At 44.4% G+C, this 56,095-nt stretch carries 61 protein-coding genes, 2 tRNA genes and 2 rRNA genes; 64 read left to right on the top strand and 1 reads right to left on the bottom strand.

All coding sequences use genetic code 11. From position 1 onward, the window contains the following. From AR335_RS25075 to rsmI, 14 genes are all read left to right on the top strand, one after another. The coding region (locus AR335_RS25075; RefSeq protein WP_234293385.1) for a hypothetical protein at positions 1-186 on the top strand (186 nt) is incomplete at its 5' end. A 114-nt stretch (positions 187-300) separates the two neighbouring features. After that, positions 301-416: ribosomal RNA gene (rrf, locus tag AR335_RS22615) — 5S ribosomal RNA — on the top strand. 379 nt (positions 417-795) lie between these two features. Next, a 5S ribosomal RNA gene (gene rrf / locus AR335_RS22610) occupies positions 796-914 on the top strand. Positions 915-1,341: 427 nt separating this feature from the next. After that, a complete protein-coding gene (locus tag AR335_RS25335) occupies positions 1,342-1,545 on the top strand; it encodes a sigma factor G inhibitor Gin (protein ID WP_369795874.1) in 204 nt (67 codons plus the stop codon). A 112-nt stretch (positions 1,546-1,657) separates the two neighbouring features. Then, positions 1,658-3,097 (top strand): aminotransferase class I/II-fold pyridoxal phosphate-dependent enzyme, encoded by a 1,440-nt coding sequence (locus tag AR335_RS22600; protein WP_062240391.1) that lies wholly within the window; start codon positions 1,658-1,660, stop codon positions 3,095-3,097. Positions 3,098-3,099: 2 nt separating this feature from the next. Next, positions 3,100-3,741, top strand: a complete 642-nt coding sequence (gene tmk / locus AR335_RS22595; protein ID WP_199805127.1) for a dTMP kinase — start codon at positions 3,100-3,102, stop codon at positions 3,739-3,741. Between the two features lie 22 nt (positions 3,742-3,763). Then, positions 3,764-4,093, top strand: coding sequence for a cyclic-di-AMP receptor (locus tag AR335_RS22590; protein ID WP_053356283.1), 330 nt, complete (start codon positions 3,764-3,766; stop codon positions 4,091-4,093). Between the two features lie 18 nt (positions 4,094-4,111). Next, complete coding sequence (locus tag AR335_RS22585; RefSeq protein ID WP_062240372.1) at positions 4,112-4,552, top strand: YaaR family protein; 441 nt, start codon at positions 4,112-4,114, stop codon at positions 4,550-4,552. 9 nt (positions 4,553-4,561) lie between these two features. Beyond that, entirely contained in the window at positions 4,562-5,548 is a 987-nt protein-coding gene (gene holB, locus AR335_RS22580; RefSeq protein ID WP_062240369.1) for a DNA polymerase III subunit delta', read from the top strand. Positions 5,549-5,554: 6 nt separating this feature from the next. Continuing rightward, entirely contained in the window at positions 5,555-6,382 is an 828-nt protein-coding gene (locus AR335_RS22575; RefSeq protein WP_053356280.1) for a PSP1 domain-containing protein, read from the top strand. A 15-nt stretch (positions 6,383-6,397) separates the two neighbouring features. Further along, entirely contained in the window at positions 6,398-6,751 is a 354-nt protein-coding gene (gene yabA / locus AR335_RS22570; RefSeq protein ID WP_053356279.1) for a DNA replication initiation control protein YabA, read from the top strand. A gap of 145 nt (positions 6,752-6,896) precedes the next feature. Continuing rightward, a complete protein-coding gene (locus AR335_RS22565) occupies positions 6,897-7,640 on the top strand; it encodes a tRNA1(Val) (adenine(37)-N6)-methyltransferase (protein WP_053356278.1) in 744 nt (247 codons plus the stop codon). Then, positions 7,630-7,926 (top strand): GIY-YIG nuclease family protein, encoded by a 297-nt coding sequence (locus AR335_RS22560; RefSeq protein ID WP_062240368.1) that lies wholly within the window; start codon positions 7,630-7,632, stop codon positions 7,924-7,926. The genes AR335_RS22565 and AR335_RS22560 overlap by 11 nt, the downstream gene beginning before the upstream one ends. Next, positions 7,892-8,779, top strand: coding sequence for a 16S rRNA (cytidine(1402)-2'-O)-methyltransferase (gene rsmI, locus AR335_RS22555; RefSeq protein ID WP_062240367.1), 888 nt, complete (start codon positions 7,892-7,894; stop codon positions 8,777-8,779). Before AR335_RS22560 ends, rsmI begins: the two co-directional genes overlap by 35 nt. Before the next feature lie 44 nt (positions 8,780-8,823). Here the strand turns inward: rsmI and AR335_RS22550 are convergent, their stop codons facing one another. After that, positions 8,824-9,108 carry an AbrB/MazE/SpoVT family DNA-binding domain-containing protein gene (locus tag AR335_RS22550; protein WP_062240366.1) on the bottom strand — a complete coding sequence of 95 codons (285 nt, stop codon included), beginning with the start codon at positions 9,106-9,108 and terminating at the stop codon, positions 8,824-8,826. A gap of 590 nt (positions 9,109-9,698) precedes the next feature. On the opposite strand from AR335_RS22550, the gene metG reads away from it, so the two are divergent. The 50 genes from metG to lysS all read left to right on the top strand — a co-directional run bounded on the left by metG (position 9,699) and on the right by lysS (position 55,720). After that, the gene (gene metG / locus AR335_RS22545; RefSeq protein WP_053356274.1) at positions 9,699-11,660 is read left to right on the top strand and encodes a methionine--tRNA ligase; all 1,962 of its coding nucleotides are present in this window, start codon (positions 9,699-9,701) and stop codon (positions 11,658-11,660) included. 178 nt (positions 11,661-11,838) lie between these two features. Then, on the top strand, positions 11,839-12,606 hold the full coding sequence (locus AR335_RS22540) for a TatD family hydrolase (protein ID WP_062240365.1): 768 nt from the start codon (positions 11,839-11,841) through the stop codon (positions 12,604-12,606). Between the two features lie 218 nt (positions 12,607-12,824). After that, on the top strand, positions 12,825-14,021 hold the full coding sequence (locus AR335_RS25395) for a G5 and 3D domain-containing protein (RefSeq protein ID WP_062240364.1): 1,197 nt from the start codon (positions 12,825-12,827) through the stop codon (positions 14,019-14,021). Between the two features lie 150 nt (positions 14,022-14,171). Beyond that, positions 14,172-14,732 (top strand): ribonuclease M5, encoded by a 561-nt coding sequence (gene rnmV, locus AR335_RS22530; protein WP_062240387.1) that lies wholly within the window; start codon positions 14,172-14,174, stop codon positions 14,730-14,732. Then, on the top strand, positions 14,729-15,601 hold the full coding sequence (rsmA, locus tag AR335_RS22525; RefSeq protein ID WP_062240363.1) for a 16S rRNA (adenine(1518)-N(6)/adenine(1519)-N(6))-dimethyltransferase RsmA: 873 nt from the start codon (positions 14,729-14,731) through the stop codon (positions 15,599-15,601). The genes rnmV and rsmA overlap by 4 nt, the downstream gene beginning before the upstream one ends. 86 nt (positions 15,602-15,687) lie before the next feature. After that, a complete protein-coding gene (gene yabG, locus AR335_RS22520) occupies positions 15,688-16,563 on the top strand; it encodes a sporulation peptidase YabG (protein WP_053356270.1) in 876 nt (291 codons plus the stop codon). A 212-nt stretch (positions 16,564-16,775) separates the two neighbouring features. Then, positions 16,776-17,036 carry a biofilm formation stimulator Veg gene (gene veg / locus AR335_RS22515; protein ID WP_062240361.1) on the top strand — a complete coding sequence of 87 codons (261 nt, stop codon included), beginning with the start codon at positions 16,776-16,778 and terminating at the stop codon, positions 17,034-17,036. 131 nt (positions 17,037-17,167) lie between these two features. Then, positions 17,168-17,344: a small, acid-soluble spore protein, alpha/beta type gene (locus tag AR335_RS22510; RefSeq protein ID WP_053356268.1), complete on the top strand. Its 177-nt coding sequence runs from the start codon at positions 17,168-17,170 to the stop codon at positions 17,342-17,344. A 101-nt stretch (positions 17,345-17,445) separates the two neighbouring features. After that, the gene (ispE, locus tag AR335_RS22505; protein ID WP_053356267.1) at positions 17,446-18,330 is read left to right on the top strand and encodes a 4-(cytidine 5'-diphospho)-2-C-methyl-D-erythritol kinase; all 885 of its coding nucleotides are present in this window, start codon (positions 17,446-17,448) and stop codon (positions 18,328-18,330) included. A gap of 117 nt (positions 18,331-18,447) precedes the next feature. Further along, positions 18,448-19,278, top strand: a complete 831-nt coding sequence (gene purR, locus AR335_RS22500) for a pur operon repressor (protein ID WP_053356266.1) — start codon at positions 18,448-18,450, stop codon at positions 19,276-19,278. Positions 19,279-19,280: 2 nt separating this feature from the next. Further along, positions 19,281-19,658 carry a RidA family protein gene (locus tag AR335_RS22495; RefSeq protein WP_062240358.1) on the top strand — a complete coding sequence of 126 codons (378 nt, stop codon included), beginning with the start codon at positions 19,281-19,283 and terminating at the stop codon, positions 19,656-19,658. Positions 19,659-19,818: 160 nt separating this feature from the next. Further along, positions 19,819-20,109, top strand: a complete 291-nt coding sequence (gene spoVG, locus AR335_RS22490; protein WP_053356264.1) for a septation regulator SpoVG — start codon at positions 19,819-19,821, stop codon at positions 20,107-20,109. Between the two features lie 547 nt (positions 20,110-20,656). Further along, entirely contained in the window at positions 20,657-22,030 is a 1,374-nt protein-coding gene (glmU, locus tag AR335_RS22485) for a bifunctional UDP-N-acetylglucosamine diphosphorylase/glucosamine-1-phosphate N-acetyltransferase GlmU (protein WP_062240355.1), read from the top strand. 63 nt (positions 22,031-22,093) lie between these two features. After that, positions 22,094-23,047, top strand: coding sequence for a ribose-phosphate diphosphokinase (locus AR335_RS22480; protein WP_062240352.1), 954 nt, complete (start codon positions 22,094-22,096; stop codon positions 23,045-23,047). Between the two features lie 98 nt (positions 23,048-23,145). Continuing rightward, entirely contained in the window at positions 23,146-23,817 is a 672-nt protein-coding gene (locus tag AR335_RS22475) for a 50S ribosomal protein L25/general stress protein Ctc (RefSeq protein WP_062240348.1), read from the top strand. Between the two features lie 186 nt (positions 23,818-24,003). Next, positions 24,004-24,564, top strand: a complete 561-nt coding sequence (pth, locus tag AR335_RS22470) for an aminoacyl-tRNA hydrolase (RefSeq protein ID WP_053356260.1) — start codon at positions 24,004-24,006, stop codon at positions 24,562-24,564. A gap of 72 nt (positions 24,565-24,636) precedes the next feature. Then, positions 24,637-24,867, top strand: coding sequence for an anti-sigma-F factor Fin family protein (locus AR335_RS22465; RefSeq protein WP_053356259.1), 231 nt, complete (start codon positions 24,637-24,639; stop codon positions 24,865-24,867). A gap of 160 nt (positions 24,868-25,027) precedes the next feature. Then, a complete protein-coding gene (gene mfd, locus AR335_RS22460; RefSeq protein WP_062240346.1) occupies positions 25,028-28,561 on the top strand; it encodes a transcription-repair coupling factor in 3,534 nt (1,177 codons plus the stop codon). A 114-nt stretch (positions 28,562-28,675) separates the two neighbouring features. Further along, positions 28,676-28,831, top strand: coding sequence for a hypothetical protein (locus AR335_RS24605; RefSeq protein WP_156419137.1), 156 nt, complete (start codon positions 28,676-28,678; stop codon positions 28,829-28,831). 113 nt (positions 28,832-28,944) lie between these two features. Next, positions 28,945-29,481: a stage V sporulation protein T gene (gene spoVT / locus AR335_RS22455; RefSeq protein WP_053356256.1), complete on the top strand. Its 537-nt coding sequence runs from the start codon at positions 28,945-28,947 to the stop codon at positions 29,479-29,481. A 350-nt stretch (positions 29,482-29,831) separates the two neighbouring features. Further along, positions 29,832-31,427, top strand: a complete 1,596-nt coding sequence (locus AR335_RS22450) for a putative polysaccharide biosynthesis protein (protein WP_062240343.1) — start codon at positions 29,832-29,834, stop codon at positions 31,425-31,427. Between the two features lies 1 nt (position 31,428). Beyond that, positions 31,429-32,880, top strand: a complete 1,452-nt coding sequence (mazG, locus tag AR335_RS22445) for a nucleoside triphosphate pyrophosphohydrolase (RefSeq protein ID WP_062240340.1) — start codon at positions 31,429-31,431, stop codon at positions 32,878-32,880. Between the two features lie 115 nt (positions 32,881-32,995). Beyond that, on the top strand, positions 32,996-33,268 hold the full coding sequence (locus AR335_RS22440; RefSeq protein ID WP_053356253.1) for an HU family DNA-binding protein: 273 nt from the start codon (positions 32,996-32,998) through the stop codon (positions 33,266-33,268). Then, complete coding sequence (locus tag AR335_RS22435) at positions 33,269-33,550, top strand: RNA-binding S4 domain-containing protein (protein ID WP_053356252.1); 282 nt, start codon at positions 33,269-33,271, stop codon at positions 33,548-33,550. Between the two features lie 265 nt (positions 33,551-33,815). Continuing rightward, entirely contained in the window at positions 33,816-34,121 is a 306-nt protein-coding gene (yabP, locus tag AR335_RS22430; protein WP_053356251.1) for a sporulation protein YabP, read from the top strand. Continuing rightward, the gene (gene yabQ, locus AR335_RS22425) at positions 34,118-34,720 is read left to right on the top strand and encodes a spore cortex biosynthesis protein YabQ (protein WP_062240338.1); all 603 of its coding nucleotides are present in this window, start codon (positions 34,118-34,120) and stop codon (positions 34,718-34,720) included. Before yabP ends, yabQ begins: the two co-directional genes overlap by 4 nt. Positions 34,721-34,730: 10 nt before the next feature. Beyond that, positions 34,731-35,111 carry an FtsB family cell division protein gene (locus tag AR335_RS22420; protein ID WP_062240335.1) on the top strand — a complete coding sequence of 127 codons (381 nt, stop codon included), beginning with the start codon at positions 34,731-34,733 and terminating at the stop codon, positions 35,109-35,111. Between the two features lie 66 nt (positions 35,112-35,177). Beyond that, entirely contained in the window at positions 35,178-35,669 is a 492-nt protein-coding gene (locus tag AR335_RS22415; protein WP_053356248.1) for a S1 domain-containing RNA-binding protein, read from the top strand. Between the two features lie 156 nt (positions 35,670-35,825). After that, a complete protein-coding gene (locus AR335_RS24600) occupies positions 35,826-36,023 on the top strand; it encodes a hypothetical protein (RefSeq protein ID WP_156419136.1) in 198 nt (65 codons plus the stop codon). An 86-nt stretch (positions 36,024-36,109) separates the two neighbouring features. Further along, a tRNA-Met gene (locus AR335_RS22410) sits at positions 36,110-36,186 on the top strand. A 26-nt stretch (positions 36,187-36,212) separates the two neighbouring features. Then, positions 36,213-36,287, top strand: a tRNA-Glu gene (locus tag AR335_RS22405). A 191-nt stretch (positions 36,288-36,478) separates the two neighbouring features. Continuing rightward, complete coding sequence (gene spoIIE / locus AR335_RS22400; protein ID WP_062240332.1) at positions 36,479-38,974, top strand: stage II sporulation protein E; 2,496 nt, start codon at positions 36,479-36,481, stop codon at positions 38,972-38,974. A gap of 86 nt (positions 38,975-39,060) precedes the next feature. After that, on the top strand, positions 39,061-39,807 hold the full coding sequence (locus AR335_RS22395; RefSeq protein ID WP_062240384.1) for a VWA domain-containing protein: 747 nt from the start codon (positions 39,061-39,063) through the stop codon (positions 39,805-39,807). After that, complete coding sequence (locus AR335_RS22390) at positions 39,773-40,750, top strand: serine/threonine protein kinase (RefSeq protein WP_062240329.1); 978 nt, start codon at positions 39,773-39,775, stop codon at positions 40,748-40,750. Before AR335_RS22395 ends, AR335_RS22390 begins: the two co-directional genes overlap by 35 nt. 116 nt (positions 40,751-40,866) lie before the next feature. Next, a complete protein-coding gene (tilS, locus tag AR335_RS22385; RefSeq protein WP_062240325.1) occupies positions 40,867-42,267 on the top strand; it encodes a tRNA lysidine(34) synthetase TilS in 1,401 nt (466 codons plus the stop codon). Between the two features lie 14 nt (positions 42,268-42,281). Then, complete coding sequence (hpt, locus tag AR335_RS22380) at positions 42,282-42,821, top strand: hypoxanthine phosphoribosyltransferase (RefSeq protein WP_053356243.1); 540 nt, start codon at positions 42,282-42,284, stop codon at positions 42,819-42,821. A gap of 69 nt (positions 42,822-42,890) precedes the next feature. Beyond that, the gene (gene ftsH / locus AR335_RS22375) at positions 42,891-44,798 is read left to right on the top strand and encodes an ATP-dependent zinc metalloprotease FtsH (protein ID WP_062240323.1); all 1,908 of its coding nucleotides are present in this window, start codon (positions 42,891-42,893) and stop codon (positions 44,796-44,798) included. A 76-nt stretch (positions 44,799-44,874) separates the two neighbouring features. Continuing rightward, positions 44,875-45,645 carry a type III pantothenate kinase gene (locus tag AR335_RS22370; RefSeq protein WP_062240320.1) on the top strand — a complete coding sequence of 257 codons (771 nt, stop codon included), beginning with the start codon at positions 44,875-44,877 and terminating at the stop codon, positions 45,643-45,645. Between the two features lie 41 nt (positions 45,646-45,686). Next, positions 45,687-46,568, top strand: coding sequence for an Hsp33 family molecular chaperone HslO (gene hslO / locus AR335_RS22365; protein ID WP_062240317.1), 882 nt, complete (start codon positions 45,687-45,689; stop codon positions 46,566-46,568). 132 nt (positions 46,569-46,700) lie between these two features. Beyond that, a complete protein-coding gene (gene cysK, locus AR335_RS22360) occupies positions 46,701-47,633 on the top strand; it encodes a cysteine synthase A (protein ID WP_062240314.1) in 933 nt (310 codons plus the stop codon). Positions 47,634-47,811: 178 nt separating this feature from the next. Further along, positions 47,812-49,254: an aminodeoxychorismate synthase, component I gene (gene pabB / locus AR335_RS22355; RefSeq protein ID WP_304438391.1), complete on the top strand. Its 1,443-nt coding sequence runs from the start codon at positions 47,812-47,814 to the stop codon at positions 49,252-49,254. A gap of 25 nt (positions 49,255-49,279) precedes the next feature. Beyond that, a complete protein-coding gene (gene pabA / locus AR335_RS22350) occupies positions 49,280-49,879 on the top strand; it encodes an aminodeoxychorismate/anthranilate synthase component II (protein WP_062240312.1) in 600 nt (199 codons plus the stop codon). Next, entirely contained in the window at positions 49,864-50,769 is a 906-nt protein-coding gene (gene pabC, locus AR335_RS22345; protein ID WP_062240309.1) for an aminodeoxychorismate lyase, read from the top strand. Before pabA ends, pabC begins: the two co-directional genes overlap by 16 nt. Next, the gene (folP, locus tag AR335_RS22340; protein ID WP_156419135.1) at positions 50,738-51,601 is read left to right on the top strand and encodes a dihydropteroate synthase; all 864 of its coding nucleotides are present in this window, start codon (positions 50,738-50,740) and stop codon (positions 51,599-51,601) included. Before pabC ends, folP begins: the two co-directional genes overlap by 32 nt. Continuing rightward, positions 51,594-51,956: a dihydroneopterin aldolase gene (gene folB, locus AR335_RS22335; RefSeq protein ID WP_053356235.1), complete on the top strand. Its 363-nt coding sequence runs from the start codon at positions 51,594-51,596 to the stop codon at positions 51,954-51,956. The genes folP and folB overlap by 8 nt, the downstream gene beginning before the upstream one ends. Continuing rightward, a complete protein-coding gene (gene folK, locus AR335_RS22330) occupies positions 51,953-52,480 on the top strand; it encodes a 2-amino-4-hydroxy-6-hydroxymethyldihydropteridine diphosphokinase (protein ID WP_062240304.1) in 528 nt (175 codons plus the stop codon). The genes folB and folK overlap by 4 nt, the downstream gene beginning before the upstream one ends. Continuing rightward, the gene (locus AR335_RS22325; RefSeq protein WP_062240301.1) at positions 52,432-52,647 is read left to right on the top strand and encodes a helix-turn-helix domain-containing protein; all 216 of its coding nucleotides are present in this window, start codon (positions 52,432-52,434) and stop codon (positions 52,645-52,647) included. Before folK ends, AR335_RS22325 begins: the two co-directional genes overlap by 49 nt. Positions 52,648-52,661: 14 nt before the next feature. Further along, a complete protein-coding gene (dusB, locus tag AR335_RS22320) occupies positions 52,662-53,657 on the top strand; it encodes a tRNA dihydrouridine synthase DusB (protein ID WP_062240299.1) in 996 nt (331 codons plus the stop codon). Between the two features lie 136 nt (positions 53,658-53,793). Beyond that, the gene (locus tag AR335_RS22315) at positions 53,794-54,216 is read left to right on the top strand and encodes a GreA/GreB family elongation factor (protein ID WP_062240294.1); all 423 of its coding nucleotides are present in this window, start codon (positions 53,794-53,796) and stop codon (positions 54,214-54,216) included. Between the two features lie 10 nt (positions 54,217-54,226). After that, complete coding sequence (gene lysS, locus AR335_RS22310; RefSeq protein ID WP_062240291.1) at positions 54,227-55,720, top strand: lysine--tRNA ligase; 1,494 nt, start codon at positions 54,227-54,229, stop codon at positions 55,718-55,720. Positions 55,721-56,095: the final 375 nt, after the last annotated feature.

Below are 56,095 nucleotides of genomic sequence, written 5' to 3'. Positions count from 1 at the left end.
AAAAGCGGTATGAACCGTTTATATCCGACAAGCGTTGGAGATCCTGACGAGAACACGTTTTTGGTGTTCGTAGGAGGGATTGAAACGACCTCGAGGATAGGGTTCATGGAGCTGGACGTTAGCATCAGTGAAAGTTTGGATGAAAAGTTATCTAGTTTTGAGGGAATATACCTCAAAATAGGTTGAAAAACCTACCTATGTCTGGTGGCGATAGCGAAGAGGTCTTACTANAAGTTTGGATGAAAAGTTATCTAGTTTTGAGGGAATATACCTCAAAATAGGTTGAAAAACCTACCTATGTCTGGTGGCGATAGCGAAGAGGTCACACCCGTTCCCATACCGAACACGGAAGTTAAGCTCTTCAGCGCCGATGGTAGTTGGGGGCTTCCCCCTGTAAGAGTAGGACGTTGCCAGGCACGATTGAAGCACTGTTGGATTGATTCCAGCAGTGCTTTTTTGTATGTTCTTTTATGAAAATGACGTGATAGGCAAGTAAACCTTGTCGAATCGCAAGTAACGGCTGTGAAATCGCAAGTAAACGCTGTCGAACCGCAAGTAAATGAGCCGGTTTCGCAAGTAAACCCACAAAAACCGCAAGTAACGCTCCCGGACAACAAAGCAGAACCTTCGAAACCGTATCCATTAGCCACAAAAAGATGATTTTCAAAGAGAAAACGAAAAAATAAAGCCTATACAAACTAATTACTTGTTCTATTTTTCCTAAAACCATCGAGGGATCAACCAAATAAGGTGGTTTGCATATCGCCGCCTGGGTCGTGCTCAGAGCAAGGGATATTCGGTGGTGAGCGATAGCGAAGAGGTCACATCCGTTCCCATACCGAACACGGAAGTTAAGCCCTTCAGCGCCGATGGGAGTGGGGGCTTTCCCCTGTATAAGTAGGACGTTGCCGGGCATGAACGAAGCACTGTTGGATTGATTTCAGCAGTGCTTTTTTGTATGTTCTTTTTTATGACAATGAGGGGTTTGGCATGAAAGGCTGAAAAGTCGCACGTAAAGTCTCCATTCCCGCATGTAAACCCTTCAAAGTCGCACGTAAAAGGGACAAAGCCGCATGAAAACCGTACAAACCCGCAAGTAACAATCATTTAGCCAGCGGAATCCAATCATTCAGTCAGAAGCCACTACTTTTACCATCTTGTTCTTCGAGCATAGAACATTTATTTCACTGAATCGGCCGGGAAGGCTTTAATTTTCCAAGACAGACACGAACAAATTCTGTTTCACATACATTGAACTAGAGCCTAAACAGAAACGAAGATTAATAAGGTACGAGAGTATAGAGCGGAGGAACTCTGGAAAGAATGAAGTAATGGAGGTGGATGAAAATGAAATCATCATTGAAACCAACAGGGGAAATGTGTTTAATATGCGAGGAGCATAAGCAGACCGGTATTCATATTTTACATCAATACATTTGTATGGACTGCGAGAAAAAAATAGTTTCTGCTGAAACCAATGACGAGTATTACAAACACTATTTAAATCAATTAAGAAAACTAAAATTAGTTAATTCTTCTTTATAAAACAGGCCAACATGGCCTGTTTTTCTCTTTGGAGCGAAAAGCAGAGAGGTTTGAGGTATGCTAAAATAGAAGGATAAACGTAACTTCATGCAAGAAAAAAGGATTGCACATGATAAATGAACAAAGAACCCCCTTATATGATGCCCTCATACGGCATAGCCATAAAACAAAATGGTCCTTTCATGTTCCGGGTCATAAAAATGGAGCCATCGGTTTTGGCGGCAAACAAAACAAAGCCTTTGCCTCAGTTCTTCCTATAGATGTGACAGAGCTGACTGGACTGGATGATCTGCATGAACCATCTGAAGCCATTCAGGAGGCGCAAGCGTTGACGGCTTCCTTGTATGGCGTTAATTCCAGTTATTTTTTAGTGGGAGGAAGTACAGCGGGAAACCTGGTCATGCTTTTGTCCGCTTTTCAAGAGAATGATGTAGTGTTCGTTCAGCGCAATTGCCATAAGTCTGTCTTAAACGGGCTTGAGCTGGCAGGGCTGCGGCCGGTGTTTCTCTCACCGGGCATCGATCCGGTTGGCCAGTTTGCCACTGGTCTTACTCTTGAAGTGGTAAAAGAAGGTGTAAGGAAGTTTCCGGCAGCCAAAGGGATTATGCTGACTAACCCCAACTATTATGGAATGTCGGTGGATCTTAAGGAAATAATTCCTTATTTGCACGAGAACGGACTGGTTGTACTGGTGGATGAGGCCCATGGAGCCCACTTTGGACGGGATGGGCAGTTTCCCGAAAGTGCTCTTGAAGCTGGAGCTGACATGGTTGTTCATTCTGCTCATAAAACACTGCCTGCTATGACCATGGGTGCGTACTTGCATTTCAACAGTTTTCGTATTGATGAAAAGAGGGTAAAACATTATTTACAAGCCCTTCAATCCAGTTCGCCATCTTATCCCATCATGGCCTCGCTGGATTTAGCCAGAGCCTATTTAGCCAGCCTGACTCGAAGGGATTTTAATGAAATAAAAAAAGATGGTGATCATTTCCGCAAAGCTCTGAACCGTATTCCTCAACTAAATGTGCTGCCGGCTTCTGCCGGCTGTCTGATGGACCCTCTAAAAGTTACCGTACAGAGCACGACGGGTCTTACCGGATATGAGCTGCAGGAGAAGTTAGAGGAGAAGGGGATTTTTACGGAACTCGCAGATCCCATGAATGTCCTGTTTGTTCTGCCCCTTGGAAGGATACCGAATCTCAGCGCATTGATTGAAACCATTCAAGGTGCCCTGTCAGACGGGATGTTTCACAAGGAACATTCTCGCATCCCTTTGCAGAGGGAAGAGACAGGCATCAGCGCCCTTGCAGTAAGCTATAAAGAGATGCTTAAGATGGAGAGTGCAGAGATATGGATATCCCACTCTTCCGGACACATAGCTGCCCAGTCTGTTATTCCATATCCGCCTGGCATTCCTTTGATTGCCAAGGGAGAACGAATTACTGATGAACTGGTGAAAAACTATCAATATCTATTAGAGCATGGCGCCCGTTTTCAGGGCGGCCAAGGCAAAAAAATAAACGTATATGCTGAACAGAAGGAAGAATAGACGTGAACGGATTATTTATTACGATAGAGGGCCCGGATGGCTCAGGAAAATCAACACAGATTAAAAAACTGGCTGATTATTTAGAAGAAAGCCGTATTCCATATCTTTTAACCCGTGAACCGGGAGGAACAGCGGTCAGCGACAGGATCCGCTCTTTGATTTTAGATCCGGCTCACCCAGAAATGGCGGATGAGACGGAAGTGCTGCTGTATGCCGCTTCACGTGCGCAGCATGTGAAAGAAAAAATTCTTCCGGCGTTGCAAGAGGGCAAACTGGTACTGTGTGACCGCTTTGTCGATGCGTCCATTGCTTATCAAGCCTATGGACTCGGTATTTCTGTAGTGGATGTCACGGCGATCAATCGCTTTGCAACAGGTGGATTAAGCCCGGACCGAAGCTACCTCATCGATATTTCTCCTGAAGCAGGGAGGGAACGGATGGTCAGCCGATATACTGAAGAAGGACTTGACCGTATAGAGCAGAAACAGCTGGAGTATCATGAGAGAGTAAGATCAGGATTCAGGAAAATTTATTCAGAAAACAAGGAACGTTTTCTTCTTGTGGATGGAAACCAGACTATAGACCAGGTTTTTGATGTCATCAAAAAGGATATTAAACTTCTTCTAGCGAACCGATATAACTAATAAATCACAGGAGGGAAAAAGTATGAAAATGATCATTGCAGTGGTTCAGGATAAGGATAGCAGCCGTTTGGCGGATGCGCTTGTTAAACATGAGTTCCGTGCGACCAAGCTGGCGACGACCGGAGGCTTCCTTAAAGCAGGGAATACGACGTTCATGATTGGTGTGGAAGATCAGCAAGTGGATCGTGTAATGGACATCATCAAAGAGAACTGCAAGAGCCGCAATCAGCTGGTTGCCCCTGTATCGCCGATGGGCGGTAATGCTGATGCATACGTTCCCTATCCTGTTGAAGTAGAAGTTGGAGGAGCCACTGTATTTGTTCTTCCTGTGGAAAGCTTTCAGCAGTTTTAAAATAACGGAGGAATCAAAATGAAAATTGGCCAAGATCCCCGCCCTTTAATCGATACGAAACAAAAAGAAGGAAAGCTCAGCGGAAAAAGCGGACATGCTTTTGGAGAAGCTGTTACGAGCCATCAGGAAAAGCTGCAGTCCGATCAGCTCGGCACTCTTTTTAAGGACGTAGAGAAGCAGGGGCAGCGGCTTGCTCAGTATCAGACCATGAGAGATTTTAATCAGTATAAACAGCTTGTGCAGCGTTTTGTAAAAGAAGCTGTTGATTTTGGCATGAATCTGAAACATAGCCGCGGCTGGAACAGCCAGGGAAGGCAGCAGACCACGAGACTTGTCCAAGAAGTAGATACGAAGCTTCTGGAAATGACAGATTTGATGTTAAAAAAGGAAGAAAAATCAATCGGCCTGCTCGATAAGATCGGTGAAGTCAAAGGTCTTTTGATTAATCTGTATATGTAGGTGGAAAAAATGAGCTGGGAACAATTAAGTGAACGGCAGCCAAGAGTTGTAAAAACGTTAACGAATAGTGTTAAGAAGGATCGTCTCGCTCATGCTTATGTGTTTGAGGGGGGTCATGGAACAGGAAAAATGGATATGGCCCTGCAGATCGCAAAAACATTTTTGTGCAGGGAAACAACAAGTGTTGAACCATGCGGAGTATGTAAGGATTGTAAGAGGATCGACTCAGGAAACCATCCGGACGTTCATATCGTCCAGCCTGAAGGGCAATCCATTAAAATTGATCAAATCCGCGGTCTGCAAAAGGAATTTGCTTATCATGGAATGGAATCAGATAAAAAAGTATACATTGTTGAACATGCCGATCGTATGACGGTACAGGCCGCAAACAGCCTGCTTAAATTTTTGGAAGAACCGACGTCATCCACGATCGCCTTTTTATTGACAGAACAGGTGCATCGTCTGCTGGAGACCATTCTTTCCAGGTCTCAGGTTGTTTCCTTTTCTCCTCTTCCGCCTGAACAGCTTATGAAATCTTTGCAGGAAGAAGATATCTCTTTGCCTATGGCTGCTATGGCAGCTGCATTAACGAGTGATAAGTCAGAAGCACTCGAAATTTGTAGGCAAGAGTGGTTTGCACAAGCACGAGACAAAGTGATACAATTAACAGAAGAGTTGAAAACTCGTCCCAGCCAGGTATTTGTTTCATTACAGGATAACTGGTTGTCGTTTTTTAAGGAAAAAGATCAACTCGACAATGCATTAAGCCTTTTACTGATCTGGTACAAAGATCTTTTATTTATACAGCTTTCAGAGCCGGAGCACCTGGTATTTGTCGATCAGCGGCAAGCGTTAGAGCAGCAAGCTCTACATACCTCACAGAAAAGAATCAGTGAGAAAATGCTGGCTATCTTAACAGCCAAGCAACGTCTAGGTGCAAACGTAAACCCCCAGCTCCTGATGGAGCAGCTGGTGTTACGATTACGGGAGGGATAAAAGCCTGTGTATGAAGTAGTCGGAGTCCGTTTTAAAAAAGCGGGAAAAATATACTATTTCGATCCTGGCGACCTTGATATCATAAAGGATACATTCGTAATTGTTGAAACAGCGCGCGGAATTGAGTACGGAAAAGTCGTCATAGACAAGAAGCAAGTTGGGGAGAATGATGTTGTACTTCCTTTAAAAAAGGTAGTAAGAAGCGCAAACGAGAAAGATACACTTGCGGTAGATGAAAACAAAAAAGCTGCCCAAAATGCTTTTGAACTGTGTACGGAAAAGATAACCGAGCATAAGCTTGACATGAAATTGGTAGATGTCGAATATACCTTTGACCGAAATAAAGTCATTTTTTATTTCACTGCAGATGGACGCATCGATTTTAGGGAACTGGTTAAAGATCTCGCTTCCATTTTTCGGACGCGGATCGAGCTTCGGCAAATCGGAGTCCGTGATGAAGCAAAAATGCTTGGAGGCATCGGCCCATGCGGAAGAATGCTGTGCTGTTCCACTTTTCTTGGTGATTTTGAACCCGTATCAATTAAAATGGCCAAAGACCAGAATCTATCGCTTAACCCCGCAAAGATTTCTGGATTATGCGGCCGTTTAATGTGCTGTTTAAAATACGAAAACGATTATTATGAAGAAGTCAAAAGAGAGCTTCCAGATGTGGGTGAACATATCGCCACTCCAGATGGAAGAGGTCGCGTTGTTGGATTGAATATGCTCGAGAAACTTGTACAGGTCGAACTGCCGGAACTTGAAAAAGTAACGGAATATACAATTGAAGAGCTCATGAAAGAAAAGGAATTATTTACGCAAGCTACAGAATAACGAGGTGGAAAGCACGTGGAGAAAGATCAGATTTTTTCCCGGGTGACCCATATGGAGCAGCAATTGGCAGCTTTAACGGAACAAATTGGAGACTTAAAAGCAGACCTTGTCGCCTTATTGGAACAGAATCACAACCTGCAAATGGAAAATTACAATTTGCGAAGTGCTCTGAAGCCACAGGAAAAAAAAGGATCCAACTCCTCTGTTAAAAAGCGGCCATTGCCACAAGAATCGGCAGATATCGGGGAAGGCTATGACAACCTGGCCAGGCTGTATCAAGAAGGATTTCATATTTGCAATCTTCATTATGGAAGTGTGCGAACAGAGGGCGACTGCCTGTTCTGTCTGTCATTTCTTAATAAAAAATAAAGAGTCTTTCCAAAGGGGAAGACTCTTTTCTGTGTTTAAAGAAAAACTCTGTTCGTCAATGTTGTTGATTTTGAGCAGGTGTGATTAAATCAGCAATATGCTTTAACAAAGCCAAGAAAAAAAGTGAAGCAGAAAGAGTGATGAAATGGAAAACCTGTTAAAAGGAGACGAACGGTTAGACTATCTAGTTGATGAATCTTTGAAAATCATACAGAGCCCATCCGTCTTTTCTTTTTCTCTGGATGCCGTACTGCTGAGCAGGTTTGCCTACGTACCCATTCAAAAGGGAAACATTATCGATCTTTGCACAGGAAACGGAGCCGTCGCCTTGTTATTGACACAGCGTTCGAAGGCTGCCATCACAGGAGTAGAGATTCAGGAACGGCTGAGTGATATGGCCGGCCGTAGCGTGGAAGTTAATGGGATGCAGGATCAGGTTTCAATACTGACAGACAACATCATCAATCTTCCTGGAAAGCTTGGTACAGGAAAGTTTGATACGGTTGTGTGCAATCCGCCGTATTTTTCCTCGGTAAATGAAAAAGATTATAATGAGAACCCTCATTTGGCGGTAGCCAGGCACGAGATCCATTGTACACTTGAAGATGTGATCTCAGTGAGCAGCAAGCTGGTAAAGCAGGGAGGTAAAGCTGCGTTCGTCCACCGTCCTCAGCGGCTGATGGATATATTGAGCCTGATGAGAAAATATAGGCTTGAGCCCAAAAGGCTGCAGTTTGTTTATCCAAAGCAAGGCGGTGAGGCGAACATGCTTCTTGTCGAGGGAATGAAGGACGGCAAGCCTGATCTTCATATTCTCCCCCCGCTGACCGTGTATGGAGAAGACGGGCAATATACGGAAGAATTGAAGAAGGTCTTCTATGGAAAATAAATTTTATGTTTATATTCTGAAGTGCATTGATGATACCCTCTATACCGGCTATACCAATAACCTGGAAAAGCGGGTACTGGCTCATGAATCAGGAAAGGGAGCAAAGTACACAAGAGGGAGAGCTCCGCTGCAGCTTGTTTTCTCCGCTGATTTTCCAACTAAAGAAGATGCGATGAAAGCAGAATACCGAATAAAAAGAATGACGAAGAAAGAGAAGGAACACTTGATCAAGGAAGGAGGCGCTGTATATCATGTGGCAGCAGAGCAGCTATCAGAGCGGTCATGAAACAGGTTTACTCTATTTAGTTCCCACGCCGATTGGAAATCTGGAGGACATGACTTTCCGTGCGATACGGATTTTAAAGGAAGCTGATTACATAGGAGCGGAAGATACGAGGCAGACGAAAAAGCTCTGCAATTACTTTGAGATCCAGACCCCTCTTTTCAGCTACCATGAACATAATAAAGAAGTGAGCGGCATGAAACTAATCGACCTGCTGAAAGAAGGAAAAACAGTGGCACTTGTATCAGATGCAGGAACACCGGCCATTTCCGATCCGGGTTATGAACTTGTTGTGAGCGCACTGGAGGAAAAGATTCCTGTTGTTCCTCTCCCCGGGGCGAATGCGGCATTATCTTCATTAATTGCTTCAGGACTTAATACGAAGGATTTTTACTTTTACGGATTTTTGCCACGGGGCAAGAAAGAAAAGAAAGAACAGCTTGAGCGGCTCAAGTCCTTTCCATTTACGATGATCTTTTATGAGTCTCCCCATCGGCTGAAAGAAACCTTATCCATTATGCATGACATTTTGGGTGAGCGGAGTGTTTCAATGGCGAGAGAATTGACAAAGAAATATGAGGAGTTCATCAGAGGCCCATTAAGCACGGTGGTGGATTGGACTAAGGAAACAGAGATCAGAGGCGAGTTTTGCCTGGTAGTGGAAGGCTCGTCAGATGCACCCGAAGAAAAGGCAGAATCTCAGTGGTGGGATCCTCTGACGCTTGTTGAACACGTCCAGCATTACATCGATAAAGAACAGCTAAAAAGTAAAGAAGCGGTAAAAAAAGCAGCGGCAGACCGAAATCTGCCAAAGCGAGAAGTATACCAAGCCTATCACGTTGAAAATGAAAGCTAAACACATAAAAAGAGCCTCCTGTCATCAGGAGGCTCTTTCAATCCTTATTTTGTTGTTTGAAGTTGTTTTTGAAGTTCATTCATGATTTCTTGTGCGCCTTCTGGGCTAAGAATGATTTTGCCGCCAGCAAGTGAGTAGTTGTCATCAGAAACTTCCCCGGTTACTGCACAAGTCATATTGGGCTTGTATTTTTTAAGGATGATGCGGTCATCATCAACGTAGATTTCAAGTGCGTCTTTTTCAGCAATTCCGAGTGTGCGTCGTAATTCGATTGGAATTACCACACGTCCTAGTTCATCAACTTTACGAACAATACCTGTAGATTTCATTTTAGTAATCTCCTCCCGAATAGTAGATATTTAAATCCTAATATTATTTATATATATAATCGTCAGAATTCGACAAAATCTTACGGATTCATCATAACAATATTTCCAGATGAGGTCAACTGTTTTGCAAACAAAAATTTCTCTATCTATTTACCCGTTTTTCTATAAGTTCAATCATACCAGATTATCTTTACAAACAGGTAAAAATAGGTTTAGAAAATTATTCTTGTTTTTCAAAAAAATTACTGGGAATTATTCTTGATAAATTCGTCATTATTCGACAAAACTGACTTTTAAAAAATACTCCCTTAGCCTATTCTTCACCGTACATCCTGTTTACCTTGACATGACTTTACGGGATTAGGTATATTTTGAGTGAAGAAAAGAGCATAATGAAAGTATTTACATAAGTGATTTCGCACTTGTTTTGTATTTTATGTCCCAGAACAAACATTTTTTTACACTTTTCATAGAATTGACAAATTTGAAAGTCGAAATGAGCAGTCACTTTTTTCTGTAAATAAAATGTCCCTCTTTTTGCAGGGGCTTTTTTCATAGTTTATTAAATTTTTTAACCGGAGGAATTCATTATGGGAGAAAAAACATTTTATATTACAACACCAATATATTATCCAAGCGGAAAACTCCATATCGGCCACGCGTACACCACAGTAGCGGGCGATGCCTTGGCAAGATATAAACGCTTAAAAGGTTATGAAGTTATGTATTTGACTGGAACAGATGAGCACGGCCAAAAAATTCAGCAGAAGGCGGAAGAGAACGGAGTAACTCCGCAGCAATATGTAGATGAAATCGTGACGGGGATCAAAGATCTTTGGCAGAAACTCGATATATCTTACGATGACTTCATCCGTACAACCGAAGACAGGCATAAAGAGGGTGTAGAGAAAATCTTTAAGCGGCTTCTTGATCAAGGAGATATTTACCTTGGCGAGTATGAAGGCTGGTACTGTACGCCGTGTGAATCCTTCTTCACTGAGACTCAGCTTGTCGACGGAAAATGCCCGGACTGCGGAAGAGAAGTAAAGCGCGTAAAGGAAGAGAGCTATTTCTTTAATATGAGCAAGTATGCGGACAGGCTTCTTCAGTTCTATGAAGAGAATCCGGAGTTCATTCAGCCGGAATCCCGCAAAAATGAGATGATCAATAACTTTATCAAGCCTGGGTTAGAGGATCTCGCGGTTTCCCGTACGTCTTTCGACTGGGGTGTGAAGGTGCCCGGCAATCCGAAGCATGTTATCTATGTGTGGATTGATGCGCTTTCCAATTATATTACAGCGCTCGGTTATGGATCAGAAAACGATGAAAAGTATAAAAAATTCTGGCCGGCAAATGTTCATCTCGTCGGGAAAGAGATCGTCAGGTTCCATACGATTTACTGGCCGATCATGCTGATGGCACTGGACCTTCCGCTTCCCAAAAAAGTCTTTGCCCACGGCTGGCTGCTTATGAAGGACGGAAAAATGTCCAAATCCAAAGGAAACGTTGTCGATCCGGTAACCTTGATCGACCGATATGGATTGGATGCCCTGCGCTATTATCTTCTCCGTGAAGTTCCTTTTGGTTCTGACGGCGTGTTCACGCCTGAAAGCTTTGTAGACCGGGTGAACCATGACCTTGCCAATGACCTGGGCAATCTTGTGAACCGTACGGTGGCGATGATCAATAAATACTTTGATGGCGCCATTCCTGACTACGAAGGCAATGTGACGAACTTTGATCAGACTCTTGTTGATTTTGTTCAGAATACCGTTAAAAAGGCAGAAGAATCTTTGGAGAACATGGAGTTTTCGGTGGCTTTAAGCAGCATCTGGCAATTGATCAGCCGCACGAATAAATATATCGATGAAACCCAGCCTTGGATCCTGGCAAAAAATGAAGAAGACAAAAAGGCTCTGGCAGCAGTCATGTATCATTTGGCGGAGTCCATCCGTATAGTTTCCGTATTGATTCAGCCGTTCCTGACAAATGCGCCTGCGAAAATCTGGGGACAGCTTGGGATCCAGGAAGGTGAGCTTACAGACTGGAACACCGTCTATGAATTTGGAAAACTGCCGGAAGGAACAAAGGTTCAAAAAGGAAATCCAATCTTCCCTCGTCTTGAAACTGAGGAAGAAGTGAGCTATATTCAGCAGTCTATGGGTGGTGCACCTGCTGCAGAGCAAGAAGAGAAGGCGCCAGTAGCTATCGTTGAAAAAGAAGAAACAGCTGAGATCTCGATCGATGATTTTATGAAAGTTGATCTTCGAGTGGCTCAAGTCATCGAGGCGGAGCCAGTGAAAAAAGCAGACAAACTATTAAAGCTTCAGCTAGATCTCGGTTATGAGAAAAGGCAGGTTGTCTCAGGTATTGCAAAGTATTACCGACCTGAAGACTTGATAGGACAAAAAGTCATTTGCGTCACCAACCTTAAACCGGTAAAACTCCGGGGAGAACTGTCAGAAGGCATGATCCTCGCTGGTTCAGCCGGAGATCAGCTGACATTGGCAACGGTCGATCAAAGCTTGCCGAATGGAGCAAAAGTCAAATAAAGTACGCGTGAAAGGGGAGCCTAAAAGGGTTCCCTTTTTTAATTTTACCAGGGGTCAAATGGGGCATGTTATTTCCAGTATGTAATAAAACTGTAATGCAATTGTTATCCAGACGTCTTGGTGTTATAGGACAAAGGTATGATAAACTGTGAAAGTATTAATTAGGAGGGCTTTCTTCATGTTTGATACACACGCACATTTAAATGCAATTCAGTTTGAAGAAGATCTTGAAGAGGTAATACAAAGAGCTTTGGATGAAGGAATTTCACATATTGTTGTCGTTGGGTTTGACCGGCCGACAATCAAAGGCGCTATAAAGTTGGCTGATACATATGATTTTATCTATGCAGCTGTAGGATGGCACCCCGTGGACGCGGTGGATATGACACCGGAAGATTTACAGTGGATCGAAGAACTCGCAGCTCACCCCAAAGTGGTGGCTTTAGGTGAGATGGGGCTGGATTACCATTGGGATAAATCACCGGAAGATGTTCAGAAAGATGTCTTTCGCCAACAGATTCAACTGGCTAAGAAAGTGAAGCTTCCGATTATTATTCATAATCGCGATGCGACACAGGATGTCGTTGATATTCTTAAAAGCGAAGGTGCCGAGGAAGTTGGCGGAATCATGCACTGTTACAGCGGCAGCCTGGAGGTTGCTAAACAGTGTTTGGACATGAACTTCTACATTTCTTTTGGCGGGCCAGTTACATTTAAAAATGCCAAGAAGCCAAAAGAAGTGGCGAAAGAAATCCCGATCGACCGGCTCCTTATCGAAACGGATTGTCCTTACCTAAGTCCCCATCCGCTCAGGGGCAAGCGAAATGAACCATCATATGTAAAGTACGTAGCTGAGGCTATCGCCGAGTTAAGAGAAATACCTCTGGAAGATTTAGTTAAAAAAACTTCCGACAATGCCAGACAATTATTCGGCATCAATCGCTGACCGGTTTTGTCGAAAAGAGAAAAAAACAGGCAAAAAACGTTGTAAATCCAGCAAATTCAACATTACGGAAGAGGAAACTGTCGAACGGTTTTCCTTCCCTTTTCACCCTTTTCCCTTACATAATTGGGCTTGTGTAATTAATTTGCATAAAAGGGGGGATTTGACAACGAATTATTCAACGATTATACTTCAATCCTTGTAAAGGGGGAATGGATGACATGAACAGGAGCAAGAGTAAGCTTTTTTATGATTTCTTCACGAAAAAGCTCGTAATGGCTGCTGCCGCGATCATCGTTCTGGCTGTAACAACAGGTTTCGTAAGCTATGAAACTTCGAAAACCGACGTTATGATCATGGTTGATGGGAAAGAGAAATCGTTTAGTTCACACGCAGAAAATGTTAGGGATGCACTTTCTGACTATGGTATATCGGTTAACCGCCATGATGAGGTGGAACCAGGATTAAACGAGCCGCTTAAAAACGGCATGAAGATTGAGTATACACCTGCACATAAAATTAACTTTACGCAGGACGGAGAAAAACAATCGGTTTGGTCAACAGCCAGCACTGTTAAAGAATTTTTAGGCGAACGCAATATCAGCGTGAACCAGCATGATAAACTTAAGCCTGGTTTAGCAACGCCGCTCAAAACTCAGCAGCACATAAACCTTCAGCAAGCTGTCTCAGTTGACCTTGTTGTAGGCGGAAAAGAAAAGCAAGTTTGGACCACTTCGACTACGGTCGCTGACCTTTTAAAACAAAACAAAGTGAAACTAGGGGATCTTGACCGGGTAGAGCCCGCTAAAGAGACGAAGTTAAACAACGACATGAAGGTTAATATCATCAGAGTAGAAAAGGTCACCGATGTAGTGGAAGAAGATACGCCGTTTGCTACCGTCACCCGTAAAGACGGAAAACTGGCAAAAGGAAAAGAGAAAGTGGTAGAACCGGGCTCCAAAGGCCGGGTTTCGAAAAAGTATGAGGTCGTACTTGAAAATGGGAAAGAGGTTTCCCGAAAATTAAAAAGTAAAAAAACATTGGAAGATAGTTCAGATAAGGTAATAGCCGAAGGCACAAAGCCGAAACCTGTTACGGTTTCGCGCGGAAAGAGTGCTCCTTCCGGAGGCAAGGAACTTTATGTTACAAGTACCGCTTACACTGCGAGCTGCGCCGGATGTTCGGGCAAGACGAGGACAGGCCTGAACCTTCACGCCAATCCTAATGCGAAAGTCATCGCGGTAGACCCAAAAGTCATTCCGCTTGGGAGCAAAGTGTATGTAGAAGGCTATGGCTATGCTATCGCTTCTGATACAGGCGGTGCCATCAATGGCAATCGCATCGATGTTTTCTTCTCCTCTCAGTCAGAGGCTGTCAAATGGGGAAGAAAAACGGTAAGAGTTAAAATTATTAAATAAAGCTAAATTCCAGATATAGAAGAGAAGCAGGGGAGCTGTGTCAATACCCGCAAAAGCGGGTATTGATGCCAATCCTCTGCTTTTTATTTTCCTTAAGTGAAAGTAAGGGTATACTAGGAAGTAGTTTTTTGCATGACCTGGGAGGAAATCATGAAAATTAAAGAAATAATTGTGGTTGAAGGCAAAAGTGATACCATCGTGATACAGAATGCGGTCAATGCGGACACCATTGAAACAAACGGTTCAGAAATAAGTGATGAAACGATAGAACAGATCAGGCTTGCTCAGGAAAAAAGAGGGGTTATCGTGTTTACAGATCCTGATTATCCGGGGGAGCGCATCCGGAAAATTATTTCAAACAAGATACCCGGTTGCAAGCATGCATTTCTTCCCAAAAAGGAAGCGATGGCAAGAAATAAAAAAGGCATTGGAGTGGAGCATGCCTCAAAGGATTCAATAAGAGAAGCACTGCGTCATGTAAAAGAAGAATATATAGAAGAAACGGAAAAAATTTCATGGAACGATCTTGTAACAGCAGGGCTAATCGGCGGACAGCAGGCAAAAGCCAGAAGAGAAAAGCTTGGAAAGAGCTTAAAGATCGGATATATGAACGGAAAGCAGCTGCACAAGCGCTTGATGATGTTTCAGATTACTGAACAGCAATTTGCTGATGCCATGAAGGAAATATTACAGGAGGAACAGGAAAGATGAAGGATATCTCAAATCCGCAAAGTACAAAAGCCATACTGAAGAAACATGGCTTCACATTTAAAAAAAGTCTCGGTCAGAACTTTTTGATTGACCGTAATATACTGAACAATATCGTTGCCCAGGCTGATTTAACAGAGGAATCCGGGGCTATAGAAATCGGGCCGGGAATTGGTGCGTTGACAGAGCATATCGCTCGCCAGGCAAAAAAGGTCGTTGCTTTTGAGATTGACCAGCGGCTGCTTCCCATCTTAAGCGAGACGCTGGAGCCTTATCCTCATGTAAAAGTTATTCATTCTGATATTCTTGAGGCGGATGTTTCTCAAGTGATAGGACAAGAGTTTGAAGGGATAGAGGATATTATGGTTGTGGCAAATCTTCCTTATTATGTGACCACACCAATCATTATGAAGCTCTTAACGGAAAAGCTTCCGATCCGGGGAATCGTCTGTATGATCCAAAAAGAGGTAGCGGACAGGCTTGCAGCTAAACCGGGAACGAAGGATTACAATTCCTTGTCGATTGCTGTACAGTACTATGCGGAAGCAGAAACTGTTCTGAAAGTGCCTAAAACGGTTTTTGTGCCGGCGCCTAACGTGGACTCTGCCGTTATCAGGCTGACCCTGAGAAGAGAGCCGCCTGTTCAGGTGAAGGATGAAACCTTCTTCTTTGAAGTGATTCGTTCCTCTTTTGGCCAAAGAAGAAAAACACTTTGGAACAACTTGCTGAATAACCTTCCATTAAAAGAGAAGAGAGAAGAGCTCCAAGAAGTTTTTGATGAAATTCAGATCGATCCAAAACGAAGAGGCGAGACCCTGACCATCGAAGAATTTGCAAAACTTGCAGACGCTTTAGCTCCCCTTCTAAAATGAGACTCATGTTTCTAATCCCGGCGACATATCTTTAAAAAGGATGATGTAACTGGGATTTGTACTTTTCTCCAAACAGGGGGAGTTCGATGAAACTTGAAATCGGATCAGTGGTTGGCAGGACGTCATATAAATGTGATCTATTGTTTCGAATCGTAGGGTTCAATGAAGATAAAACAGTGGCAGATCTTGCCGGTGAAGAGATGAGACTAATTGCCGATGCTCCGGTTGCTGATCTTGTAACCATGTCTCCACAGCAGCAGCACGAAAGGCGGCAGGCGGGGCAGGAAAAGGAAGAGTCCTCCTATAAACTGTTCAGGCAGGATTACTACCTGCTCAGGCAGAAGAGAGAATACCTTTCAACAAACGGCTATGAATATGACCAATCGTATTTCGAGCTGCCCGGCCGGGTGCTTCACGTAGATGGTGATCCCCTCTATTTAAGCAAATGCCTTGAGCTCTATAAGCGGCTTGGTGTTCCTGTATATGGGATCCATCTGAAGGAAACAGAAATGCCTGAAAAAGTTCCCGCTCTTGTTGATGAAGTGCGACCGGATATCCTGGTCATCACCGGGCATGACGCCTACATGAAGAACAAAGGATCAATTGATGATATGCAGGCTTATCGGCATACTAAATTCTTTGTAAGAACTGTAAGAGAAATTCGGAGAAATTATCCTCAGCTTGATCATTTAATGATTTTTGCAGGAGCATGCCAATCTCATTTTGAGTCATTGATAAAAGCGGGCAGTAATTTTGCAAGCTCACCGGCAAGGATCAATATACACGCCCTGGATCCTGTTTATATTGTATCCAAGATCAGCATGACTTCCTTCATGGAACATGTAAATGTGATGGACGTCCTGCGGAACACGCTCACGGGCCGGGAAGGATTGGGCGGGGTCGAAACAAAAGGGTTCTTGCGGACTGGCATGCCGATTAAATCACAAACCTTTACCCAATAAGAAAACTCCAGCCTGTTTGCTGGAGTTTTCTTATGCTTAAAAAAAGATTATTGGCAAGCATACATACTTTTTTACAATTTCCCACATAATAAAAGTGAAAAAAGGATAATTTTTCATTGACATGACAACTTCAAAATTGCTATAATTTTAGTTTTAATTTGACAAAAAGTAGCGATTTGTGTTACAATTTGTCTAAGTGAGGTGGAGCCGATATGGGTAAAACAATTGTGGACATTAGACGAATTTTAGAGTCTAACGTGGGTAAAAAACTTTCTCTAAGAGCCAACGGAGGTCGTCGCAAAACGATTGAACGACTTGGTACCTTAGAAGAAACATACCCTGCCGTATTTATTATTAAACTGGATCAGGACACCAACGCTTTTGAACGTGTTTCTTACAGCTACGCTGACGTATTAACGGAAACCGTTGAACTAACTTTCTTAGAAGAATCCCAGGTGGTTAGCGGGCAGTAAGAATCCTTACTGCTTTTTTTTGCCTTTTTTTCAAAAAACGAAGACTTAAGCAAACCAATGGTTGATACATAACATTTTATAATCCGTAAAATACTACCCTTATCGCTTATTTTTGAGAGGGGTATTGCATCATGAGCCGTAGACGTGGAATGATGTCTGAACAATTCAAGATGGAGCTTGCAAAAGACCTTGGTTTTTATGATACGGTCCAAAAGGAAGGCTGGGGCGGCATTAAGTCCAAGGACGCAGGCAATATGGTAAAGCGCGCTATAGAAATGGCGCAGCAGAACCTGTCCCGACAGCAATAAAATATGCGAGACGCCGGAGCCATGCTCCGGTTTTTTGTATATAGAGGCGCTTCCCGTTTTATGATAGTATCAAATTATCTTAAAAATATAGGGGAATCTTTATGAATGATAATAAGATATCCATCAAGGCTCCGGCAAAAATCAATTTGTCTCTGGATGTTCTCGGTAAACGGGAAGATGGGTACCACGAAGTAAAAATGATTATGACGACGGTAGACCTCTCTGACCGTGTGGAACTGACACTCCTTGAGGAAAATCGAATAACGATTGAATCTACAGGCGGGTTCGTCCCCCTCGATCAGCGGAACCTGGCTTATCAAGCAGCTTTGCTTCTCAAGAAGACCTTTGGGGTTAAAAAAGGAGTCGGGATCCACATTGCTAAGAATATTCCTGTTGCAGCTGGACTTGCAGGGGGGAGCAGCGATGCAGCCGCGGCATTAAAAGGCCTGAATGAGATCTGGAAGCTCGGACTTTCTCTGGATGAACTGGCTGTACTTGGGGCAAAGATCGGTTCTGACGTATCCTTTTGTGTTTACGGCGGTACCGCTATCGCTTCTGGCAGAGGGGAACATATTCAGCATATTAAAGCGCCGCCGCCTTGCTGGGTGCTGCTTGCCAAACCCCCAATCGGTGTATCGACTGCCGAAGTGTACCGAAGGCTTGATACCAAAACCATTGATCATCCTGACATTGAGGCGATGGTTCATGCAATTGAAACGAATGATTATGAAGGTGTCTGCGGCCAGCTAGGAAACGTTCTCGAAACGGTTACACTTCCCATTTATCCGGAAGTAAAGCAGATCAAAGATCAAATGCATCGGCTCGGTGCAGATGGTGTGCTCATGAGCGGAAGCGGCCCAACCGTTTTTGGACTGTTTCAGCATGAGTCGCGGGTTAACCGTGTGTACAACGGCCTGAGAGGTTTTTGCCATGAAGTTTACGCTGTACGCCTGCTGGGTGAGGGACAGGAAGACTTTAAATACTAATGTTCTTTCGCCCTCTTTAAAAAAACGGATAATTTGAACGATTTTCATTTGTATGTTGATAAAAACCGTATGAAAATGGTATATTAACTTCAAATATTCGGTTTTTGGAGGCGCAGGATGAAGTTAAAACGAAGCGGAAGAATGGTTGACTTAACCACATACCTATTGCAGCATCCCCATCAGTTGATTCCATTATCATACTTTGTGGAGAGGTATCAGTCTGCCAAATCATCCATCAGCGAAGACTTGGCCATCATTAAAGAAAATTTTGAATACCAAGGGATTGGCTCTATCATTACAGTGGCTGGCGCAGCCGGCGGCGTAAAGTATATTCCTTCTGTTTCTGAAGCGGAAGCAAAAGAGATCATTGAAGAACTGACCGGGATGCTTGAAGATCCTGACCGGCTGCTTCCCGGCGGTTACCTTTACTTAACGGACATCATTGGAAATCCTAATCTGGTCAACCAGGTGGGACGGCTTTTTTCCTCCGTTTTTTCGCTTCAAAAAATTGATGCCGTCATGACCGTGGCGACGAAGGGGATACCTTTGGCGTATGCAGTGGCCTCGCAGTTGAATGTTCCTGTCGTAATCGTACGCAGCAACAGCAGAGTGACGGAAGGGTCTACTGTCAGTATCAACTATGTATCGGGATCAACGAAACGCATTCAAACGATGGCGCTGGCGAGAAGAAGTATCAAGAAGGGTGCCAGCGTACTTATTATTGATGACTTCATGAAGGCTGGCGGCACAATCCGCGGCATGATCAGCCTGATCAAAGAGTTCCAGGCGGAAGTGGCTGGAATCGGTGTACTCGTTGAGGCACAGGATGGAGCAGAGAGGCTCGTGGATGATTATGTGTCATTAACCCGGCTGGCCAGCGTGAATGAAAAGGAGCAGAGGATAGAGGTTGAGGAAGGAAATTACTTCATTCAAAAGGAGAAGAGATAACGATGAACAAGGTACAGACTGCAAAAGCACCTGCAGCTATCGGCCCGTATGTACAGGGGATGGTTGTTAATAATCTTTTTTACAGTTCAGGCCAGATTCCTCTGACAGCAGAAGGCACCTTGGTGGAAGGCGATATTGCTGCGCAAACCCATCAGGTTTTTAAAAACCTTCAGGCTGTTTTGGAGGAAGCGAACTCTTCATTCGAGCAAGTAGTAAAAACGACTGTCTTTATCAAAAATATGGATGATTTTGGAACCATTAATGAAGTATACGGAGAGTATTTCCCTGAACACAAGCCTGCCCGTTCCTGTGTGGAAGTTGCCCGCCTGCCAAAGGATGTGCAAATTGAAATTGAAGTCATTGCCTTAGTCAGAACATAAAAATAAAAAGATAGGAAAATAGCACCTTTTCATTTGAGAAGGTGCTATTTTTTATTTTACATAATTTTTTAAAAATTTTTATTATATATAGAAGGATTTTGAAAAAGAATGAAGAAATGTTGTTATACGTTCTTATTTATGGAAAAAGGTGGTGTTTGGAATGGAAGTGACTGATGTAAGACTTAGAAGGGTGAATACAGAAGGACGTATGAAAGCGATTGCTTCGATTACGATCGATCATGAATTTGTTATCCATGACATTCGTGTGATTGATGGGAATAACGGTATGTTCGTTGCTATGCCTAGCAAAAGAACGCCGGATGGGGAATTTAGAGATATCGCTCACCCGATTACGTCCAGTACACGCGAAAAGATTCAAAACGCGGTGTTGACGGAATATCACAGAATGGGTGAAATGGAATCTGCTTTTGAAGAAGCAGGGGCATCCTAAACAGCGTATAAAAGAACTCCTTACTCAAGGAGTTCTTTTTTTATGCCTTTTTTAGCGTGGGTAGTTTTAAGACAGGAATGAAAAGGGAAGTTCCAATGATGTATCTAGTCATTAAAGTACTGCAAGGATAGCTATATTCATAGCCAATAGTAATGTCATTATGAGTATTAATGCTTGAGTTATTGGAGCTTTTTAACTAATCTGGCTCCAGCGACCAAAGCCTCGGCCGCTTTGCTCTCCCGCCTCAACACAAAAAGCGTGTTGCTGCGTAAGCGCTCCACCGTCTTTCAGCTTTATGCGGTCGCTTCAGCTTTTTAACTAATCTAGCTCAAATGGTTAGAGACTTGAGTCACTGCGCCCCTTCGGCCCAGCACAAAGGACGTACTGGATCTCAAGGCCTCCAGTGCACGGCGTCTCTGCCAAACCATTGGAGCTTTTTAACAATACATTGACAAATCCTTCACACTCCTTGAAATGACTGTGATTATAAGATATATTCGTAAGGGAATATCAGCAGAGTAATAGTAAATAATAGTGGAGGTCATTTATGAGTAAACGCTTCGCAGTAGTGTTAGCTGCAGGTCAAGGAACGAGAATGAAATCCAGTTTATATAAAGTACTGCATCCTGTCTGCGGCAAACCGATGGTACAACACGTGGTCGATCAGATCTCTCAATTGGACATGCAGAAGATTGTAACGGTAGTAGGCCATGGCGCCGAAAAGGTTAAAGACCAGCTAGGAGACCGTTCAGGATATGTACTTCAGGAAGAACAGCTAGGAACAGCGCATGCAGTAATGCAGGCTGATGATGCCCTGTCAAAAGAGGACGGCATTACGCTTGTCGTATGTGGCGACACTCCTCTGATCACTGCAGAAACGATGCAAAAGCTGATTGATGAGCATCAGGCCGCCGGCGCGAAAGTCACGATTCTTACTGCGAAAGCAGAAGATCCAGCAGGTTATGGACGTGTACTTCGCAATGAGAGCGGAACGGTTGAAAGAATCGTTGAGCATAAAGATGCAAGTGACGAAGAAAAGAAAGTACAGGAAATTAATACGGGAACCTACTGCTTCGATAACCAGTCCTTATTTGAGGCTCTTTCTTCTGTCAATAACGATAACTCTCAGGGTGAATACTATTTGCCAGACGTAATCGAAATCATTCAGAAGAAAGGTGAAGTCGTAGCAGCTTATCAGACTCCATCTTTTGATGAAACACTTGGTGTCAATGACCGTGTAGCCCTTTCGCAAGCGGAAAAAACGATGAAAAAACGAATCAATGAAGGGCATATGAGAAACGGTGTAACCATCATTGACCCTGAACAGACGTATATTTCTTCTGACGCAGTCATCGGAAGAGACACCATTCTTTATCCGGGCACAATGATCAATGGATCTTCTGTCATCGGTGAAAACAATATCATTGGACCAAACAGTGAAATTAAGGACAGTAAGTTCGGAAACGGAAATACGATCAAACAGTCCGTCGTTCATGACAGTGAGGTCGGTAATGAAGTAAACATCGGGCCGTTCGCCCATATCCGCCCAGCTTCTTCTATTGAAGACCAGGTAAAGATTGGTAACTTTGTGGAAGTGAAAAAATCGGTAATGGCACAAGGAAGCAAGGCTTCTCATCTAAGCTATATCGGTGATGCGGAGATTGGCAGAGAGGTGAACCTCGGCTGCGGATCGATTACCGTGAATTATGATGGAGAGAACAAGCATCTAACGAAAGTTGAAGACGGAGCTTTCATCGGCTGCAACTCCAATTTAATCGCTCCTGTAACAGTCGGGCAAAACGCCTATGTCGCTGCAGGATCTACAATTACTGATGATGTTCCGGGTGAAGCATTCTCGATTGCGAGAAGCAGACAGACAACTAAAGAAGGTTATGTTTCAAAATTAAAGAACAAAAAATAAAGCATAAAGCTGTTTACAAGAAAATTGAGCAAGTAGTTTAAAAAACGGAAGGAATAGGTGTTAATGGCTACTAGTTATGTTGATTCTACGTTAAAGGTTTTTACGTTAAATTCAAATATTGAACTCGCACAGGAAATTGCGAAGCATATTGGAATTGATCTTGGAAAAAGCTCTGTAACCCGCTTCAGCGATGGCGAAATTCAAATCAATATCGAAGAAAGCATCCGCGGGAGCGAAGTTTATATTATTCAGTCTACAAGCGCCCCAGTTAATCAGCACTTAATGGAATTGCTTATCATGATTGATGCGCTTAAACGTGCTTCAGCCAAAACGATCAATGTGGTCATTCCTTATTACGGGTATGCCCGCCAGGACCGCAAAGCGCGTGCGCGTGAACCTATTACAGCAAAACTAGTAGCAAACCTTTTAGAAACTGCAGGCGCGACAAGGGTTATTACTATCGACCTTCACGCTACCCAAATCCAGGGATTCTTTGATATTCCAGTGGATCAGCTTCTTGGTGTTCCGATTCTTGCCAATTACTTTGAAGATAAGAAACTTAATGACATTGTCGTGGTTTCTCCTGATCACGGTGGAGTAACACGTGCAAGAAAAATGGCAGACCGTCTGAAAGCTCCTATTGCGATCATTGACAAACGTCGTCCGCGTCCGAATGTGGCTGAAGTCATGAACATCGTTGGTAACATTGAAGGAAAGACGGCGATTTTGATTGATGACATCATCGACACTGCAGGTACGATCACACTTGCTGCAAACGCGCTTGTTGAAAATGGTGCGAAGGAAGTCTATGCGTGCTGTACACACCCTGTATTGTCAGGTCCTGCAATGGAACGCATCCAGAACTCCAGGATTAAAGAACTTGTCGTGACGAACACGATTGTCCTTCCAGACGAAAAACGCACGGACAAAGTTACTCAGCTATCTGTGGCTCCATTGCTTGGAGAAGCGATTATTCGCGTTCACGAACAGCTTTCTGTTTCCAAACTATTTGATTAATAGACAGCTTTCGGAGTGTTTTTGCTTGCTTGGTTTTAAACTTCGTAAAATAGGGTAATTCTTATAGAGACGTATATATTTAGGAAGGGTGAAATAATATGGCAACAGAACTCAAAGCCAATAAACGAAATACCACAAAGCGTTCTTATATCACTCAACTAAGACAAGAAGGGAATGTGCCTGCAGTTGTATACGGCAGCGGCACAGAACCTCAGTCTGTAGCTGTTACAGAAACAGAGTTTATAAAAGTAATAAAAGACCATGGACTAAACGGGGTTATTTCCCTGGTTACAGATGATAAGAAAAAATTGTCGGTAATGGTTCAGGAAGTACAAAGAGATCACTTAAAAAATGAAATCAGACATATTGATTTCATCGTGGTTGACCTTAAAAAAGAAATCGAAGCTGATGTGCCTCTAACGGTTACAGGCGAATCTCCGGGAGTGAAAGAAGGCGGTGTCCTTCAGCGTATTCTTCATACGGTGACGGTAAAAGCCAAGCCGAATGATTTCCCGGATCATATTGAAGTCAATGCAGAAAATCTTAACATTGGGGATTCCCTCCTTGTAAGAGATCTTCCGGCCTCATCTTCTTATGAAATTGTTGATGACGAGGAAGAGGTTGTTCTGACTGTTACACCTCCGGCCGTTGCTGAAACGGAAGACGAAGATGCTGAAGATCGAGAAGAAGCAGAAGCGGATCCAGGCGGAGATGCAGAAGGAAAAGCTGTGGATAATGAGGACAAAGGTTCCGGCGGGCCTAAAGAATAATTAATAGCAGAAGATAAGGAACGGCGCAGCTTGCAGGCTGCGCCGTTTGTTTTGATTGGGCCTGGCTCAATGGGCTTTTCTGTAGGTGTTCTTAATTAATGACCAGCACAGTTTAGTGTATAATATGAGGTAGCATCATCATAGGCTGCTGGTGTAAGACGGCGGCCATGAAAGTGAGGATTTCATGTGAAATGGTTTGTAGGTCTCGGAAACCCGGGCAGAGAATATGAAAATACACGCCACAATGTGGGCTTTTGGGTGATCGATGAATTATCAAAGCGTTTTAACATTCCTTTAAACCAATCAAAATTTAAAGGGATTTATGGGACGGGTGTAATTAATGGAGAAAAGGTGTATTTGTTAAAGCCTTTAACGTATATGAATTTATCAGGAGAAAGTGTCCGCCCTTTTAAAGATTATTTTAAATTGGCTGTTGAGGACATGGTGGTCATTTACGATGATCTGGATACCCCTGCGGGCAAACTGAGGCTGAGGGAAAAAGGAAGTGCCGGCGGCCATAATGGGATGAAATCTATTATCGCCCATATTGGCACTCAGGAGTATAACAGAGTCCGATTCGGAATTGGAAGGCCGTCCAATGCCCAGCCTGTACCGGATTACGTTCTCAGTCCGTTTTCTAAAGAGGACGCTCCTCTTATTGAATCAGCTCTTCAACGGTCATCTGATGCGTGTGAAGCCTTTCTGTCTATGCCGTTTTCACGCGTCATGAATAAGTACAACGGCTGAATAGAAATCCCCTGTTCCGTTCATAATGGGAGTAACATAACATAATATGAACCGGATAAGGGGGCTGAGTCATTGGCTATTCATTATCATTGCCGCCACTGTGGAAAGCACGTGGGAAGCCTGGAGCACCAGAATCTTACTTCAGAACAGCTTGGTTTCCACGAACTTACTTCTGAAGAAAGGCAAGCGATGCTCGAGTATGACAAGCAAGGGCATTTACAAGTCAAAACCATTTGCGAGGATTGCCATGAAGCGCTTGAGAGAAACCCGGATTACTATGCGCTCCATTCTTTTATTCAATAAGAAAGTCGCTTTGGCAGCTGGCCAAGGCTTTTTCTGTTTGAAGCAGAATAGAATATTCATATCATAAACGGGGAAAAGAGCAAGAAACACCATCAGTAAGCATATACAACATAGTACTGAGGAATACACGGGTTTGTATTTCATCAGGGGGGAGGTTTACATGTTAGGACTTAAAAAGCTCTACAGCAAGGGCGATGATTTTCAGGCTGTACTGACAGGTTTAAAGGAAAACCTGAAAGAACAGCTGGTCGCCGGATTATCCGGATCGGCAAGGACGCTTCTAATTGCCTCTTTATATGAGCAGACGGGACAAACACAATTCGTCATCACTCATAATCTTTATCAGGCTCAGAAGCTCTATGAAGATCTATGCAGCCTGCTTCCGGAAGAAGAGGTTTTTCTTTATCCGGTCAATGATTTGATATCTTCAGAAATTGCAATTGCCAGTCCCGAGTTAAAAGCTCAGCGGTTAGAAGTGCTTAACTTTTTGGCTCATAAGGATAAAGGCGTCATTATAGCTCCGATTGCCGGTGTCAGGAGATTTCTGCCGCCAAAAAGTTTATGGAAACAGAGTCAGCTTGAATTTGAAACGGGAATGGATCTTGAGGTTGAACACGTATTGAATACACTCGTGGCCATTGGGTACGAGCGGGTAAGCATGGTTTCCTCCCCAGGAGAGTTCAGTATGCGCGGCGGAATTCTGGACATCTATCCTTTAACAGAAAGACTGCCGGTCCGAATTGAGCTGTTTGATACGGAAATCGATTCAATTCGCTTTTTTGAAGCGGATACGCAGCGATCTGACAAAAAGACAGAAAAAATATTGATCGGGCCTGCACAGGAGATCCTGCTCTATAGTGAACAATTTGAAACAGCGGTTGAAAAGATGGAAGCCGGAGTGGCCTCCACACTAAAAAAGATTAAAGACAAGCAGGTTAAAGAAACGCTTGTTGAACATACGGCTTATGAAATCGGCCAATTTAAGGAAAAGCAGCGCTACCAGGGGATGTATAAATATATATCCTTATTTTATGATGAGCCTGCCAGTCTGCTGAATTACGTGCCGAAGGACAGTATTATCGTAATGGATGAAGTCAGCCGTGTTCAGGAGATGTCGAACCAGCTGGAAAAAGAAGAAGCAGAATGGCATACATCACTGCTGATGCAAGGGGAAATTCTGACGGATATCCGTTTATCACAAGAGAGCGATATCCTACAGCAGGCACCATTCCATAAAATTTATCTATCGCTTTTCCTGCGCCATGTTCCGCACACCAATCCGCAGAATATTGTAAATGTCGAAAGCAAAGGAATGCAGAATTTCCATGGGCAGCTACAAGTCCTGAAGGGTGAACTGGAGCGGTGGAAGAAAACAGGATATACAGTCGTCTTTCTTGCCGCCAATGAGGAGCGGGCAAAGCGTCTGGAAAGAGTGCTGGCTGACTACGAAATGGAAGCGAGCCTTATTTCTGGCGATACCGTACTTAAGCCGAAAGTGAATCAAATTTTGATTGGTGACCTATCGAGTGGTTTCGAATCACCGAAACAGAAGCTTGCCGTCATCACAGAGGAAGAAGTCTTTACAAAGAAAGCAAGACGTCCAGTACGCTCTCAAAAAATGTCCAATGCCGAACGGATCAAAAGCTACTCAGAACTTAAAGTCGGCGATTATGTCGTACACGTTAACCATGGGATTGGGAAATACTTAGGGATTGAAACCCTTGAAATAAAAGGGGTCCACAAAGATTATCTTCACATTCGGTATGCCGGAAATGACAAGCTCTATGTGCCTGTCGAGCAGATCGACCAAGTGCAGAAGTTTGTCGGTTCTGAAGCGAAGGAACCGAAAATCTATGCCTTGGGCGGAAGTGACTGGAAGAAGGTCAAAAGCAAAGTTAAGTCTTCGGTGCAGGATATTGCGGATGACTTGATCAAGCTCTATGCTGAACGCGAAGCCAGTGTTGGTTATGCGTTCGGAAAAGATGGAGCTGAACAGCAGGAATTTGAGTCCTCCTTTCCTTATCAGGAAACAGACGATCAGCTTCGGGCTATTAATGAAATTAAGGTCGATATGGAAAGGACCCGCCCCATGGACCGCCTTCTTTGCGGGGATGTCGGCTATGGCAAAACGGAGGTGGCTATCCGTGCCGCCTTTAAAGCAGTTATGGACGGTAAGCAGGTGGCATTCCTCGTTCCAACGACGATCTTGGCTCAGCAGCACTACGAAACCTTCCGTGAACGATTTGCCGAGTTTCCGATTTCCATTGGTTCACTCAGCCGGTTCCGTTCTAAAAAGGAACAGTCGGAAGTGACGAAAGGGCTTAAGAACGGAACTGTTGATATTGTCATCGGAACACACCGTTTACTTTCCAAGGATGTCCAGTATCATGATCTGGGCCTTCTGATTATTGACGAGGAACAGCGGTTTGGGGTTACTCATAAAGAAAAAATCAAACGGTTAAAATCTAACGTTGATGTACTGACGTTAACGGCGACCCCTATACCGAGGACGCTCCATATGTCCATGCTTGGTGTAAGGGACTTATCAGTCATTGAAACACCGCCTGAAAACCGTTTTCCTGTTCAAACCTATGTAGTGGAATACAACGCATCCCTTGTGAGAGAGGCGATCGAGCGCGAACTTGGGCGCGGCGGCCAGGTTTACTTTTTATATAACCGTGTAGAAACGATTGATCGGATGGCCGAACAGATATCAGCTCTCATACCTGATGTCCGGGTAGCTGCGGCTCACGGACAGATGTCGGAGAACGAACTGGAATCTGTCATGCTTGATTTCCTTGAAGGCAATACAGATGTGCTAGTGTCCACGACCATTATAGAGACGGGTGTAGACATACCGAACGTCAATACATTGATTGTCTATGATGCTGACAAAATGGGCCTCTCCCAGCTTTATCAGTTAAGAGGGAGGGTTGGGCGCTCCAACCGGGTCGCTTATGCTTATTTTACCTATCAGCGGGATAAAGTGCTTACGGAAGTGGCTGAAAAAAGACTTCAGGCGATCAAGGAGTTCACAGAACTTGGCTCAGGCTTTAAAATTGCAATGCGTGACCTGTCGATCCGAGGAGCGGGTAACCTTCTTGGGGCTCAACAGCATGGCTTTATTGACTCTGTTGGATTTGACCTCTATTCTCAAATGCTGCAGGAAGCCATTGAAGAAAGAAAAGGCGACAAGCCGAAGAAAACTGTGCCTGTGATTGATATTAATATTGAAGTGGATGCCTATATTCCTTCGACCTATATCGATGACAGCAAACAGAAGATTGACATGTACAAGCAATTTAAGGCGGCGAACTCCCTTGCTGATGTCGATGAGCTTCATGACAGTCTGATCGACCGTTTTGGAGATTATCCGGTTGAAGTGGAATGCTTGCTGTTAATTGCGAGGATTAAAGAGCTGGCCAAACAAGAAAGCGCGGACAGCATTGAGCAAAAAGGCGATACGGTAACCCTCATGCTGTCGCAGGAAGCGACAGAGAAAATAGATGGTGCCAAGCTGTTTGATATCGTCAACAAGCTCGGACGGTTCATTAATCTTGGTGTGGAAAAAGAAAGACTTAAAATATTATTTAACAAAAAACGCATCTCGGATAAAGAACTGCTTCAGGCAATGGAGCAGGTACTGAAGAAGCTAAAAAGCGTCAAAAAAGATAAAGCCAAGTCCAGATCGTAGAAAAAGGCTTTCTTCTAAAAAGATTGTTGCTTTGGGAACATTTTTGCAAAGAGCCTTCATTGACAAGTTGATTGGAGTGGAAGGTGCGAGACTCCTGCGGGGGAAGCGTGACAGATGAGACCACGCAGGCGCTTGCGCCGAGTAGGGCTCAGCGCACGCCCCGCGGAAAGCGAGCATCCTGAAATGGAAATCAACCACTTCCAAGAACAACAAAGAAAACAGCCTGGAAAAAAATTAGGCCCGGCCAAAAACAATGCTTTTGATGAATAGAACTCGCAAGGTAACAAATAATACTAGCAGGGAATGGAACAATCTTCAAAAGAAGGTTTCATTTATGTATTACATCCAGTGAATACACCATATGAAAGCGAGGGCATTATTCTATGAAAGCAACAGGCATTGTACGCCGTATTGATGACCTTGGCCGGGTTGTTATACCGAAAGAGATTCGCCGTACGCTCCGCATCAGAGAAGGAGATCCACTTGAAATTTTTGTGGACAGGGATGGCGAAGTGATATTAAAAAAATATTCACCGATCAATGAGCTCGGTGATTTTGCAAAAGAATATGCTGAATCCTTGGCTGACAGTTCGGGACATTTAGTTCTCATCGCTGACCGTGATACTTTTATTGCGGTAGCTGGCGGATCAAAGAAAGACTATCTGAACAAAAGCATCGGCAAAATGATTGAATCATCAATGAACGACCGAAAATCACTGCTTGATTCCAATGGAAGCGAAGTAGAGATCGTAGATGGAACGAAAGAGTCATCATCCTACGTTATTGCACCGATTGTAGCGAGCGGAGATCCGATTGGAGCCGTTGCATTAATATCAAAAGAAGGCAAGAAAATCACAGAACTCGAGCAAAAGCTTGCAGAGACTGCAGCGGGCTTTCTTGCCAGACAAATGGAACACTAAAAGAAGGAAGCTGAGGCTCCTTCTTTTTTTCTGCTATTAACCAGGCGCTTCAGCTTTTCTTGATCCAGCTTCAGTGCCTAGAGACTCGAACGCTTCGATCTCCCACCTCAACACAAAAGCGTGTTGCTGTATGAGAACTCCAGCGCTTGTCGTCTCTAAACAGGCGGCTTCAGCTTTTCTTGATCCAGCTTCAGCCGCTAGAGACTCGACCACTTCGGTCTTTGTCAGAAAACAAAAAGCGTTTTATGCCAAAGACCTCCAGTGCATTTCGTCTCTAAACAGCGGCTTCAGCTTTTCTAACTATGCTATAATACTTATACTTTTATTCGATGCAGTGTTTAGGAGCAGGTATGGACGAACAATCGAAACGGATTTGGCATGGGGCATTTTTGTTGACCATCGCCATGTTTATCGTAAAAATTCTAAGTGTGGTTTACCGCATTCCTTATCAAAATATAACAGGCAATACGGGGTTTTATGTGTTTCAGCAGGTGTATCCGTTTTACGGCATCGCCTCAGCGTTTGCGCTGGCCGGGTTTCCTGTTGCTCTTTCCCGTCTTCTGTCTGAAAGGTCAGAAGGTCTTTTAGAAAAGGAGAGAGGCACGATCATCCGAAGTGCATTTACTGCATTTATTGCGGCAGGCTTGCTTCTTTTTCTTCTGGTGTTTTTTGCATCAGCCAAGATTGCAAGCTGGATGGGTGACCCGGGGCTTCAGCTTCCGATTCAGGCAACTTCGCTGATCTACTTGACCGTACCCTTTGTGGCCGTTTTCAGGGGAATCTTTCAAGGATTTGAACAAATGAAACCCACAGCTTTTTCCCAGGTGGCAGAACAGTTCATCCGGGTCGCCTGTATCATTGGGTTTTCCTATTATTTTATTTCACATGGCTATAATGTCTATATTGCTGGTGCGGGAGCTTCCGCTGGCTCTGCTGTCGGTTCTTTGGCAGGGCTGCTCGTTTTAGTTCTCTATTTCTACCGATCCGGGAGCCGGAAGAAAAGCTGGATAGTGGGGTCCAAGCCATCAAGAAAGATAGGTTTTCAGCTCCTTTCAGCGGGGCTTCTATTATCATTGAGCTCAATGATTTTACTTTTATTCCAGCTGGCGGATGCGTTTACGTTCGTAAATCTACTGCAGCAAAATGGGGTGTCGCTAGGGGAGGCAAGAAGTTTAAAAGGGATCTTTGACAGGGCGCAGCCGCTCCTTCAGCTGGGTACGGTCATTGCAACATCCATTTCCCTTGCTGCTGTCCCAGCGGTGGCCGCGGCAAAAGTACGTTTGGACTCTGCCAGAATTCAAAAAATATGCGGTATCTCGATAAAGGCTGTTTTTATTATCGGTCTAGCCGCTTCGGCAGGCCTTGCCGTGATTATCGAGCCTGTAAACCGGATGCTTTTTGAGAGCGCGGAAGGATCCTTGGAAATCGCAGTCCTGGGTATCTCTATCCTGACCGTTTCCCTTTTCCTTGTATCCACCGGCCTTTTGCAGGGGATGGGTTACAGTACCTATCCTGTGATGAGTGTATCAGCTGCTTTTATTGTTAAAGTGGCAGGAAACCTTGCTATGATGCCGTTATGGGGTCCAATGGGAGCAAGTTTTGCCACTGTATTGGCATCCATTGCCGCAGCGGCAATAAATCTTGTCATATTAGAAAGAACAACAGGCTTTGCTGCTGCAGAAAAATTTTATGGCATACGCATCGGCGGCGCTGCGGCTGTGATGTCGCTTACGGCATGGATCATAAAATCAGGATTGGATCGTGTGATGACAGAATCCAGATCGGCGGATGCTGTCATTTCACTGGCTGCCAGTGCAGGCGGCGGGGTCGCTCTTTTTGTGGCACTCGCAACAGCTAAAGTATTTAAGGTAGAAGAACTGGTCCGCATTCCTAAACTACAAAAATTACAGCATATGTTGAAACGCTGGAAAGAAAGAAGGAGTTAACATGCCTTATTCGATAACAATACTTGGACTGGGAGCAGGGGACCTGGATCAGCTCACTGTAGGAGTGTACCGGATGCTGCTTAAGGCAGAACATGTCTTTGTCCGTACAAATGATCATCCAGCTGTAGCTCAGCTGGAGCAGGAAGGCGTCAAGATGACTTTCTTTGATGACATCTATGAAAAACATGATGCTTTTGAAGATGTTTATCGTGAAATCACTTCTGTTTTATTCCAAAAGGCTTCTTCAGATCACATCATCTATGCCGTGCCGGGTCATCCGCTTGTTGCCGAGCAAACCGTTCAGCTGCTGCTGAAGGAAGCTGACAGCCGCGGCGTTGAAGTGAAAGTGGCGGGAGGCAAAAGTTTTCTGGATGAGATGTATACCGCTTTAAAAATTGACCCGATTGATGGATGTCAAATCTTGGACGGCACCAGCTTGAAGAAGGAACACATCCAGATCCGCAACCACCTCATCATCGTGCAGGTTTATGATGGATTCATCGCTTCCGAAGTAAAACTGACGTTAATGGAAAAGTATCCGGATGACTTTAACGTTGCTGTTGTGACCGCTGCAGGAAGTGCCGAAGAATCCATTCAGTGGGTTCACCTCTATGAACTGGATCATTCTGTCACGCTCAATAATTTGACGGCCGTCTATGTTCCTCCCGTTGATAAAGAGGAAATGCTGTACCGGGATTTTGAGCATCTGCGGGGTATCATCAGAGAACTGCGCGGGCCGGACGGCTGTCCATGGGACAAGAAACAAACGCATGAATCGTTGAAAAAATATTTAATCGAAGAAGCCTATGAAGTGCTTGAAGCCATCGATGATGAAGATGATGAGCATCTAGCGGAGGAATTGGGGGACGTTCTCCTTCAAGTCTTGCTGCATGCCCAGATCGGTGAAGATGAAGGTTATTTTTCAATAGATGAAGTGATCTCGGGTCTGGCAGAAAAAATGATTAGGCGCCATCCTCATGTATTCGGTGACGTAGAAGCCGATACATCGGATGAAGTGCTTCAAAATTGGGAGCAGATCAAATCTAAGGAAAAAGGAAATGAGCACCGCCGCTCGCTCCTTGATGGGGTAGCAAAAGGGCTTCCTGCATTGCACAAAGCTTATGATTATCAGAAAAAAGCGGCAAAGGCCGGTTTTGACTGGGATGAGGTCACGCCTATTTTAGATAAGTTAAGGGAAGAGTTCGATGAATGGAAGGCCGCAGAATCCGACGATGAGCGCCGTAAGGAATTTGGGGACATGCTGTTCACCATGGTGAACCTCGGACGTTTTTACGGCATCCATCCGGAAGAAGCACTGGCTCTGACGAATCAAAAGTTCTATGCCCGGTTCCGCTATATCGAAAATGAACTAAGCAAAGAAGGGCTAACTCCAGAGGAAGCCTCTCTGGAAAAGATGGACCAGCTCTGGAATCAGGCGAAAGAAAATTTGTAAAACCGGGAAGGAATCTGTTTTTTCTTAGAGAATATTGTTCGAGAGCAAGCAGAACCCTTAAGTTTTCTGGACTTTGCCCGAATCTTTTGAAAGAATGCTAAGGAGGTTTTTAAAAATGAACAGAAATGAACTAGTGACAAATATTGCTGAGAAATCAGGTTTAACCAAGAAAGACGTTGAAGTGGTAGTAAGTGGTCTTGTTGATGAGATTACAAATGCGTTGAAGAGCGGGGACAAAGTACAATTCGTAGGATTCGGAACGTTTGAAACAAGAGAGCGTTCAAGCCGTACAGGGCGCAACCCGCAAACTGGAGAAGAGATCAGCATCCCTGCCTCTACAGTTCCGGCTTTCCGTCCAGGGAACAAGTTAAAGGAAGCCGTAAAGTAAATGCGTCTTGATAAATTTCTTAAAGTCTCCCGTCTTATTAAAAGAAGGACGGTAGCAAAGGAAATTTCTGATCAAGGCCGCATCGCCATCAACGGCAAACAGGCCAAATCCTCTTCGGTTCTGAAAGCCGGTGACGAACTTTCTATCCGCTTCGGACAGAAACTCGTGACCGTTCGCGTAGACGAGCTAAAGGAGTTCACTAAAAAAGAGGAAGCTGGCCAAATGTATACCATCATCAATGAGGAATCACTTCAATCAACGGAAGAAGAGCCTAAGTTCTAGGCTCTTCTTTTATTTAGCTCTGTTAGTCCATGTATGTTGTTGATTTTTTGTGGGGTGTGATTGGAGAAAAAGACTTGAGGTCTCTTTTAAACATTAGTATGCGATGTCTGGTCTTTAGCGGTCAGATGGGGAAACTTATCTTTTGTTTTTAGCTTAAAACATTAATTTCATCCCTAGTCCTCGGAGGATGCGCTTTTCTTTGTTTAGTCCAAGTTCTAAAGTTGTCCCTCTTTTCATAAACATAAAGCGAAAGAGGGGGATTAGAATGGACCAATATCATAACTATGGCTCCTTAAATAATGCGAACCTTCCAGATCATGACGTGAAAATGGTTGGCCGGAAAAAACTTGAGATCACTGGTGTCAAACAGGTTGAAAGCTTTGATAACGAGGAGTTTCTACTGGAAACAACGATGGGCTTTCTTGCAATCCGGGGTACCAACCTGAAAATGAAGAATCTGGATGTGGAATCCGGCATGGTGTCCATAGAAGGGAAAGTATTTGACCTTGTTTATCTTGACCAGCAGAGCGGGGAAAAAACCAAAGGATTTTTCGGCAAGCTTTTCAAATGACCTTATCTGTACAATTCCAGACGATGCTGTCCATGGCAGCCATGGGAATATGGATCGGGATGGCGATTGATACGTATGGCCGTTTCGTCCATGAACGCCGAAAATGGTACTGGCTGCACTTTATCAATGACTTGATTTTCTGGCTTCTGCAGGCACTGATCGTCTTTTATGTTTTGCTTCATGTGAACCATGCCAATCTCCGTTTGTATATTTTTGCGGCTCTTTTGTGCGGCTTCAGTTTTTATAAAGCGTTGCTGCAAACAGGCTATAAACGCGTGCTGGAAGTAATGATCCGCATTGTCACACAATTGTTCAGTTTTTTCGTACGGCTTTTCTATGGACTTATCATAAAGCCTGTAAAATGGGTAATCTCTATCATTTTTGCTATAGGCATTTTGGCGGCAAGATGGGTTTGGGCCATTGTTTTCACGCTGCTCAAGATTGTTTTTTCTCCAATAAAATGGTTATTTAGACTGATTTCGCGTTTCATTCCTAAGCAAACATGGTATAATTTAAAAGGTAAATGGCTAAAAAAAGCAGGGATTCTTATTTCTCTGAAGAATACAGTCAAAAATTGGTTCCGCAAACAGGAGAAATAGGAGGGTGGGCATGGTCCAGTTTAATAAAGAGAAGATTACTGAATTAAATACGGGCTACGTTAAAGAACATCATCTCCAGCAAAAGATCGACGCGAAGAAGAAACGTGGTTTATATCGACGCCTGGCAGCTTTTATGGTGGTTTTTTCGTTTTTTGCCTTTATGCTGATCTCAACCATCACTTCCCAAATGGTCTCACTCGAGGATAAGGGGAAGCAAGAAAAACACCTGAAGGCCAAATTAGAGCAGACGAAAAATAAGAAGTCACAATTAAAAGATGAAGTGCATAAACTAAAAGACGTTGATTATATCGGGGAGATTGCAAGGCGTGATTACTTCATGTCAAAGAAGGGGGAGACCGTATTTAAAGTACCAGGGTCTTCGTCGGATTGACATCCCGAATTTTTCACATGTATAATAAAGTAAACTTATGAATACCTAAGGAGGAGCATTTTCTTCATGTCAATTGAAGTAGGCAGCAAGTTGCAAGGTAAGGTTACAGGAATTACTCATTTTGGAGCGTTTGTCGAGCTGCCAGGAGGAACAACCGGACTTGTGCACATTAGTGAAGTTGCGGACAATTATGTTAAGGACATTAACGACCACTTAAAAGTCGGTGATGAAGTCGAAGTTAAAGTCATGAATATCGAAAAAGACGGCAAAATCGGCTTGTCCATTAAAAAGGCGAAAGATAATCCTGCACCGGTGAGAAACAGCTACGGAGCAAACAAAGGAAACTTTGGTGCACCGAAAAGCGGCGGATTCGGCCCGTCAAAAGGCGGATTCAATAAACAGCGCAAAGGTTCTCCTCGCGGCAATGGCGGTTTTAACACGGCTGTAACATTTGAAGATAAAATGAGTAAATTCTTAAAAGACAGTGAAGACCGTCTGGCAACATTGAAACGCCAAACAGAGTCAAAACGCGGCGGACGCGGAGCTCGCCGAGGCTAATAGGCTGCTGACTTGAATGCTCAAGCTTCACAACCTTATATAAATACAAAGACATCTCTCAAGGGATGTCTTTTCTTTTTGATTTTTTTCAGGCGGATCGGCTGCTTCAGCTTTTCTTTTGGCTGCTTTCTTAAGCTTTGTTGCTTTTTGGAGTGGTTGATTTCCGTTTCAGGATGCTCGCTTTCCGCGGGGCGGGCGGTGAGCCTTACCGGCGCCAGCGCCTACTTTCTCGACGCATGCGCCTGTGGGTCTCACCTGTCCCGCTGCTCCCGCAGGAGTCTCGCACCTTACACTCCAATCAACCTATCAATGAAGCTTCTTTACAAGAAGGTTCCCAAAGCAACAATCTTTTAGAAAACAGCTTTTCTTTTTAATCTTTTTTGAAAAACCGTTGACAGGTGGTATGGATTCTTGTAATATATTACTTGTGTCTTTAACATGGCGGTGTAGCTCAGCTGGCTAGAGCGTACGGTTCATACCCGTGAGGTCGTGGGTTCGACTCCCTCCGCCGCTACCATGTTTTTCTACAAAAAAAATAAGACTGGCCCGTTGGTCAAGCGGTTAAGACACCGCCCTTTCACGGCGGTAACACGGGTTCGAATCCCGTACGGGTCACCAATTACATATAATTATCAACCCTGTATTTTTATAAAAAAATACAGGGTTTTTTGTATTTGTCCAAGACAATACAGATTTTTTGTATTTGTACGTCGAGAAGTTTTTTGAACATGCTCTAATCGTTTGACAAAAAATGTGAATTACCTGTGGGTATAATGATACACACAAAAACTATTGGGGTGGTGTGGAGGATGTATCAAAAGGCGGACAGAAATGTAATGGGACCTCTTCGGGTGATGGTGTGGTTTGAGAAGACGCAGAATCTTTCAGTCGGCATGAGTAAACGCTTCATGCACAGGCTGGAAAGTGTGCTTTTAAACTGGAGACTGTTGTTGTTTGCTGTTGGTTTTTTACTTGGACGAGCTATGATTCTATCAGAGATAACACCTTTTGCCCTGCCGCTGATCGCTTCAGTATACATTTTGCGGAAGGAACGGACAGGTATTGCGATTCTTGCACTGGTGGCCGGTGCGCTGTCCCATATGCCCATCAACGCATTTTACATAATAACGGGAGTTGTCATTTATGCTGTTTATCAAAAAGCAGCTGACCTGATGACAAAGAACCGTGCCAGATGGGTGCCGGCCGTCGTATTCTTGACAAGCATAACGGCCAGGCTGGCGACCATCTTTCTTACGTCAGGAAACCCTCAAATCAGTGAGTACATGATGGGAGCTGTTGAAGCGGGCCTTTCACTCGTACTTACCTTGATCTTTTTGCAAAGTATTCCTCTATTGAACTTCAAACGAATTCCACAATCGTTAAAGAATGAAGAAATCATTTGTTTTATGATATTGCTGGCCTCTGTCATGACCGGGACCATCGGATGGGAAATTCACCATTATTCGGTTGAACATATCGTTTCAAGATATTTAGTTCTGATGTTCGCGTTTGTTGGCGGAGCGGCGATCGGCTCAACGGTCGGCGTCGTAACGGGGTTGATTTTAAGTTTGGCCAATGTAGGTAGCCTCTACCAAATGAGCTTGCTTGCTTTTGCGGGTCTCTTGGGCGGGCTGCTGAAAGAAGGGAAGCGGCTTGGTGTCGGTTTCGGCCTGTTAATCGGCACATTACTGATCGGTCTGTATGGCGAAGGAAATGTAGCCATTATGCAGACGATGATTGAGTCAGGTATTGCCATTGCTCTTTTTTTACTCACGCCGAATGCCGTGATTTCGAGCATTGCCCGCTATGTGCCGGGATCCCGGGAACATTCTAATGAACAGCAGCAGTATGTTAAAAAGATCAGAGACGTGACGGCGAACCGTGTAGAACAGTTTTCGTCAATGTTCCAGGCGCTGTCTCATTCCTTCTCTTCCTATGGAGAAGATGAATATGAAGAGAGCAACGACCGCGAAGTTGATTTGTTTTTAAGCAACATCACAGAAAAAACGTGCCAGACTTGTTTTAAGAAGGAACAGTGCTGGGCAGTTAATTTTACTAAAACGTATGAGATGATGTCCCAAATTATGTACGAGCAGGAGCAATATCAGGAAATAAAAGATCGGCGGCTTAAACTAGAATGGGAAAAGCATTGTGTGAAGCCTCAAAAGATTACAGATGCTATTTCGAAAGAGCTCTCTCAGTATCGGGCCAGCCAGAAGCTGAAGCAGCAGGTGCAGGAAAGCCGGAAGCTGGTTGCTAATCAGTTGCTTGGCGTATCGCAGGTGATGGGGGATTTTGCGAAGGAAATCCAACGAGAGCATGCCAACCATCAGGTGCAGGAGGAGCAGATTAAAGAGGCGATCCTGCATGCGGGCATTGAGCTGGGGCATATCGACGTATACAGCCTTGAAGCGTCCAATGTGGATATTGAATTGAGCCTCCCATATTGCCAGGGCAGCGGGGAGTGTGAAAAAATCATTGCCCCTCTTTTATCAGATATCCTTCAGGAGACGATTGTTGTAAAAAAAGAGGAGTGCAGCTATTACCAGAACGGCAATTGCCATGTGTCGTTCGGATCGGCACGTGAGTTTATCATTGAAACAGGCATTGCTTCTGCGGCAAAGGGAGGAGCATGGCTATCCGGCGACTGCCATTCCACGATCGAGCTTGGCGGCGGAAAATATGCCATTGCGATTTCAGACGGCATGGGAAATGGAGAAAGGGCTTTTAAAGAGAGCAATGAAACACTGGAGCTGCTTCAAAAGATATTAAAATCAGGAATCGATGAAGAAGTGGCTATCAAATCGGTCAACTCAGTTCTTTCTCTTCGCACGACAGATGAGATCTTTTCCACACTGGATCTCGCTATGATTGACCTTCAGGATGCTTCACTGAAATTTTTGAAGATCGGCTCATCACCAAGCTTTGTCAAACGCGGTGACCAGGTAAGAATGATTGAGGCAAGCAACCTTCCCATTGGAATCATTGAAGAGTTTGAAGTCGATGTGGTCAGTGAGCAGCTGAAGGCAGGGGACCTGCTCATCATGATGAGCGACGGAATCTATGAGGGGCCAAAGCATGTGGAGAACATTAATGCGTGGATGAAGCGGAAGATCAAAGAGATGGGGACAGACGATCCTCAGGCCATGGCAGACTTGCTTATGGAAGAGGTCATTCGCACAGGATCGAATTCGATTGAAGACGATATGACGGTGGTGGTAGCGAAAATAAACCGTAACATTCCGAAATGGGCATCCATACCTCATTTTCCGAAAATCAATATTAAACGCCCGAAAGCTCAATAATTTCAAAGAATAAAAGTATAAATCCCCTCATCGATGACAAGGATGATAACAGCAAATCATGATGAGAGGAGACGATTTATATGGACATAAAAAAAGGTACACTGCGCCAGGTGCTTCTAATCACAGATGGCTGCTCAAACCAGGGCGAGGATCCGGTTGCGATGGCGGCGCTTGCACGCGAACATGGCATTACGATAAATGTAATCGGCATTATGGAAGAGAACAGTCCTGAATACCTTCATAAAGGCTTGAAAGAAGTGGAGGATATATCCTTGTCAGGAGGTGGTGTGAGCCAGATCGTCTATACAGCTCAGCTTTCCCAGACTGTTCAGATGGTCACGAGAAAAGGGATGGCACAAACGATTCATGGCGTCATCAACAGCGAACTTCAGCAGATTCTTGGGAAAGATTCGACTATCGAGGACCTTCCGCCAGAAAAACGGGGGGAAGTTATGGAAGTGGTAGATGATCTCGGTGAAACCATGGATCTGGAATTGCTCATTCTCGTAGATTCGTCCGGGAGCATGGAGAAGAAGCTGGCTACTGTACAGGAGTCGCTCATTGACTTATCCATATCCCTGAACTCAAGGATGGGCTACAATCAATTCGCTCTGTATGCATTTCCGGGCAAGAAGGATGATACAGAAAAGCTGATCGATTGGACCCCTCAGTTAAATTCGATCACCAGTGCGTTCAGCAAGCTTTCATCGGGAGGTATTACCCCGACCGGTCCGGCGATAAAAGCCGCGATCAATGAATTTACGAACAGGCGTGCAAAAAGGAGATTGATCACCGGTGATGAAGAAGAATACTTCGAAGGGTCAGGTTTTTAAGCTCAGGGCCGGTGAACTGGTTACCGGCAAATGGCACCGAAACGAGTATTCCATCATTAGAGAGCTGGGCTCAGGGGCTACAGGAACTGTGTATCTTGCTGCCGGAAGAAACGGCAAGGTCGCTGTTAAAACAGGCCATGACAGCATGGCGATTATTTCGGAAGTCAACGTGTTAAAACACTTTTCAAGGGTCCAAGGCAAAATCCTTGGGCCTTCTTTAATCGATGTGGATGACTATCTTCAAGGACAGCAGCAGATCCCCTTTTATGTGATGGAGTATTTAAAAGGGGATACATTGTTTCACTTCATGAAGAACCATAAAGAAGAATGGGCGGCCATCCTCCTCGTCCAGCTTCTCACGGATCTGCAGATGCTTCATCAGGCCGGCTGGGTATTCGGCGATTTAAAGCCCGACAACCTGCTCGTCGTAGGGCCTCCGCACCGCATTCGCTGGATCGATGTGGGAGGAACGACTCAAATTGGGCGGTCAATCAAGGAATATACCGAGTTTTTTGACAGGGGCTACTGGGGTCTTGGTACCCGGAAGGCTGAACCCTCCTATGACCTGTTCGCTGCAAGTATGATTATGATCAACCTGGCGTATCCCCAACGGTTTGATAAAAGGAAGGACGGGGGACAGCAGCTGAAGGACGCTGTCAAAAACAGCGCCATGCTGTCTCCCTTCCAATCTGTTCTCCTGAAAGGCTTGTATGGAAAATATAAAAGCGCCGAAGAGATGCGCAATGAAATGGTTTCCACCCTGAACAATAAGGGAAGAAGCAAAATGCCGGCCCAGCCTGTAAACGGACAGCGGTCAAGCAGACGGTCGGGACAGAGGATCATAAAGAAAAAGAGGAAAAGAGCGGTCATGTTCGAAACGGTTCTCTTGGGCTCATTTCTGTTTATCGTCTATCTGTTTTACCTTGTTAGCCAGTCCATGTAGCGGCAGTTTCAATTCTTTACAGGGACATCCTTGTTTTTGGTATACTACCCGAGAGGCTGTTCATGAAAAAATGGACGAAGGCAAGGTTGAGCCGCATAGGATAAGGAGAGAAGGGAATGCTTCAGGCAGTCGAACAATTTATTAAAAAGCATCAGCTGATTCGCCGGGGACAGACAATCGTTGTTGGTGTATCAGGCGGCCCTGATTCCATGGCATTGCTTCATTATCTTTGGAACCGCAGAAAGGGGGATGAGCTGAACATTATTGCTGCCCATGCCGACCACATGCTGCGGGGCAGAGAGTCGGAAGAAGACCTTTTGTACGTGCAGTCCTACTGCCGAGAGCATGATATTCAGTTTGAGGGCAAACGTGTGGATGTGGATTCCTATAAAAAGGAGAATCAAGTGACGAGCACTCAATTGGCTGCGAGAGAATGCCGGTATGCATTTTATGCTGAAGTCATGGCAAGGCATAATGCCGATTCACTCGCATTGGCTCACCATGGAGATGACCAGACGGAGACCATTCTGATGCGGATGACAAGGGGAAGCTCAGGAACCGCGCTTGGCGGTATGCAAGCGAAACGCTCTTTTGAAGGCCGATGTATTATTCGTCCTTTTTTAGGAATAACGAAGGACGAAATAGAGCATTATTGTAAAGTACATACGATTTTTCCGAGAAGGGATCCGAGCAATGAGGCGGATGACTATGTAAGAAACCGCTTCAGGCATCATGTGCTGCCTTTTCTTAAAAAAGAAAATCCGAATGTTCATCTTCGATTTCAGCAAATAAGTGAAACTTTTTATGAGGATGAAACGTATTTATTGGAACAGGCAAAAAGAAGCCTGGAAGCTGTTGTAACAGTGAAAAAAGCATCGTTGATTGAAGTTTCGGCTGCTAAATTTCTCAACATGCCTATTCCTTTACAAAAAAGGGCGATTACACTAATATTAAACTATCTATATAAGCAAACACCTTCATCTCTTTCCTCACTACATAAGGAAAGCTTTTTAACTTTGCTCGGAAGCGAACATCCATCTGGAAGGCTGGATTTTCCCCATGGTTTGCAGGTAATCCGTTCCTATGACCGGTGCAGGCTGGCGTTTGGGGAAGCCGAAAAGCAGGAAGGCTATCAAATGGAATTGAAAGTGCCAGGAACGCTCGAACTTCCTGTAGGTTTCATCACCGCTGAGTATAAAGAAGAGTATCCGGATGGAAAAAAGGGAAAAGATGTTTTTGTATGTGATGTTAAAAGTGTAAGTTTGCCAATCATTGCGAGGAGCCGCAAACCCGGTGACCGGATGGCCATTCAAGGGGTAAGCGGAACTCGGAAGGTCAAAGATATATTTATCGACCAAAAGCTTGAGAGGGAGAAACGCGATGTATGGCCCGTCCTGCAAGATGGGAGGGGTAACATTATCTGGATTCCGGGTATAAAGCACGCCCCCGTTCCACACTCAAGCAAACCTAAGCAATGGTTAGTCTTACAGTTTCAAAATTTCTGCCAGGACGTCTAGGAGGCCAAAGCAGCATGCATGATGAAATTAAAGAAGTATTAATTTCCGAGGAAGTTCTCCAGGAAAAGATCAAGGATCTCGGAAAGCAATTATCAGAGGATTATCAAGATCGATTTCCGCTTGTTGTCGGAGTATTAAAAGGAGCCCTTCCTTTTATGGCGGATCTTATCAAACGGATGGACATCCACCTTGAGATTGACCTCATGGCTGTTTCAAGCTATGGAACATCCACTGTTTCTTCAGGGGAAGTTAAAATAATTAAGGACCTGGATACATCTCTTGAAGGACGAGATGTCATCATTGTCGAAGATATTATAGACAGCGGTCTGACGTTAAGTTATCTTGTTCAGCTTTTCAAAACCCGTAACGCCAATTCGGTCAAAATTGTTACTCTGCTGGATAAACCGACTGGCAGAAAAGTGGATATCAAACCGGATCTTACAGGTTTTATCGTACCGGATGCGTTTGTTGTCGGTTACGGCCTGGACTATATTGAGCGCTATCGCAACCTTCCTTATATCGGGGTTCTGAAGCCTGAAGTATACGAAAAGTAATCCTGTTTATTTGTTAACATGCAATAATAAATGTATTTCATCGTCTCATTGTCGTTGAGGAGGTAAGGAATGAATCGGATCTTCCGGAACACCATATTTTACTTGTTAATCTTTTTAGTTGTAGTTGGTGTCGTCAGCTTTTTTAACGGAACCAACAATGAAGTGAAGAAAATTCGTTATGACCAATTAACGAATTACATTCAGGATGGGCGCGTAAAAAGCATTGAGTACCAGCCTGAAGGCGGCGTTTATGTTGTTAGAGGAAAGCTGGAGAATGCGAAACAGGGTGAAGTGTTTGAAACATATACACCAGACTCTGAAGAATCCATCAAACAGCTTAACCAGCTAGCTAAAACATCTAACGTTGACATTAAACCAGAAGAGCAGACGAGCGGTTGGGTTACGTTCTTTACATCCATTATTCCGTTTGTCATTATTTTCATCCTGTTCTTCTTCTTGCTCAACCAAGCTCAGGGCGGCGGAAGCCGAGTGATGAACTTTGGTAAGAGTAAAGCCAAGCTCTATAACGAAGAAAAGAAAAAAGTGACGTTCAAAGACGTTGCCGGAGCGGACGAAGAAAAGCAGGAACTTGTTGAAGTGGTCGAATTCTTAAAAGATCCACGAAAATTTGCTGCATTAGGAGCCCGTATTCCAAAAGGGGTTCTCTTAGTAGGACCTCCAGGTACTGGTAAAACGTTGCTTGCCCGTGCGGTTGCAGGGGAAGCGGGAGTTCCTTTCTTCTCGATTTCAGGTTCTGATTTTGTTGAGATGTTCGTTGGGGTCGGTGCATCACGTGTACGTGACCTGTTTGAAAACGCTAAAAAGAATGCACCGTGTATCATCTTTATCGATGAGATCGATGCAGTCGGACGCCAGCGCGGTGCCGGTCTTGGCGGCGGACATGATGAGCGGGAACAGACGCTTAACCAGTTACTCGTTGAAATGGATGGATTCGGAGCTAATGAAGGAATCATTATCATTGCTGCGACCAACCGTCCGGATATTCTTGACCCTGCTCTTCTTCGTCCGGGACGATTTGACCGTCAGATTACGGTAAACCGCCCTGATGTAAAAGGAAGAGAAGAAGTGCTGGGTGTACATGCACGCAATAAGCCATTAAGTGAAGAAGTAAACTTGAAAACCATTGCCATGCGGACTCCTGGTTTCTCCGGTGCCGATCTTGAGAACCTGCTGAATGAAGCAGCTCTTGTGGCAGCGCGGCAAAACAAGAAGAAGATTAACATGGACGATGTGGATGAGGCGATTGACCGAGTCATCGCGGGTCCTGCGAAGAAAAGCAGGGTTATCTCACAAAAAGAAAAGAATATCGTGGCCTACCATGAAGCCGGGCATACCGTCATCGGTCTAGTGCTGGAAGGGGCAGATACGGTTCATAAAGTAACAGTAGTGCCTCGCGGCCAGGCAGGCGGATACACCGTTATGCTTCCAAAAGAAGACCGGTACTTCATGACAAAACCGGAACTGCTTGATAAGATCGTCGGTCTCCTTGGCGGACGTGTTGCCGAAGAGATTACCTTTAATGAAGTCAGCACAGGTGCTCACAATGACTTCCAGCGTGCTACAGGCATTGCCCGCCGCATGGTTACGGAGTTCGGGATGAGTGACAGACTTGGACCGATGCAATTTGGCTCAAGCTCTGGCGGACAGGTATTCCTTGGACGCGATTTCAACAATGAGCAAAACTACAGTGATGCCATTGCCCATGAAATCGACATGGAAATCCAAAATATCATTAAAACTTCTTACCAGCGCTGTAAACAAATCCTTACAGAGCATAATGAAAAGCTTGAAATCATCGCTCAAACTCTTCTCAATGTAGAAACATTGGATGAAGAGCAAATTAAGGAGCTTGTAAAAACAGGACAGCTTCCTGAGCGTAAAGTCATTTCTTCTCCGGAAAATGATGTAAAGGTTACAATTCATAAAAAAGACGAAGAAGAACGCAAGGAAGATTAAAACGAAGGATGCCTCTAACTCAGAGGCATCCTTTTTAAAAGTAAAAAATCAAATTAAAAGTAAGCGAGGCATTTCCATGATCTTTGTTTTTGACGTAGGGAATACGAATATCGTACTGGGTATGTATGACGGAGATGATCTGAAACATCATTGGAGGGTCAGTACTTCCAGAGAAAAAACAGAAGATGAATACGGAATGCTGATTCTCAGCCTGTTTCAGAATGCGGAGATTGAAAGAAAAGAAGTTGAAGGGATTATTATCTCATCTGTTGTGCCTCACATTATGGCGACGCTTGAGCGGATGTGCCTCAAATTTTTTCATAAAAAACCGCTGGTGATCGGGCCTGGCATAAAGACCGGTTTGAATATAAAATATGAAAATCCAAGAGAAGTGGGGGCTGACCGGATTGTTAACGCCGTTGCAGCGATTCACAATTACGGTAAACCGCTCATTATCGTTGACTTTGGTACGGCCACGACATATTGCTACATCAATGAGGCGGGCCATTATATGGGGGGCGCAATTGCCCCGGGAATTAATGTAGCGACAGAAGGCCTCTATAAAAATGCGGCGAAACTTCCGAGAATAGAGTTTGCCAAACCTGAGAACATTATTGGAAAAAATACGGTAAGTGCCATGCAGTCAGGACTTTTATTTGGATATGTTGGACAGGTTGAGGGTATTGTTAAAAGGATAAAAGCTCAGGAGAAAACGAGTCCAAAAGTAGTGGCCACTGGAGGAATGGCAGGTCTGATCGCAGAGGAATGCGAGCTGATCGATGTGGTTGATCCTTATTTAACCTTAAAGGGCCTGCAGCTGATCTACTTAAAAAACAATCGGAAATGAACGAGAACTACTGAGTTAATACATGAGGACAGGTGATAAATATGTCGGATTATTTAATAAAGGCGCTGGCCTTTGACGGGCAGATACGCGCGTACGCTATGAGCGGTAGTGAAATGGTGGGTGAAGCGCAGCACAGGCACCAAACCTGGCCGACGGCTTCAGCAGCTTTAGGCCGTTCGATGATGGCGAGCACTATGATGGCATCCATGCTTAAAAGTGATAAGCACAAGATGACGGTAAAGATTGAAGGCGGAGGCCCCATTGGTGCTATTGTTGTAGACGCTGCACCAAGCGGTCATACAAGAGGATATGTAACGAACCCGCAAGTCCATTTTGATTTGAACCAGCACGGAAAATTAGATGTTGCACGTGCCGTGGGTAAAAATGGATTTTTATCAGTAGTGAAAGATCTTGGTCTGCGTGATAACTTCACCGGCCAGGTTCCGCTTGTATCCGGGGAGATCGGCGATGATTTTACTTATTATTTCGCAGCCTCTGAACAAGTGCCTTCATCAGTGGGTGTAGGTGTTCTCGTTAACCCGGATAACAGCATTCTTGCTGCAGGAGGATTTGTGATCCAGGTGCTGCCAAATGCATCAGATACAATTATTGATCTTTTGGAAGAGCGGATTTCTGCTATTCCTCCGATCTCTAAATTAGTTGAAAAAGGCCTCACCCCAGAAGAGATCCTGTTTGAACTGCTTGGGAAAGAAAATGTAAAAATACTGGATAAGATGCCGGTTTCCTTCCAGTGCACATGTTCACGGGACCGCATTGCCAATGCACTTGTGTCATTGGGAAGAGAGGAAATCCGTTCAATTATTGAAGACGAAGGGCAGGCTGAAGCCCACTGCCATTTCTGCAATGAAACTTACTTATTTGCAGAGGATGAACTGGAAGAGCTTTATAACGAAAGCAGATAAATTTAAAGAAAATCGATCAAACTTAGAATGCTTTGGGTCAGGTCTAAAGCAATGCATATGAATTGACAGACGATTCGTACTGTTGTTAAACTTAAACCAATGTATTTACTCGGAATTAGGAGAGTGATAAGGTTGGCAAGAATAGCAAATTCAATTACAGAGCTTATTGGACAGACACCTGTTGTTAAACTCAATCGTATTACAAATGATACTCATGCAGACGTGTATTTGAAACTGGAATTCATGAACCCGGGAAGCAGTGTTAAAGACCGCATTGCTTTGGCTATGATTGAAAAAGCGGAAGCAGACGGCAAACTTAAAGCAGGCGATACGCTTATTGAACCTACAAGCGGGAACACGGGTATCGGGCTTGCAATGGTAGCAGCAGCTAAAGGCTATAAGGCTGTTCTTGTCATGCCGGACACGATGAGCTTGGAGCGAAGAAATCTGCTGCGCGCTTATGGAGCGGAGCTTGTTCTGACACCTGGCGCTGAAGGAATGGGCGGAGCAATCCGCAAGGCGGAAGCTTTATCAAAAGAACACGGCTATTTCTTGGCACAACAGTTCAACAATGAAGCGAACCCGGAGATCCATCGGCAAACAACTGGGAAAGAAATTCTTGAACAATTTCCGGACGGACTGGACGGTTTCATTTCAGGAATCGGTACAGGCGGAACCATCACCGGTGCTGGGGAAGTGCTGAAAGAAGCTTATCCTGATATTCGAGTATACGCCGTTGAACCATCTGATTCTCCTGTACTGTCAGGCGGAAAGCCCGGTCCTCATAAGATTCAGGGGATTGGCGCCGGATTTGTTCCGGAAATCTTAAATACGTCTGTATATGATGAAGTTATCCAGATTACAAATGATGAAGCTTTTGAATTTGCACGCCGTGCGGCTAAAGAAGAAGGAATCCTTGGCGGGATCTCCTCAGGAGCTGCTATCGCTGCTGCTCTTAAAGTGGCTGAGAAGCTGGGCAAAGGCAAAAAAGTGCTCGCCATCATTCCGAGTAATGGTGAACGGTATTTGAGCACACCGCTATATCAATTTGATGAAACAGAATAACAAGAGATGAAGCTGACAATTTTGTCAGCTTTTTCTATGCATGGGAGTATGGTCTAGCTCTAGCGCCCATTAGCAGGGCGCTTGAGCTGTTCTCAAAAGTAATTGGATTTTTATCCCCACATTAATCACTGCATCAGTTACAATAGTATCCATAAGAAAGATCAGGAGCGTGACAGGTGTGCCTTACCCAATTTGTGAAGAACGACAAATCATCTTTGAAAAAATTCCCCTAGCCAAAAGCGAATGGTTCAGCCGTTATAGGAGCCTTTCGGGCAGTGAAGAAAACCACGTTCTCCTTGAAAGCGGACGGAGCGGAAAATACAGTATCATGGGCCTTACTCCAGTTGCTTATATTGTAGGTAAAAACAATAAAGTTTCTATTGAATATAAAGGCAGCAATACCACGAGAGAAGGAAAACTCCTTCCGATCATTAAAGATTGGCTTAGTTTGTTTAAGTGCGATGTTCCGGCAGGGCTTCCTGATTTTAACGGGGGAGCTATCGGATATTTTAGTTATGATGTGGCCAGGGAGATTGAGAAGCTTCCTCAAAAAGCAGAAGATGATCTTCAACTTCCGGATGTTTCTCTCATGGTATTTGATGATGTATTCGTATATGACCATGAAGAAGAATGTTTATGGCTTATTCTTCACTATGAAGAACAGCATAAAAAAAGGGCTGAATTAAGACTGGAACAATATCGAGCGGAATGGACTGCGGCAAATCACAGCGGCATTTCTGCAAAGAACGAAAAGGCGCCCTTTTCATTTTTGCCGGAATCGGTATCCATGTCCGAAGAAAAGTTTGTGCAGGCAGTAAAACAAGTCAAAGACTATATTGCTGCAGGCGATGTCTTTCAGGTTAATCTATCTGTACGGCAGTCAAAGCCCCTTCTGTCGATGCCATTTGAAATTTATAATGAACTTCGCCGTTTTAATCAATCGCCGTATATGGCTTACTTTCATACTCCTGATTTTCAGCTCGTCAGCGGTTCACCTGAATTATTAGTGAAAAAAAAGGGAGAACATATCAGTACCCGCCCGATCGCCGGGACACGCTCAAGGGGCAAGACGGAAGAAGAAGACCGTAAGCTCGCATTAACACTGATCGAAAATGAGAAAGAACGCGCGGAACATGTGATGCTGGTTGACCTGGAAAGAAACGACCTGGGCAAAGTGAGTAAGTATGGCAGTGTTGAAGTGGATGAGTTTATGACGATTGAAAAGTACTCCCACGTCATGCACATTGTCTCGAACGTCAGGGGAACACTTCGTGAAGACTGCGATGCGTTTGACCTGATTGCAGCCACTTTTCCAGGTGGGACGATTACAGGGGCTCCGAAAATACGCACAATGGAAATTATTGAAGAGCTTGAGCCTGTGCGCAGAGGAGTATATACTGGCTCTATCGGCTGGATTGGATACGATGGTGACATGGAATTGAATATCGCGATCCGGACGATGGTCTGCAAGGACGGAATGGCCCACGTACAGGCTGGTGCCGGCATCGTTATCGACTCAGATCCCCAAGCGGAGTATAAAGAGTCGCTGAAAAAAGCCGCTGCTTTATGGCGGGCCAAAGAATTAAGTGAAGAAAGCAAGTACGAGTACGAGTTAGTTTAGCTGAGCTTAGAGGAGGAAGATGAGAATGATTTTAATGATTGATAACTACGATTCATTCACGTACAACCTTGTACAATATTTAGGAGAGCTGGGAGAAGAGCTTGTCGTCAAGAGAAACGATGAGATCACTCTCAAAGAAATCGAGGCGCTTCAGCCAGATTTTTTGATGATCTCTCCGGGCCCTTGTTCACCGAACGAAGCTGGAATCAGCATGGGAGCCATTAAGCACTTTGCAGGTGAGATTCCGATTTTCGGGGTATGCCTAGGGCATCAATCCATCGCCCAAGTATTTGGAGGAGATGTCATTCGCTCCGAACGCCTGATGCATGGAAAGACCTCAGAGATTTCACATGACGGAAAGACCATTTTCAGCGGGCTTGAAAAAGTATTTACTGCTACGAGATACCACTCTCTCATTGTAAAGAAAGAAACACTTCCAGAATGTTTCAGTGTGTCAGCATGGACCCCGGGAGGAGAAATTATGGCCATTCGCCATAAGACGCTTCCGGTAGAAGGTGTACAATTTCACCCTGAGTCGATCATGACAGAAGCAGGCAAAAAGCTGCTGCGGAATTTTATCGATCAATACAAAAATAAAGGGAACATGGTATGTACCTCTCAATAGATGGAAAACTTGTAAGTAAAAATGAAGCTTCTATCTCTCCGTTTGATCATGGATATATGTATGGCCTTGGTGCATTTGAAACCGTCAGAGTCTACAATGGACATCCATTTCTTTGGGAAGAACATATGAAGCGTTTAAAAGAAGCGCTTGTTGAGCTGAATATAAAGCATGAACTGGACAGTGCGGCAGCCTGGATCGACACAAGGCGTTTAATGCGGCGGAACAAATGGAAGAATGCTTATATCCGCTTTAATATATCAGCAGGAGCCGGTGAGATCGGCCTGCAGACAGACCCTTATTTAAATCCGACTGTCATTATTTACGGCAAACCACTGCCGGAACAGGGCCCTTTTAACGAGAAAGAGCTTGTCGTGCTTCAGACAAGGCGGAATACCCCGGAAGGAAGAATCCGCTTGAAGTCCCATCATTATTTGAACAGCATCCTCGGTAAAAGGGAGTTGAACAGGCCGCATGAACAGGAAGGCCTGTTTTTGACAGAAGATGGATTTGTCAGCGAAGGAACCGTTTCAAATGTTTTTTGGGTAAAAGATGGGGTACTTTATACCCCTTCCGTAAATACAGGAATTCTGAACGGAATCACGAGGCAGTTCGTCATGGCCAGTGCGGCCAAGATGGGAATGCAGGCAGAAGAGGGTCTATATTCGTCCCTTGATGTACAAAATGCGGACGAGATTTTTTTAACGAATTCGATTCAGGAAATCGTCCCGGTTCGCGCCTTTCAGGGAAAGAACTTTCCGGGTGCTGGCGGGCAGACGGCCCAATCGCTTTTATTTCTTTATCATTCATGCAGCAAAAGTCTATGGAGCATTGATGAACTGTTTGAAGGGAGAACCTATTATGGGACAGACAATAACAGCCAAGAATATTAATCATCTCATATCCTGTGGCCCATACACGCTGGATCTATCCAAGAAAACCTATGTCATGGGAATATTAAATGCCACTCCGGATTCCTTTTCTGATGGCGGCAGATACAACACGATTCAACGAGCAGTTGAGCATGCTAAGCAAATGGTAGAAGACGGAGCCGATATTATTGATATCGGGGGAGAATCCACTCGTCCAGGCGGTGAGAGGGTTGGAGCAGAGGAAGAGTTAAGGCGTGTCGTCCCGGTAATTGAGGCAGTCTCCCGCGAAGTAAGCGTTCCGATTTCCATCGATACGTACAAAGCAGAAGTCGCTGAAAAAGCCATTCTTGCCGGAGCCCATATCATTAATGATGTATGGGGAGCTAAGGCGGATGAACAGATGGCCTCCACAGCAGCAAAGCTCAACGTACCCATCATCCTTATGCATAATCGGAGTGACCGTGATTATGCAGAATTGATGCCTGATATCATTGCCGATCTGAACAAGAGCATCGCCATTGTTTCGAAAGAAGGCGTGAGACCGGAGAACATCATTTTAGATCCTGGAATCGGTTTTGCCAAAACATATGAGCAGAACCTTGAAACGATGAGGAACCTCGACCAGATCGTGGTGATGGGATATCCCGTACTCCTAGGAACATCCAGAAAATCCATGATCGGGAATGCCCTCGATCTTCCGGTGGATGAACGAATGGAAGGAACAGGCGCCACAGTATGCCTTGGCATTGAACGGGGATGTACGATTGTACGCGTCCATGATGTAAAAGAAATGAGCCGCATGGCAAGAATGATGGATGCCATGCTCGGAAAAGGGATGAAGACGCTTGGATAAAATATATATGAACGGCCTTTCGTTTTATGGCTATCATGGTGTTTTTCCCGAAGAGAATAAACTGGGCCAGCGATTTTTCGCCGATCTGATTCTTGAGATGGATCTTCAGGCAGCCGGTACGACGGATGACCTTGAAAAAACGGTGAATTACGGTGACATTTATTCAACGGTAAAAGAAATTGTAGAAGGCGAACCGAAGAAATTGGTTGAAACGGTAACGGAAAGTATTGCCTCTTCCCTTCTTTCCAGTTACCCGCTGATTCAGCAATGCACGGTTAAAGTTACTAAACCGGATCCGCCTATCCCGGGCCATTATGACTCTGTTGCCATAGAGATAACCCGGAGCAGAGCCTGATGAATAGTGTTTACCTTTCGCTTGGTTCCAACCTTGGGAACCGGGAAGAGTATATCCGGAAGGCGATCGATGCATTAAATGACCATCCCGCTATTAAAGTAGAAAAGATATCATCACTTTATGAAACAGAACCAGTCGGCTACACCGATCAGCCTCCTTTTCTGAATCTGGCGGTAAAACTGCAGACGAGCTTGTCTGCTGAAGCTTTACTGAGCATAACCCAGGAAATCGAGAACCAGCTGGAAAGAATACGGAAAATCAGATGGGGTCCAAGAACAATCGACCTTGACATTTTGTTGTATAATAGTGAACGTATACAGTCAGAACTGCTGCACATTCCGCATCCCCGTATGCTGGAACGTGCTTTTGTGATGATTCCGTTGTTTGAGATTGCTCCATATCTCACATTCCCAGATACAGACGTATCATTGGATGACGTCTTCAGACAGCTGCAGAATAAAGAAGGTGTGCATATATGGAAGAGGAAAAGTGGGGCAGGAGAATACGGGCCTTTCGAAAACTGAAAGGCTATACACAAGAAGGCCTTGCGAAGGACTTGGGGATCTCTGTTTCTATACTTGGAGAAGTAGAACGCGGAAACCGCAAACCGAAGGAAGAACTTATGATTAAGATTGCAACGATCTTTCAGGTTTCTATAGATGAATTAACGCAAGACTATGTTCATAAATAAGCGAGGTGAAAAGAATGTTGAAAATCGGTGGTATTACCATGAAGAATCCCGTTGTGCTTGCACCTATGGCAGGTGTCTGCAACCCGGCATTCCGCCTGATCGCCAAAGATTTCGGAGCGGGGCTCGTTTGTGCCGAAATGGTAAGCGATAAAGGTATTCTTCACGAGAACGAAAGATCTTTAAAAATGCTGTATGTAGATGAGAGGGAAAAACCGCTCAGCCTTCAGATCTTTGGAGGAGAACGCAAATCTCTTGTTGCGGCAGCAAAGTATGTAGATGAAAATACAAATGCCGATATTATAGATATCAACATGGGCTGCCCAGTGCCTAAGATCACGAAATGTGATGCTGGAGCAAGATGGCTGTTAGACCCAAACAAAATCTATGAGATGGTTGCGGCTACAGTAGATGCTGTGCAAAAGCCGGTTACTGTAAAAATGCGTGTCGGCTGGGATGAAGACCATATTTTCGCTGTGCAAAACGCACAGGCGGTGGAACGTGCCGGCGGTGCTGCGGTATCTGTGCACGGGCGCACACGCGTGCAGATGTATGAGGGAAAAGCGAACTGGGACATTATCAAGCAAGTAAAAGAAAATGTTTCGATTCCGGTAATCGGAAACGGAGACATCTCTACTCCGCACGATGCCAAACATGCGCTTGAAACCTATGGTGTAGATGGCGTTATGATCGGCCGCGCGGCGCTTGGCAACCCATGGATGCTTTATCGCACCGTTCAGTTCCTCGAAACAGGAGAAATTCCTGCAGAACCGACACCAAGAGAAAAGATCGATATTTGCATGCTTCATATGGACCGCCTCATTGACCTCAAAGGTGAAGATGTGGCCGTTCGCGAGATGCGCAAACACGCTGCATGGTATTTAAAAGGCCTTCCTAAAACAGGAACGGTTCGAAACGAAGTAAATACAAAAACAACAAGGGATGAAATGAGCAAGCTCCTCTACGGCTATATTGAAGAAGTAGAGGCTAAACAGCAAGGAAAAGCGAGCTGAGTTAATCGCCCTATTGAATCTTACTAACAGCCAGAACCTAATTCTGGCTTTTGTTGCACTTGTGTTTTCTAAATAATTAAGGCTACCTGGTGTTTTCAAAATTATTATTTTTAATAATGATATGGAGGAAAAGCAAATGAACCATGAAACGGTTTTGCTTACGAACGAAGGCACCAGGAGGCTAAAGCATGAGCTTAGAAGTTTAATTGAGGAAAAAGAACACTGCCGCACTGAGGATGAAGGCCTGTTTTTAGACAAGAGGATCAAACAGCTCGAACAAGTCCTGTTCCATGCCCAGATTCTCTCCAGTGAAAAAGAGCCCGGACAAACGGCGGAAGTAGGTTCTACGATCACATTGCTGGAACTTGAATTTCAGGATGAGATGACGTATACGATCGTACATCCATTTGAAGCCGATCCGAGAGAGTTTAAAATTGCCGCGGATTCCCCGGTGGCCCAAGCGGTAATCGGCAAGCCTCTGAACGCTAAGATTCACATCTCCCTTCCAGGGGGCCATATTTCATATAAAATCATAAACATACAAAATTGCAAAAGGTAGGAGAGTTTTCATGAGCCAGGATTTAGAATTAAATGATTTGCTGCGTGTCCGCAGAGAAAAAATGAACAGCATCCGTGAAAGCGGGAAAGATCCGTTCGGCACTAAATATATCCGCACCCATACAGCGGCAGATATTACTGAGCAATATCAGGATCTATCGAAAGAAGACCTGGAGGAGCAAGGCATTGAAGTAACCATTGCTGGACGCATCATGACCAAGCGCGGAAAAGGGAAAGCCGGATTTGCCCACGTTCAGGATCTGACAGGACAAATTCAAATCTATGTAAGAACCGATGCAGTAGGCGAGGAGCAGTATGAGCTGTTCAACACGATCGATATCGGTGACATTGTCGGAATTACAGGTACGGTCTTTAAAACTAAAGTTGGAGAGCTTTCTGTAAAAGCGAAAGACTTTCAGCTGCTTACGAAATCACTTCGTCCGCTGCCTGACAAATTCCACGGCCTTAAAGATGTGGAACAGCGCTATCGCCAGCGTTATGTAGATTTAATCATGAACCCTGAAGTAAAAGACACGTTCATCGCCCGCAGTAAAATAATCCGTTCAATGAGACGCTACCTGGATGATCACGGCTACTTGGAAGTAGAAACGCCAACCATGCATTCTATTCCTGGCGGTGCATCTGCACGTCCGTTCATTACGCACCACAACGCGCTTGATATGGAGCTTTACATGCGGATCGCTATCGAGCTTCATTTGAAACGCCTGATCGTCGGCGGTTTGGAAAAGGTTTATGAGATTGGCCGGGTATTCAGAAACGAAGGTGTATCTACTCGTCATAATCCTGAATTTACAATGATCGAACTTTATGAAGCCTATGCAGATTATCATGATATTATGGAACTTACTGAAAATCTTATCGCTCATATTGCTAAAGAAGTACACGGCAGCACGACTGTTAAATACGGTGAGTACGAAGTTGACCTCGAACCGCGCTGGAAACGCGTGCACATGGTTGAAGCAGTAAAAGAAGCAACAGGTGTAGACTTCTGGCCGCAGATGAGCAGGGAAGAAGCGTTCGCACTTGCTAAAGAACATAATGTTCCTGTGACAGAAAACATGTCTTATGGGCATATTGTGAACGAGTTCTTTGAACACTTCGTCGAAGAGACGCTCATTCAGCCTACATTTGTATATGGCCACCCAGTAGAGATCTCTCCGCTTGCTAAGAAGAATCCTGAAGATGAAAGATTCACTGACCGATTTGAATTGTTTATCGTCGGCCGTGAGCACGCTAACGCATTCTCTGAGCTTAATGATCCAATCGATCAAAGAGAGCGTTTTGAAGCACAGCTCAAAGAGCGTGACCAAGGGAACGATGAGGCTCACATGATGGATGAGGACTTTGTAGAAGCACTTGAGTACGGTATGCCTCCTACCGGCGGCCTGGGGATCGGAATCGATCGCCTTATCATGCTTTTGACAGACTCACCTTCAATCCGTGATGTACTGTTATTCCCGCAAATGCGCCATAGCGACAAGTAATAACAAAGGAATTTAACACCGCCTGCATGCAGTGTGCAGGCGGTTTTTATATGTTTTTACACGAAATTGAAACTTTTTTCTTAAATAGTATTGCAAGGTGTTTAAATAGGTGGTATATTATTACCTGTCGCTGCAAAGCTTATGAAAATGTTCAACAAACTTGATAAAAACTTTTTAAAAAGAATGTTGACAGGCTGGTGACAGTATGGTAATATAATAAAGTCGCCAATGAGCGACGGCAAACGACAACTTAAGCGTTGGAGTTTGACACAAAATGTTCTTTGAAAACCAAACAAAAGCCAGGTAAGTCAGGGATTTTACAATCCCATCAATTTTTAAACTTTAAGAGCTATATCAAACACTTTATTGGAGAGT

The sequence above is a fragment of the Fictibacillus sp. FJAT-27399 genome, from assembly GCF_001510655.1.
Taxonomy (GTDB): domain Bacteria; phylum Bacillota; class Bacilli; order Bacillales; family Fictibacillaceae; genus Fictibacillus_C; species Fictibacillus_C marinisediminis.
Note: the sequence above shows the minus strand (reverse complement) of the source record. Positions and strands in the feature narration are given on the sequence as shown.

Coding starts and splice junctions, on each gene's coding strand:
- AR335_RS25335 (WP_369795874.1), top strand. CDS start 1,342: ATGAAAATGAAATCATCATTGAAACCAACAGGGGAAATGTGTTTAATA.
- AR335_RS22590 (WP_053356283.1), top strand. CDS start 3,764: ATGAAAATGATCATTGCAGTGGTTCAGGATAAGGATAGCAGCCGTTTG.
- AR335_RS22585 (WP_062240372.1), top strand. CDS start 4,112: ATGAAAATTGGCCAAGATCCCCGCCCTTTAATCGATACGAAACAAAAA.
- holB (WP_062240369.1), top strand. CDS start 4,562: ATGAGCTGGGAACAATTAAGTGAACGGCAGCCAAGAGTTGTAAAAACG.
- AR335_RS22565 (WP_053356278.1), top strand. CDS start 6,897: ATGGAAAACCTGTTAAAAGGAGACGAACGGTTAGACTATCTAGTTGAT.
- AR335_RS22560 (WP_062240368.1), top strand. CDS start 7,630: ATGGAAAATAAATTTTATGTTTATATTCTGAAGTGCATTGATGATACC.
- rsmI (WP_062240367.1), top strand. CDS start 7,892: ATGTGGCAGCAGAGCAGCTATCAGAGCGGTCATGAAACAGGTTTACTC.
- AR335_RS22550 (WP_062240366.1), bottom strand. CDS start 9,108: ATGAAATCTACAGGTATTGTTCGTAAAGTTGATGAACTAGGACGTGTG.
- metG (WP_053356274.1), top strand. CDS start 9,699: ATGGGAGAAAAAACATTTTATATTACAACACCAATATATTATCCAAGC.
- AR335_RS22540 (WP_062240365.1), top strand. CDS start 11,839: ATGTTTGATACACACGCACATTTAAATGCAATTCAGTTTGAAGAAGAT.
- AR335_RS25395 (WP_062240364.1), top strand. CDS start 12,825: ATGAACAGGAGCAAGAGTAAGCTTTTTTATGATTTCTTCACGAAAAAG.
- rnmV (WP_062240387.1), top strand. CDS start 14,172: ATGAAAATTAAAGAAATAATTGTGGTTGAAGGCAAAAGTGATACCATC.
- rsmA (WP_062240363.1), top strand. CDS start 14,729: ATGAAGGATATCTCAAATCCGCAAAGTACAAAAGCCATACTGAAGAAA.
- yabG (WP_053356270.1), top strand. CDS start 15,688: ATGAAACTTGAAATCGGATCAGTGGTTGGCAGGACGTCATATAAATGT.
- veg (WP_062240361.1), top strand. CDS start 16,776: ATGGGTAAAACAATTGTGGACATTAGACGAATTTTAGAGTCTAACGTG.
- AR335_RS22510 (WP_053356268.1), top strand. CDS start 17,168: ATGAGCCGTAGACGTGGAATGATGTCTGAACAATTCAAGATGGAGCTT.
- ispE (WP_053356267.1), top strand. CDS start 17,446: ATGAATGATAATAAGATATCCATCAAGGCTCCGGCAAAAATCAATTTG.
- purR (WP_053356266.1), top strand. CDS start 18,448: ATGAAGTTAAAACGAAGCGGAAGAATGGTTGACTTAACCACATACCTA.
- AR335_RS22495 (WP_062240358.1), top strand. CDS start 19,281: ATGAACAAGGTACAGACTGCAAAAGCACCTGCAGCTATCGGCCCGTAT.
- spoVG (WP_053356264.1), top strand. CDS start 19,819: ATGGAAGTGACTGATGTAAGACTTAGAAGGGTGAATACAGAAGGACGT.
- glmU (WP_062240355.1), top strand. CDS start 20,657: ATGAGTAAACGCTTCGCAGTAGTGTTAGCTGCAGGTCAAGGAACGAGA.
- AR335_RS22480 (WP_062240352.1), top strand. CDS start 22,094: ATGGCTACTAGTTATGTTGATTCTACGTTAAAGGTTTTTACGTTAAAT.
- AR335_RS22475 (WP_062240348.1), top strand. CDS start 23,146: ATGGCAACAGAACTCAAAGCCAATAAACGAAATACCACAAAGCGTTCT.
- mfd (WP_062240346.1), top strand. CDS start 25,028: ATGTTAGGACTTAAAAAGCTCTACAGCAAGGGCGATGATTTTCAGGCT.
- AR335_RS24605 (WP_156419137.1), top strand. CDS start 28,676: ATGAGACCACGCAGGCGCTTGCGCCGAGTAGGGCTCAGCGCACGCCCC.
- spoVT (WP_053356256.1), top strand. CDS start 28,945: ATGAAAGCAACAGGCATTGTACGCCGTATTGATGACCTTGGCCGGGTT.
- AR335_RS22450 (WP_062240343.1), top strand. CDS start 29,832: ATGGACGAACAATCGAAACGGATTTGGCATGGGGCATTTTTGTTGACC.
- mazG (WP_062240340.1), top strand. CDS start 31,429: ATGCCTTATTCGATAACAATACTTGGACTGGGAGCAGGGGACCTGGAT.
- AR335_RS22440 (WP_053356253.1), top strand. CDS start 32,996: ATGAACAGAAATGAACTAGTGACAAATATTGCTGAGAAATCAGGTTTA.
- AR335_RS22435 (WP_053356252.1), top strand. CDS start 33,269: ATGCGTCTTGATAAATTTCTTAAAGTCTCCCGTCTTATTAAAAGAAGG.
- yabP (WP_053356251.1), top strand. CDS start 33,816: ATGGACCAATATCATAACTATGGCTCCTTAAATAATGCGAACCTTCCA.
- yabQ (WP_062240338.1), top strand. CDS start 34,118: ATGACCTTATCTGTACAATTCCAGACGATGCTGTCCATGGCAGCCATG.
- AR335_RS22420 (WP_062240335.1), top strand. CDS start 34,731: ATGGTCCAGTTTAATAAAGAGAAGATTACTGAATTAAATACGGGCTAC.
- AR335_RS22415 (WP_053356248.1), top strand. CDS start 35,178: ATGTCAATTGAAGTAGGCAGCAAGTTGCAAGGTAAGGTTACAGGAATT.
- spoIIE (WP_062240332.1), top strand. CDS start 36,479: ATGTATCAAAAGGCGGACAGAAATGTAATGGGACCTCTTCGGGTGATG.
- AR335_RS22390 (WP_062240329.1), top strand. CDS start 39,773: ATGAAGAAGAATACTTCGAAGGGTCAGGTTTTTAAGCTCAGGGCCGGT.
- tilS (WP_062240325.1), top strand. CDS start 40,867: ATGCTTCAGGCAGTCGAACAATTTATTAAAAAGCATCAGCTGATTCGC.
- hpt (WP_053356243.1), top strand. CDS start 42,282: ATGCATGATGAAATTAAAGAAGTATTAATTTCCGAGGAAGTTCTCCAG.
- ftsH (WP_062240323.1), top strand. CDS start 42,891: ATGAATCGGATCTTCCGGAACACCATATTTTACTTGTTAATCTTTTTA.
- AR335_RS22370 (WP_062240320.1), top strand. CDS start 44,875: ATGATCTTTGTTTTTGACGTAGGGAATACGAATATCGTACTGGGTATG.
- hslO (WP_062240317.1), top strand. CDS start 45,687: ATGTCGGATTATTTAATAAAGGCGCTGGCCTTTGACGGGCAGATACGC.
- pabA (WP_062240312.1), top strand. CDS start 49,280: ATGATTTTAATGATTGATAACTACGATTCATTCACGTACAACCTTGTA.
- pabC (WP_062240309.1), top strand. CDS start 49,864: ATGTACCTCTCAATAGATGGAAAACTTGTAAGTAAAAATGAAGCTTCT.
- folP (WP_156419135.1), top strand. CDS start 50,738: ATGGGACAGACAATAACAGCCAAGAATATTAATCATCTCATATCCTGT.
- AR335_RS22325 (WP_062240301.1), top strand. CDS start 52,432: ATGGAAGAGGAAAAGTGGGGCAGGAGAATACGGGCCTTTCGAAAACTG.
- dusB (WP_062240299.1), top strand. CDS start 52,662: ATGTTGAAAATCGGTGGTATTACCATGAAGAATCCCGTTGTGCTTGCA.
- AR335_RS22315 (WP_062240294.1), top strand. CDS start 53,794: ATGAACCATGAAACGGTTTTGCTTACGAACGAAGGCACCAGGAGGCTA.
- lysS (WP_062240291.1), top strand. CDS start 54,227: ATGAGCCAGGATTTAGAATTAAATGATTTGCTGCGTGTCCGCAGAGAA.